General features: G+C 67.7%; 57 protein-coding genes (2 of these 57 only partly in view). 24 read left to right on the top strand and 33 right to left on the bottom strand.

The features are described 5' to 3' along the window. From ACWEH3_RS18695 to ACWEH3_RS18660, 8 genes are all read left to right on the top strand, one after another. On the top strand, positions 1 to 690 hold the 3' portion of the coding sequence (locus ACWEH3_RS18695; protein WP_450021703.1) for a hypothetical protein. It extends 30 nt beyond the left edge of the window; only the last 690 of its 720 coding nucleotides appear in the window; its start codon lies off the left edge, out of view; its stop codon occupies positions 688 to 690. Further along, entirely contained in the window at positions 687 to 992 is a 306-nt protein-coding gene (locus ACWEH3_RS18690) for a hypothetical protein (RefSeq protein WP_450021701.1), read from the top strand. The genes ACWEH3_RS18695 and ACWEH3_RS18690 overlap by 4 nt, the downstream gene beginning before the upstream one ends. A 13-nt stretch (positions 993 to 1,005) precedes the next feature. After that, the gene (locus tag ACWEH3_RS18685; protein ID WP_450021699.1) at positions 1,006 to 1,800 is read left to right on the top strand and encodes a hypothetical protein; all 795 of its coding nucleotides are present in this window, start codon (positions 1,006 to 1,008) and stop codon (positions 1,798 to 1,800) included. Further along, positions 1,785 to 2,255 (top strand): hypothetical protein, encoded by a 471-nt coding sequence (locus tag ACWEH3_RS18680; protein ID WP_450021697.1) that lies wholly within the window; start codon positions 1,785 to 1,787, stop codon positions 2,253 to 2,255. Before ACWEH3_RS18685 ends, ACWEH3_RS18680 begins: the two co-directional genes overlap by 16 nt. A gap of 176 nt (positions 2,256 to 2,431) precedes the next feature. Further along, positions 2,432 to 2,962 (top strand): DUF3558 domain-containing protein, encoded by a 531-nt coding sequence (locus ACWEH3_RS18675; RefSeq protein ID WP_450021695.1) that lies wholly within the window; start codon positions 2,432 to 2,434, stop codon positions 2,960 to 2,962. A 14-nt stretch (positions 2,963 to 2,976) separates the two neighbouring features. Continuing rightward, positions 2,977 to 3,360 (top strand): hypothetical protein, encoded by a 384-nt coding sequence (locus ACWEH3_RS18670; protein WP_450021693.1) that lies wholly within the window; start codon positions 2,977 to 2,979, stop codon positions 3,358 to 3,360. Further along, a complete protein-coding gene (locus ACWEH3_RS18665; RefSeq protein ID WP_450021691.1) occupies positions 3,360 to 4,703 on the top strand; it encodes a hypothetical protein in 1,344 nt (447 codons plus the stop codon). The genes ACWEH3_RS18670 and ACWEH3_RS18665 overlap by 1 nt, the downstream gene beginning before the upstream one ends. Before the next feature lie 11 nt (positions 4,704 to 4,714). Beyond that, on the top strand, positions 4,715 to 5,488 hold the full coding sequence (locus ACWEH3_RS18660; protein WP_450021689.1) for an ESX secretion-associated protein EspG: 774 nt from the start codon (positions 4,715 to 4,717) through the stop codon (positions 5,486 to 5,488). Between the two features lie 191 nt (positions 5,489 to 5,679). Here the strand turns inward: ACWEH3_RS18660 and ACWEH3_RS18655 are convergent, their stop codons facing one another. After that, on the bottom strand, positions 5,680 to 7,167 hold the full coding sequence (locus ACWEH3_RS18655) for an MFS transporter (RefSeq protein WP_450021687.1): 1,488 nt from the start codon (positions 7,165 to 7,167) through the stop codon (positions 5,680 to 5,682). A 194-nt stretch (positions 7,168 to 7,361) separates the two neighbouring features. After that, entirely contained in the window at positions 7,362 to 8,033 is a 672-nt protein-coding gene (locus ACWEH3_RS18650) for a FadR/GntR family transcriptional regulator (protein WP_450021686.1), read from the bottom strand. Between the two features lie 65 nt (positions 8,034 to 8,098). On the opposite strand from ACWEH3_RS18650, the gene ACWEH3_RS18645 reads away from it, so the two are divergent. The 10 genes from ACWEH3_RS18645 to ACWEH3_RS18600 all read left to right on the top strand — a co-directional run bounded on the left by ACWEH3_RS18645 (position 8,099) and on the right by ACWEH3_RS18600 (position 22,186). Next, on the top strand, positions 8,099 to 9,355 hold the full coding sequence (locus ACWEH3_RS18645) for an MFS transporter (RefSeq protein WP_450021684.1): 1,257 nt from the start codon (positions 8,099 to 8,101) through the stop codon (positions 9,353 to 9,355). A 309-nt stretch (positions 9,356 to 9,664) separates the two neighbouring features. Next, positions 9,665 to 11,161, top strand: a complete 1,497-nt coding sequence (locus ACWEH3_RS18640; protein WP_450021725.1) for a nitrate/nitrite transporter — start codon at positions 9,665 to 9,667, stop codon at positions 11,159 to 11,161. Positions 11,162 to 11,190: 29 nt separating this feature from the next. Continuing rightward, entirely contained in the window at positions 11,191 to 13,716 is a 2,526-nt protein-coding gene (gene nirB / locus ACWEH3_RS18635; RefSeq protein ID WP_450021682.1) for a nitrite reductase large subunit NirB, read from the top strand. A gap of 64 nt (positions 13,717 to 13,780) precedes the next feature. Then, positions 13,781 to 14,182 carry a nitrite reductase small subunit NirD gene (nirD, locus tag ACWEH3_RS18630; protein ID WP_379256057.1) on the top strand — a complete coding sequence of 134 codons (402 nt, stop codon included), beginning with the start codon at positions 13,781 to 13,783 and terminating at the stop codon, positions 14,180 to 14,182. Between the two features lie 5 nt (positions 14,183 to 14,187). Next, the gene (locus ACWEH3_RS18625) at positions 14,188 to 15,429 is read left to right on the top strand and encodes a uroporphyrinogen-III synthase (RefSeq protein ID WP_452358358.1); all 1,242 of its coding nucleotides are present in this window, start codon (positions 14,188 to 14,190) and stop codon (positions 15,427 to 15,429) included. Next, positions 15,426 to 16,175: a sirohydrochlorin chelatase gene (locus ACWEH3_RS18620; RefSeq protein ID WP_450021677.1), complete on the top strand. Its 750-nt coding sequence runs from the start codon at positions 15,426 to 15,428 to the stop codon at positions 16,173 to 16,175. Before ACWEH3_RS18625 ends, ACWEH3_RS18620 begins: the two co-directional genes overlap by 4 nt. A 675-nt stretch (positions 16,176 to 16,850) precedes the next feature. Next, positions 16,851 to 17,348: a pyridoxamine 5'-phosphate oxidase family protein gene (locus ACWEH3_RS18615; protein WP_452358357.1), complete on the top strand. Its 498-nt coding sequence runs from the start codon at positions 16,851 to 16,853 to the stop codon at positions 17,346 to 17,348. A gap of 45 nt (positions 17,349 to 17,393) precedes the next feature. Next, positions 17,394 to 17,801: a YciI family protein gene (locus tag ACWEH3_RS18610; RefSeq protein ID WP_450021673.1), complete on the top strand. Its 408-nt coding sequence runs from the start codon at positions 17,394 to 17,396 to the stop codon at positions 17,799 to 17,801. Next, the gene (locus ACWEH3_RS18605) at positions 17,798 to 18,943 is read left to right on the top strand and encodes an RNA polymerase sigma factor (protein ID WP_450021671.1); all 1,146 of its coding nucleotides are present in this window, start codon (positions 17,798 to 17,800) and stop codon (positions 18,941 to 18,943) included. The genes ACWEH3_RS18610 and ACWEH3_RS18605 overlap by 4 nt, the downstream gene beginning before the upstream one ends. A gap of 363 nt (positions 18,944 to 19,306) precedes the next feature. Continuing rightward, on the top strand, positions 19,307 to 22,186 hold the full coding sequence (locus ACWEH3_RS18600; protein WP_450021669.1) for a hypothetical protein: 2,880 nt from the start codon (positions 19,307 to 19,309) through the stop codon (positions 22,184 to 22,186). A 50-nt stretch (positions 22,187 to 22,236) separates the two neighbouring features. Here the strand turns inward: ACWEH3_RS18600 and ACWEH3_RS18595 are convergent, their stop codons facing one another. Continuing rightward, positions 22,237 to 23,238, bottom strand: a complete 1,002-nt coding sequence (locus tag ACWEH3_RS18595) for a GlxA family transcriptional regulator (protein WP_450021667.1) — start codon at positions 23,236 to 23,238, stop codon at positions 22,237 to 22,239. Positions 23,239 to 23,379: 141 nt separating this feature from the next. On the opposite strand from ACWEH3_RS18595, the gene ACWEH3_RS18590 reads away from it, so the two are divergent. Then, the gene (locus tag ACWEH3_RS18590) at positions 23,380 to 24,297 is read left to right on the top strand and encodes an NAD-dependent epimerase/dehydratase family protein (RefSeq protein WP_450021665.1); all 918 of its coding nucleotides are present in this window, start codon (positions 23,380 to 23,382) and stop codon (positions 24,295 to 24,297) included. Between the two features lie 103 nt (positions 24,298 to 24,400). Here ACWEH3_RS18590 and ACWEH3_RS18585 read toward each other — a convergent pair whose 3' ends face one another. Continuing rightward, entirely contained in the window at positions 24,401 to 24,580 is a 180-nt protein-coding gene (locus ACWEH3_RS18585; protein ID WP_450021663.1) for a phosphotransferase-like protein, read from the bottom strand. Continuing rightward, positions 24,555 to 26,783: a hypothetical protein gene (locus tag ACWEH3_RS18580; RefSeq protein WP_450021661.1), complete on the bottom strand. Its 2,229-nt coding sequence runs from the start codon at positions 26,781 to 26,783 to the stop codon at positions 24,555 to 24,557. The genes ACWEH3_RS18585 and ACWEH3_RS18580 overlap by 26 nt, the downstream gene beginning before the upstream one ends. A 455-nt stretch (positions 26,784 to 27,238) precedes the next feature. On the opposite strand from ACWEH3_RS18580, the gene ACWEH3_RS18575 reads away from it, so the two are divergent. Next, the gene (locus ACWEH3_RS18575) at positions 27,239 to 27,571 is read left to right on the top strand and encodes a TfoX/Sxy family protein (protein ID WP_450021659.1); all 333 of its coding nucleotides are present in this window, start codon (positions 27,239 to 27,241) and stop codon (positions 27,569 to 27,571) included. A gap of 7 nt (positions 27,572 to 27,578) precedes the next feature. Here ACWEH3_RS18575 and ACWEH3_RS18570 read toward each other — a convergent pair whose 3' ends face one another. After that, positions 27,579 to 29,282, bottom strand: a complete 1,704-nt coding sequence (locus ACWEH3_RS18570; RefSeq protein WP_450021657.1) for a metallophosphoesterase — start codon at positions 29,280 to 29,282, stop codon at positions 27,579 to 27,581. Positions 29,283 to 29,509: 227 nt separating this feature from the next. Then, on the bottom strand, positions 29,510 to 30,205 hold the full coding sequence (locus ACWEH3_RS18565; protein ID WP_450021655.1) for a TetR family transcriptional regulator: 696 nt from the start codon (positions 30,203 to 30,205) through the stop codon (positions 29,510 to 29,512). A gap of 120 nt (positions 30,206 to 30,325) precedes the next feature. On the opposite strand from ACWEH3_RS18565, the gene ACWEH3_RS18560 reads away from it, so the two are divergent. Continuing rightward, the gene (locus ACWEH3_RS18560) at positions 30,326 to 30,772 is read left to right on the top strand and encodes a cupin domain-containing protein (protein WP_450021653.1); all 447 of its coding nucleotides are present in this window, start codon (positions 30,326 to 30,328) and stop codon (positions 30,770 to 30,772) included. Positions 30,773 to 31,037: 265 nt separating this feature from the next. Here ACWEH3_RS18560 and ACWEH3_RS18555 read toward each other — a convergent pair whose 3' ends face one another. The 3 genes from ACWEH3_RS18555 to ACWEH3_RS18545 form a co-directional block, all read right to left on the bottom strand. Next, on the bottom strand, positions 31,038 to 31,769 hold the full coding sequence (locus ACWEH3_RS18555) for a TVP38/TMEM64 family protein (RefSeq protein ID WP_450021651.1): 732 nt from the start codon (positions 31,767 to 31,769) through the stop codon (positions 31,038 to 31,040). Between the two features lie 270 nt (positions 31,770 to 32,039). After that, positions 32,040 to 32,282 (bottom strand): hypothetical protein, encoded by a 243-nt coding sequence (locus ACWEH3_RS18550; RefSeq protein WP_450021649.1) that lies wholly within the window; start codon positions 32,280 to 32,282, stop codon positions 32,040 to 32,042. Continuing rightward, a complete protein-coding gene (locus ACWEH3_RS18545) occupies positions 32,272 to 32,769 on the bottom strand; it encodes a DNA-directed RNA polymerase subunit beta (protein ID WP_450021647.1) in 498 nt (165 codons plus the stop codon). The genes ACWEH3_RS18550 and ACWEH3_RS18545 overlap by 11 nt, the downstream gene beginning before the upstream one ends. A gap of 264 nt (positions 32,770 to 33,033) precedes the next feature. Between ACWEH3_RS18545 and ACWEH3_RS18540 the strand changes: the two genes are divergently transcribed. Together ACWEH3_RS18540 and ACWEH3_RS18535 are read left to right on the top strand one after the other, a co-directional pair. Then, positions 33,034 to 33,918, top strand: a complete 885-nt coding sequence (locus tag ACWEH3_RS18540) for a helix-turn-helix domain-containing protein (protein WP_397276747.1) — start codon at positions 33,034 to 33,036, stop codon at positions 33,916 to 33,918. Then, positions 33,908 to 34,090, top strand: coding sequence for a DUF397 domain-containing protein (locus ACWEH3_RS18535; protein WP_397276749.1), 183 nt, complete (start codon positions 33,908 to 33,910; stop codon positions 34,088 to 34,090). The genes ACWEH3_RS18540 and ACWEH3_RS18535 overlap by 11 nt, the downstream gene beginning before the upstream one ends. A gap of 76 nt (positions 34,091 to 34,166) precedes the next feature. On the opposite strand, the gene ACWEH3_RS18530 is transcribed toward ACWEH3_RS18535, so the two are convergent. The 10 genes from ACWEH3_RS18530 to ACWEH3_RS18485 are packed head-to-tail and all read right to left on the bottom strand — an operon-like array spanning position 34,167 to position 39,417. Then, positions 34,167 to 34,466: a gas vesicle protein K gene (locus ACWEH3_RS18530; RefSeq protein WP_355079762.1), complete on the bottom strand. Its 300-nt coding sequence runs from the start codon at positions 34,464 to 34,466 to the stop codon at positions 34,167 to 34,169. Next, a complete protein-coding gene (locus ACWEH3_RS18525; RefSeq protein WP_355079760.1) occupies positions 34,459 to 34,674 on the bottom strand; it encodes a gas vesicle protein in 216 nt (71 codons plus the stop codon). Before ACWEH3_RS18525 ends, ACWEH3_RS18530 begins: the two co-directional genes overlap by 8 nt. Then, positions 34,671 to 35,456, bottom strand: coding sequence for a GvpL/GvpF family gas vesicle protein (locus tag ACWEH3_RS18520; protein ID WP_450021643.1), 786 nt, complete (start codon positions 35,454 to 35,456; stop codon positions 34,671 to 34,673). The genes ACWEH3_RS18525 and ACWEH3_RS18520 overlap by 4 nt, the downstream gene beginning before the upstream one ends. Beyond that, positions 35,453 to 35,839, bottom strand: coding sequence for a gas vesicle protein GvpJ (gene gvpJ / locus ACWEH3_RS18515; protein WP_450021641.1), 387 nt, complete (start codon positions 35,837 to 35,839; stop codon positions 35,453 to 35,455). Before gvpJ (ACWEH3_RS18515) ends, ACWEH3_RS18520 begins: the two co-directional genes overlap by 4 nt. Further along, positions 35,836 to 36,156: a gas vesicle protein GvpO gene (gene gvpO / locus ACWEH3_RS18510; RefSeq protein WP_450021639.1), complete on the bottom strand. Its 321-nt coding sequence runs from the start codon at positions 36,154 to 36,156 to the stop codon at positions 35,836 to 35,838. The genes gvpJ (ACWEH3_RS18515) and gvpO overlap by 4 nt, the downstream gene beginning before the upstream one ends. Positions 36,157 to 36,176: 20 nt before the next feature. Then, a complete protein-coding gene (locus ACWEH3_RS18505; RefSeq protein ID WP_450021637.1) occupies positions 36,177 to 36,410 on the bottom strand; it encodes a gas vesicle protein GvpG in 234 nt (77 codons plus the stop codon). Between the two features lie 3 nt (positions 36,411 to 36,413). After that, complete coding sequence (locus ACWEH3_RS18500; protein WP_450021635.1) at positions 36,414 to 37,169, bottom strand: GvpL/GvpF family gas vesicle protein; 756 nt, start codon at positions 37,167 to 37,169, stop codon at positions 36,414 to 36,416. Beyond that, positions 37,169 to 37,579 carry a gas vesicle protein GvpJ gene (gene gvpJ, locus ACWEH3_RS18495; RefSeq protein WP_450021633.1) on the bottom strand — a complete coding sequence of 137 codons (411 nt, stop codon included), beginning with the start codon at positions 37,577 to 37,579 and terminating at the stop codon, positions 37,169 to 37,171. The genes ACWEH3_RS18500 and gvpJ (ACWEH3_RS18495) overlap by 1 nt, the downstream gene beginning before the upstream one ends. Continuing rightward, positions 37,576 to 38,775 (bottom strand): SRPBCC family protein, encoded by a 1,200-nt coding sequence (locus tag ACWEH3_RS18490; protein WP_450021631.1) that lies wholly within the window; start codon positions 38,773 to 38,775, stop codon positions 37,576 to 37,578. Before ACWEH3_RS18490 ends, gvpJ (ACWEH3_RS18495) begins: the two co-directional genes overlap by 4 nt. 6 nt (positions 38,776 to 38,781) lie before the next feature. After that, positions 38,782 to 39,417 (bottom strand): hypothetical protein, encoded by a 636-nt coding sequence (locus ACWEH3_RS18485; protein ID WP_450021629.1) that lies wholly within the window; start codon positions 39,415 to 39,417, stop codon positions 38,782 to 38,784. A gap of 408 nt (positions 39,418 to 39,825) precedes the next feature. Here ACWEH3_RS18485 and ACWEH3_RS18480 point away from each other — a divergent pair, with 408 nt between their 5' ends. After that, positions 39,826 to 40,281, top strand: a complete 456-nt coding sequence (locus ACWEH3_RS18480; RefSeq protein ID WP_450021627.1) for a VOC family protein — start codon at positions 39,826 to 39,828, stop codon at positions 40,279 to 40,281. Between the two features lie 77 nt (positions 40,282 to 40,358). Here ACWEH3_RS18480 and narI read toward each other — a convergent pair whose 3' ends face one another. From narI to ACWEH3_RS18415, 13 genes are all read right to left on the bottom strand, one after another. Next, positions 40,359 to 41,117 carry a respiratory nitrate reductase subunit gamma gene (gene narI / locus ACWEH3_RS18475; protein ID WP_450021625.1) on the bottom strand — a complete coding sequence of 253 codons (759 nt, stop codon included), beginning with the start codon at positions 41,115 to 41,117 and terminating at the stop codon, positions 40,359 to 40,361. Then, complete coding sequence (gene narJ, locus ACWEH3_RS18470; protein ID WP_450021623.1) at positions 41,114 to 41,794, bottom strand: nitrate reductase molybdenum cofactor assembly chaperone; 681 nt, start codon at positions 41,792 to 41,794, stop codon at positions 41,114 to 41,116. The genes narI and narJ overlap by 4 nt, the downstream gene beginning before the upstream one ends. After that, positions 41,791 to 43,518 carry a nitrate reductase subunit beta gene (narH, locus tag ACWEH3_RS18465; RefSeq protein WP_450021723.1) on the bottom strand — a complete coding sequence of 576 codons (1,728 nt, stop codon included), beginning with the start codon at positions 43,516 to 43,518 and terminating at the stop codon, positions 41,791 to 41,793. The genes narJ and narH overlap by 4 nt, the downstream gene beginning before the upstream one ends. A gap of 65 nt (positions 43,519 to 43,583) precedes the next feature. Next, on the bottom strand, positions 43,584 to 47,294 hold the full coding sequence (locus ACWEH3_RS18460; protein WP_450021621.1) for a nitrate reductase subunit alpha: 3,711 nt from the start codon (positions 47,292 to 47,294) through the stop codon (positions 43,584 to 43,586). 687 nt (positions 47,295 to 47,981) lie between these two features. Further along, positions 47,982 to 48,674, bottom strand: coding sequence for an acireductone synthase (mtnC, locus tag ACWEH3_RS18455; RefSeq protein WP_450021619.1), 693 nt, complete (start codon positions 48,672 to 48,674; stop codon positions 47,982 to 47,984). After that, complete coding sequence (locus ACWEH3_RS18450) at positions 48,671 to 49,246, bottom strand: 1,2-dihydroxy-3-keto-5-methylthiopentene dioxygenase (protein WP_450021617.1); 576 nt, start codon at positions 49,244 to 49,246, stop codon at positions 48,671 to 48,673. The genes mtnC and ACWEH3_RS18450 overlap by 4 nt, the downstream gene beginning before the upstream one ends. After that, positions 49,243 to 50,889 (bottom strand): S-methyl-5-thioribose-1-phosphate isomerase, encoded by a 1,647-nt coding sequence (gene mtnA / locus ACWEH3_RS18445; RefSeq protein WP_450021615.1) that lies wholly within the window; start codon positions 50,887 to 50,889, stop codon positions 49,243 to 49,245. The genes ACWEH3_RS18450 and mtnA overlap by 4 nt, the downstream gene beginning before the upstream one ends. Before the next feature lie 76 nt (positions 50,890 to 50,965). Beyond that, complete coding sequence (locus tag ACWEH3_RS18440; protein ID WP_450021613.1) at positions 50,966 to 51,307, bottom strand: DUF1330 domain-containing protein; 342 nt, start codon at positions 51,305 to 51,307, stop codon at positions 50,966 to 50,968. 169 nt (positions 51,308 to 51,476) lie between these two features. Further along, positions 51,477 to 51,647, bottom strand: coding sequence for a hypothetical protein (locus tag ACWEH3_RS18435; RefSeq protein WP_450021611.1), 171 nt, complete (start codon positions 51,645 to 51,647; stop codon positions 51,477 to 51,479). 472 nt (positions 51,648 to 52,119) lie between these two features. Further along, the gene (locus ACWEH3_RS18430) at positions 52,120 to 53,859 is read right to left on the bottom strand and encodes an NTP transferase domain-containing protein (RefSeq protein WP_452358356.1); all 1,740 of its coding nucleotides are present in this window, start codon (positions 53,857 to 53,859) and stop codon (positions 52,120 to 52,122) included. 82 nt (positions 53,860 to 53,941) lie between these two features. Beyond that, on the bottom strand, positions 53,942 to 54,697 hold the full coding sequence (locus tag ACWEH3_RS18425) for a VOC family protein (protein WP_450026728.1): 756 nt from the start codon (positions 54,695 to 54,697) through the stop codon (positions 53,942 to 53,944). Between the two features lie 54 nt (positions 54,698 to 54,751). Then, positions 54,752 to 55,063, bottom strand: a complete 312-nt coding sequence (locus ACWEH3_RS18420) for an MGMT family protein (protein WP_450026730.1) — start codon at positions 55,061 to 55,063, stop codon at positions 54,752 to 54,754. 4 nt (positions 55,064 to 55,067) lie between these two features. After that, positions 55,068 to 55,147, bottom strand: the 3' end of a protein-coding gene (locus tag ACWEH3_RS18415; RefSeq protein ID WP_450026732.1) for an alpha/beta hydrolase. The gene runs 697 nt beyond the window's last position; the window shows 80 of its 777 coding nt (coding positions 698-777); the start codon falls outside the window, past its right edge; the stop codon is at positions 55,068 to 55,070.

Here is a 55,147-nt window from a genome sequence, read left to right as displayed (position 1 = left end):
CGATTCCACGCGTATACCAAGGCGATCTCTGGTCTGATGCAGGAGGTTTTCGCCGCCGCGCCGCCCCGGACCACCGGTCGTGACCACACGGGAGTGGTCGAGGCTACCCTCGCCGAGACGGGCGAGCTGATCGACATCGTCATCTCCGACAACTGGGCGCGGCACGTCGACCGAGGTGAGATCGGCCGAGCTGTGATCGACGCGGTCAAAGATGCCGAGCAGCAACGTTTCACGTCAACGATGACCGCCGCAGTCGACAACGGAGCCATCGATCGGCTCGAAGCACTCGACATGAACGATGTCATCCCGACGAGATTCGATCCACCAGCACCACCGCGAGGCCCTATGGTCGGCACCCCGCAGCTGGTAGAAGAGACCCTTCAAGCCATGAGCAGCCGCACCGACGCAAAGCGCGAGCAATCCGTTGGAACAGTCGAAACGGAAGATGATCTCTATACGTCGGTCACCCTGAGTCGCAGCGGCATCATCGACTGCGTCGTCCGTATCCCGTGGGGAATGGATGTCGGAGGCAGCACGATCGCCTGGGCTGTCAAACAGGCCTATGACGAAGCGCATCGTCTGCTGGCCACTGTGACCGATGCATCCACCGACACATTGAGAACCTTGATGAACGATGCCATCCAGGCCCTGGCATCGCTGCAGAACCAATCGCCGAAGGGGAAATTGTGAGTCCCGGAAAATTCGAAGTCGCGCTCGACTCATTGCGCGCAGACGCGAGTGTCTGGGCTCGTGAGTCGGCCGCGATGTCGGATCTGGGGGGAAGGTTGGATGCATTGAGATTCAACCGTCTTCAAGCCGGATTGTTTCAGTTCATCGTCGACGCCAATGACGAACTCGTCAGCAAGATGTCCGACCGATCAGCCGTGGCGTCTCGGCGGTTCGCCGAGGTAGCCGATACCCTCCGCTTCTGTGCTGACACATACGAGGCCGAGGATGCTGCGGGTAAGCATCGCATCGACAACGTCTGGTAGGGGAGGTCCCGTAATGACTTTTGACGTCGCATCGTACGATTCGGTGGTACATGAGCTCGAGGAATTTTTGACGAAGATCGACGAAACGATCAAGGTCGATGTGCCCTATGCTGAGAGCACCGCTCTTGACTTTCCGTATGTTCGTCTGATTCCGTCGGTCCAGCGGGCGGTCAAGGTGTGTGCCGACAAAATCGTCGAGGTCTGCAAGTGGATGTGGGAGAAGATCTACGAGATCGTACAGGGGATTCGCGCGCCGTACGATATGTACTTGCGCAGCGGCGACTGGGCGGCAGTACGCAATGTTGTGACAAGCATCCAGGGCGAGATCGACCCCAATAATCTGCAGGCCAATCGGACATGGAAAGGTGCGGCGCAGCTTTCGTACCTCAAGACGAGTACGTCGCAGAGCGCTGCTTCCGGGAAGATGGGAGATGTCTCCGATAAGGCCAGGAGTGCGATGATGGAATGTGCCGTCGGAGGCCTGACCTTCTATAGCGGGATTCTGGTCATCTGCGCGAGTTTCCTGGGCGGCCTTGCCAGGGCGCTGGGAGAGTTGATGAGTGGCATCGGCGCACCGATCAGTATCGCTGACATCGCTGCGACATCAGGATTGTCCGCGGGTCAACTATGGGCTGCGGTCACGCTGGTGACCACTTTCGTCGGACTGCAAGCCAAAGCTTTCAGCGAGCTGAATGCTGCACTGTCCGATAACAGTACCTTCCCTGGAGGGTGGCCGGATTCGCAGGCGTCGACATTCGCCGACGCCTCGGTGGAGGGGGATGGCGAATCCAAGTGGCAGCTGAGCTGAACGAGGGCGAGCGCAGGCGTAGACGGATCGAGAGGTGGGAACTTGGGGTCCGCTTGTTCGGCCTCATCGTGGCAGCCGTTACTCCCACCGTAATCGGATGGGCGCTCACCTCTACGTTCGTGGGCGAATGGGTGGGCGTCGGGGCCGCGCAGCGCGGAGCAATCATATTCGCGTTGGCGGTGCAGGTGTTCGGGATTGCGGTCAGTCGACGGCAGCCACCTGAGGGGCGGATGCGGGCGGTGGTCCGCGGTTTTTTCGTCAGTGCGTACGCGGCGGTGGCGGTAACGGGAGCGGCGGCGGTGATGCGGGGCTTGATGGGCCAGGTCGAGAACTGGGAGATATGGGCAGCTACGCTCTATCTGGCGCTCATCTTTTCCCTTCTCGCCGTGTTCGAGCAATGTGTTAAGCCGTCACGACCGTTCGGTGCGTCACGGGGTGGCGGCGACGGCGAATAAGCGTTCACGCGGGGCTGGGGTCGGCCGCGTCATACCCGGCGCGCTCGGGTCGGAACGCTTTCGTCTGGGCCGCCCCACACACTCAGCATATCCCTGGACCAGCGCAGGAAGGTTCGACTGGCTGCTCGTCTGCTAGTGTTGGCGCACTTGAGTCGACACGGGTCGAGAGGGTGGGGATGAGTCGTCGAATCCTGTTGGCACTGCTCATCGGAGCGCTGGCGACCGGAACTCTGGGATGTGAAGACCCTACGAGCGAGTCGCCGACGGCGGGTCCCAGCACCACTGCGACGCCGGCTCTGTTCAACCCATGCACGGGAATTCCCGATGAGGCGCTTCGCGCGGCAGGCGTTGATCCGGCAACGGAGGAGAAAGGTGTCGCGGGAGTAGACCAGTCGGGCTGGGAAATCTGTCGATGGAAGGGCAGTCGCTACTCGATGACTGTGTTTTCGACGGGGCGGACTGTTGCCGAGTTCGAAAAGAAGCACGGAAACGTCGAATTTCGAGATGTCACGGTGGCGGGTCGATCGGGTCGGCAATTCAGAGTCGAAGGGGCTTCGAAAAATCTTCTCTGCGATGTCTTGTTCGCCGTACCGCAAGGTGTCATTCAATTGCGAGTGTCGAACCTGGCGGGGCTGGACAACCTCGAGGAGCCCTGCACGACACTGTATCGAGTTGGCGAGTCGATAGTGCCGGTTCTGCCGGCTTGAGCGGGGAGGGGAAGATGAGCGAGGACAGCGCGAGACTGTGGAGTCAACTAGCTGGAGCGGCTGGGACGGGGGAGCTTTACCTCGACAACCAGGAAGTCGCGCTTGCATGCGCAAGAGCGTGTGATCAGCGCATCAAAGATCTTCAAGATCTGGCGATCATCACGCAAGATGTCCAGAACGTGGCTGGCTTCGGTGACTTCGAGATGGCCAACGATCTGGTCAAGAAGTTCCTGAAGCAGGCCACGGGCGAGGACCATTCAGTTGACCACGTCATCCTCGAGCACATCGAGACTGTGAAGAACATGCGCGAGGTCATGGCGATCTCGTTCAAGCGCATCACCGGGCAGGACATCGAGAACGCGACACAGATCGCGGGTACCACTGAGCAGGTGCGCTGATGGGGAATCCGTACGGTGGTATGCCGCAATTCCAGCTGGATCAGGGGCTGGGCTCGGCTATGTGGCGCAGTCTCACCAATTGGATCGCGGGCGAGGAGTTGCAGCCCGATGCCGATGTGGCCGGAGTGCAGGACAAGTACAACCGGCAGCGTGACGGTGTGCGGAGCCGGGCCTCGGACGTCGGGTTCCAAGGTGACTTCCGGCCGAGAGAAGTTCTCGACGCGGACGAGTTCGAGCGGCACGATGTCGCTACGTTGCGTCAGAAGGTCGACCAGATCGACTTGAAGGCGGTGACAGATCTGGTGACCGCGTGGAACACCATCGCGGACCGGCACCGGACCTCACTGGAGACCTTCAAGACGGCGATGGAGCGGGCCACCGATGACAGCGTATGGCGGGGTGAGGCGCGTAATGCCGCAGCGAGCGCGGTCAGAGACTACGCCACCCAAGGTGCACAGGTCTCGAACGCCGCCCGGTTGACCGGAAACAAGTTGGCGGAACTGCTGACCGGGTTGGAGCCGACCAAGCAATTGGTCCCGCACGCGCCGGAACATCGCAGCGGATGGGACAACATGCGCGCCTTCGTCGCCGGTAGGGATTGGCGCAACGACGATGTCGCCGAGTACAACGCGAAGACCGAAGCCTTGCGTGTGCTTCGAACCGTGTACGCCCCGGTGGTCATGGAGTCGGATACCAACGTGCCCGTGATCCCGCGTCCGGCTTCCGCCACGAACCCAGGTGGCATCGGCGACGGCAGCAGCCCGCGAGGCACGAACAATGGCACCGGTAACCCGTCGGGAACTTCGTCGCCCAGTTCGGATCGCTCCGGTACGGACTCCACCGAGGACCCGACGAGTCAGTCGAGCAACCAACCCTCGGACGACGCCTCGAAAACATCGGAGTCGACCAGTGCCGACCCGGCGTCGACTAAGCAGGACTCGACCACACCGGCTTCCACCACGTCCTCTTCGACAACACCCGCCTCGACGACTCCTACCCCGAGCGCATCGCCGACCACTCCTGGCAGCCCGCATCTGAGCACGCCAGGCAGTCCGGGAAGTCCGACCGGTCCGGGTGCGCCCGGTGTCTCGGTGCCGTCCAAAGGCACACCGAACAGCACCAACGCGGTTCCGGCTGCCGCGCGAACCGGCACCTCTCCCGGCCGCGCCGGTACGAGCGGAATGGGCGGAATGGCTCCCGGTGCGCGCGGAGGCAAGTCCGATGAGGAATCCACCAAGGGCATTCCGGATTACCTGATCACTCAGGAGCACGGCAATGAGCTCACAGGGTTGGACGAGTTGCCCGGGACGGTGCCGCCGGTCATCGGGGACAACCCGCGATAGGGACGTCGCTGATGCCCGAGGTGCAGAACTGGCGGTTCACCGCGCTCGAATTCCGGACACTGTGGGAGTCCACCGGCCGTGATGTGCTGCCGTATCCCTTGCAGCACCAGTACATGACGGAATTCCGGTCGGAGAGTCTGCGGTTGCGGCAGGCGGCGGCGCAGTCGCTGCGCCCGCGCATCGATGACGAGTTGTTGCGTGCGGTGGAAGTGCTGCTGGCGCCGGAGGCCCGGGTGGAAGTGGCCGGTTTCGCCGGTAAGCGTCGCAACCGCAGGCTGCGCGCCCATGCGGGGGTGCACTACGAGCACGGCGCGGTCGCGGTGCAGGAACCGGGCCCGGACCCCGAACACGGCGGTGACGTGGTGCTGACGCTGTTACCCGCCGGTGCGGTGGCGCGAGCCGTGGTCGACGTTTTCCCCGTCTGCGGCCCGGGGCAGGGGAAACAGTTGCAGGCTTCCGCAGAGGAGTTGGCGCGGCCGAGGCCGCCGGTCCGCGACGCGTGGCGACCGACGCCGCGGGAGGAGTTCGAGCGGTTCTTCACCCGGGCAATGACGTTGATCGGTCACGTCGGCGTTTACGCGATGGGCAGCGTCGACAATCGGCATACCTACGGCCGCAAGGATTTCCAGCTGAACGACGTCGAAAACGACGGTCGCTACGTCACGTTCGGCGCGGATCTGCTGACGATCAAACCCACCACCGCCGAGCGCATCGCCGCCACCTTGCAGCAAATGATCAGCAGAACGGTCAAGGAAGTGCGCGACGGGGTCCATTTACCGTACTGACCCGAACTCTTCTCGGACATAACCGAACGCCCGCGCGTCGTCCCGGTGCAGGCCGGGACCCGTTGCCGGACCCGGGATCTTGCGCCGGGTGACGGGCGGACGTTCGGTGTTGGGGCACGGGCCGCCGGAGGGGGACGGCGGTGCCTGCGCCCGTGTCCCGCGGGGTCCGGACCGCGGGACAGGCTGAGCGGTCAGACGTTCGCGTAGGCCAGTGAGGGGACGCGCTGGATGGCGAACGAGGACCGCAGGTAGAACCACCAGGTGATGGCCGCCATCACCAGGAACGCACCGGCGTAGGCCCAGAACGCGGGGGCCATGCTGTGCAGGTGGGTGTTGGACAACCGCAGCGCCTGCTGCAACAGCCAGCCACCGGAGGCGCCGACCGCGCCGATGACGCCGACCGCCGCGCCCGCCTGACGTTTGGCCGAGGCCGCGGCTTCGGTGAGGTCGAGGCCGTGCTCGGCGGCGTACTTCTTGGACTCCGCGCTGAAGATGGTCGGGATCATCCGGTAGGTCGAGCCGTTGCCGATGCCGGTGAGCACGAACAGCAGCAGGAACGCGATCAGGTACAACGGGAAGCTCTTCAGTTCCAGCCCGGCCATGATCAGCGCGACCGCGACCGCGACCGCCATGCCGCCGAAGACGTACAGGGTGATCTTCGCGCCGCCGACCTTGTCCGACACCCAGCCGCCGAACGGACGGCTGAACGATCCGACCAGTGCGCCGAGGAACGCGAGGTTACCGAGCGTCGTGATCCATCCGATCTTCGCCAGGTCCGGGAAGTTGGCCTTGATCAGGGTCGGGAAGGCGAAGGAGAAACCGATGAACGAGCCGAAGGTGCCGATGTAGAGGATCGCCATCACCCAGGTGTGCCGGTTGGTGAGCGCGCGCCGGTAGGACTTCCCATCGGACTTGGCGGTGCCGATGCTGTCCATGTAACGCAGCGCGCCGAACGCGGCGGCCAGGATGAACGGCACCCAGACCAGCACCGACAGCGTGATGCCGAAGCGATAGCCACCCGGATCCTTGGCCATTATGTGCGTGCCCAGGGTGATCAGCAACGGCAGCACCAGCTGGGTCTGGGCGACGCCCAGGTTGCCGCCCGCCGCGTTGATGCCCAGCGCCGCACCCTTCTTGCCCTCGGGGAAGAAGAAGTTGATGTTGGCCATCGAGGAGGAGAAGTTGCCGCCTCCGACGCCCGCGAGCGCCGCGAGCAGCAGGAACACCCACATCGGCGTGCCCGGCTGGTTGACGAAGTAGGCGAGGCCGAGTGTGGGAAGCAGCAGCATCCCCGCACTGAACACGGTGAACGCCCGGCCGCCGAACCGGGGAACGGCGAACGTGTACGGGATGCGCAGCGCGGCGCCGACCAGGGTCGGGGTGGAGGTCAGCAGCAGCGCGTTGCTCACCGCGGTGGGGTTGCCCTTGCCGAGCCCGGCGAGGAAGTCGAATCCGGCGGCGCCCATGCTGGTCACCACGGTGCCCCAGATGACCCAGATGCTGAAGCCGAGATTCTCGGCGAACACGGAGAAGATGAGATTCTTGCGCGCGGTTTTCGCACCGCCGGATGCCCAGAACGCCGGATTGTCGGGATCCCAGTGGTCGAGCCACCGGCCACGTTTCTGATATTCGAAAGTCGTTGGCTGCGACTGCTGGCCGGTGGCTGCTACGGCGGTCATCGGCTTCCTCTCGATTCGGCTCGACCGGCCCTCATCGCGGCGCAGTGCCGCCGGCGGCTGTCGAGTGCCTAGCTACGGTCGAGACAAAGGTATGAGCCGCTTGTTGCGTCCCCGTGGCCCTCGATGACGTTCCCGGCAAATCCGACTCACATTGCGCGGCCGGGAATGGTGACCACTTGGTTACCTGACACCGTTTATCGCGCGTCCGGATATTCCGCGATGAGAGAGTTGAGGAAGCAGCGTGTCGCTGAGGCGGCCCGATCGGGATCGCCGTCGATCACGGCGTGCACGAGCGCGGCGTGTTCGTCGGTATAGGAGTCATCCGATTTGGCGGTCCGCGCGCGGATGACCTGTTCGATGATGGGCAGCAGCGAATCGTAGAACTCGAGATACACCGCGTTGTGGCTGGCGACGACGATCGCGCGGTGCAACTGGACGTCCGCCTCGATCGCGGAGGCGGGGTCGTCTTCCCATTTCTTGTCGCGTTCGGCCAGCAGGCGCAGCAGGTTCGCGATGTCGGAGTCGTCGCGGCGGCGCGCGGCCAGGCCCGCGGCGGTGACGTCCAGCGCGAGGCGCAGCTCCAGCACGTCGCGTTCCTCGGCGTCGGCGAAATATTTGCCGAGAGTTCCGCCGAGGTCCGATGCGGCGATCACGTACGTTCCGGAACCTTGGCGACGCTCCAGCATGCCGGCGTGCACGAGGGCCTGGACGGCCTCGCGCACCGTGTTGCGGCCGGTGCCGGTGAGCTCGGTGAGCTCCGGCTCCGTGGGGATGCGGGAGCCGATCGGCCAACGGCCGGAACGGATTTCGGCACGCAGCTGCTCGGTGACCTGGGCGATGAGGCTGGTGCGCCGGACGGGTTGCACCTCGACAGAGTACCGCCCATCACAAATCATTGCCGCCCTTCATCCGGTCATCCTATGATTTCTCGGTGTCTGTGACCCTTCCCGAAACCGAGGCTCGCCAGGAATCCGTCTTGGTCGAGCGCCGTCGACGTGCGCTGATCGAGGGCCGGGCGCTGGTCCTGGCGGCCATCGTGATGTCGGCGCTCACCCTACGAGTCGCGGTCACCGCGTTCAGCCCGCTCGCCGAGCGGATCGGCGCCGAAATCGGTTACGGCACCGCCGTTGTCGGCCTCTTCGGGATGCTCCCCACCGCCATGTTCGCGCTGTCCGGGCTGCTCACCCCGGTCATGGCGGTGCGGCTCGGGCTGGAGCGCACCGCGCTGACGGCCATGCTGATGGCGGGCGCGGGCATGTCGATCCGGGTGCTGATGTCGGGCACCGCCGAACTGCTGGTGTTCTCCGCGCTCGCCCTCGCGGGCATGGGTATCGGCAACGTGGTGATCCCGCCGCTGGTGAAGCGGTACTTCCCGGATCGCCTGGCCGGGATCAGCTCGCTGTACATAGTGATGGTGCAACTCGGCACGGTCGTGCCCGCCGTCACCGCGGTCCCGGTGGCGGACGCGCACGGCTGGCGCGTCTCCCTCGGCGTGTGGGGCCTGCTCGGCTTCGCCGCGGCGGTGCCGTGGGTGGCGGTGCTGCGCGGCCGTCGCGGGCACGACGGCGCGGACCGCACGGCCGTGCCGGTGCGGGAGCCGCACAGCGGGCGGGTGTGGCGTTCGCCGATCGCCTGGGGCATGGCGGGCATGTTCGGCATGACCTCGCTCACCACCTACGCGATGTTCGCCTGGTTGCCGAAGATCCTGAGCGAGGCGGGTGCGAGCGCGGCGTACGGCGGAGCCATGGTCGGTCTGTTCGCCGTGGTCGGCCTGGTCGCCGCGCTCAGCGCGCCGACCGTGGTGGCCCGGTTCCGCAATCCGTTCCCCGTGGTAGTGGGTTGCGCGGCGCTGTTCTTCATCGCGTTCGCCGGGCTGCTGATCGCGCCGATGGCCGCGCCGATCCTCTGGGTGGTCGTGCTCGGCCTCGGTCCGAGCACCTTCCCGATGGCGCTGACGCTGATCAATCTGCGCACCCGCACGCCTGCCGGATCGGCCGCGCTGTCCGGCTTCACCCAGGGCGTCGGCTACGCGGTGGCCTGCGTGGGTCCGCTGTTGTTCGGCGTGCTGCACACGGCCACAGGCGGCTGGCTGGCTCCGTTCACGATGCTCGGCGTCGCCGTGCTCGTGCTGCTCGCCGGTGCGTGGCAGGCCTGCAAGCCGCGCGTGCTCGAGGACACCTGGAATTGACGCGCGCGGCCGTCGGCCGGAAATCTCACAGTTCGGGTTGCGCGGCTGTGCGAACAGGGTCAGGATGGGCGCATTCGAATTGCACGGCGTAGCCCGCGTCACACCTCACCGGTCGACGAATTCGAGATAAGCCTTTTCGTGACGCACGGAAACCGTTGCGTCACATGCCGGAAACATTGGTCGAAACTCACCTCCCGGAACCGGTAATCGTGAGCAACCGTTGATTTGACGGTCATTTCGCGCAGCATTTCGGCAATACCCATTTCCTACCGTGGGGCCAACCGACTTTGGGAGGCCCCGTTGAACACGCTGACGCGTAACCGTCTGGAAGCGCTGGGACGGACGAAGATCCGCAGGCCGCATCTCGAGCACTGGGATGCGGAGGACGTCGCCGCTTGGGAAGCGGGCGGCAAGGACATCGCCCGGCGCAACCTGATCTGGTCGGTCTTCGCCGAGCACGTCGGCTTCTCGGTCTGGTCGATCTGGTCGGTGATGGTGCTGTTCATGCCGACCGACAAGTTCGGCATCGACCCGGCGGGCAAGTTCTTCCTGGTCGCCATGCCGACCCTGGTCGGCGCGTTCCTGCGGATTCCCTACACCGTGGCGACCGCGCGCTTCGGTGGACGCAACTGGACGGTCTTCAGCGCGGCGATGCTGCTGATCCCGACGCTGCTCACGCTGTACTTCGTCAACCAGCCCGGCACCTCGTACACGACGTTCCTCGTGATCGCCGCGTTCGCCGGCTTCGGTGGCGGCAACTTCGCCTCCTCGATGACCAACATCAACGCGTTCTACCCGCAGCGGCTCAAGGGCTGGGCGCTGGGCCTGAACGCGGGTGGCGGCAATATCGGCGTTCCGGTGATCCAGCTGATCGGCCTGCTCGTCATCGCGACCCTCGGCAATGGCTACGCCTCGCTGGTCTGCGCGGTCTACCTGGTGCTCATCGCGATCGCAGGCCTGGGCGCCGCGCTGTTCATGGACAACCTGCCCAACCAGAAGGCCGACCTGTCCTACATGCTGACGGCGCTGAAGGTGCCGCAGTCCTGGGCCATCGCGTTCCTCTACATCGGCACCTTCGGTTCGTTCATCGGCTACAGCTTCGCCTTCGGCCAGATCCTGCAGATCAGCTTCCGCGCGGGCGGCGACACCGTCGCGCAGGCCACGCTGCACGCCGCGCAGATCGCGTTCATCGGTCCGCTGCTCGGCTCGCTGGCCCGGCCCTACGGCGGCAAGTGGGCCGACCGCATCGGCGGTGGCAAAGTAACGTTTTTGACGTTCACCGCCATGATGGCGGCGGCCGTGCTGGTCACCGTGGCCAGCACGCTGGCCGACAACAACAACGGCGTGGCGGGCGGCGGCGTGATGACCGCCCTGGTCGTCGGCTTCATCACCCTGTTCGTGCTCTCCGGCATCGGCAACGGGTCGGTCACCAAGATCATCCCGTCGGTGTTCGAGGCGAAATCCAGGAGCCTGGACGCCACGCCCGCCGCACAGGCGGCCTGGTCGCAGAACACCTCCGGCGCGCTCATCGGTTTCGTCGGCGCCATCGGCGCACTCGGCGGCGTGGGCATCAACCTGGTGCTGCGCACCTCCTACGCGTCCACCAAGTCCGCGACCACCGCGTTCTGGGTGTTCATGGCCTTCTACGTGGTCTGCGCCCTGGTCGTCTGGGCGGTGTTCCTGCGCCGCCCCAGCCTGCGCGGCCTGCCCGTCGATTCCGAGGTCGTGACCGAAGCCGAGACCTTCGTCCTCGAGGCCGAGGCCGCTCAGTCCCAGTCCCCGTCCGCCGGCTCGGCCCGCGCCTGACACCCGATCCAGTCCAGGAGGACCCACAGATGAACCCCACAGTCGCTCGCAAGACCGCGGTGGTCGTCGGCCACGGGATGGTCGGGCACCGGTTCGTCGAGGCGCTGCGCTCGCGCGATACCGAAGGCCAGTGGCAGGTGATCATCCTCAGCGAGGAGCGGCTGCCCGCCTACGACCGCGTCGGCCTGTCGTCCTACGTCGGCGCCTGGGACCCGAGCGCGCTCGCGCTGCCCGGCAACGAGTACGCCGGTGACGAACTGGTCGAGCTGCGGCTGGGCCAGAGCGCCGAGTCCATCGACCGGGCCGCGCGCAAGGTGACCACGTCCTCGGGCGACATCCTCGCCTACGACGCGCTCGTGCTGGCCACCGGTTCCTACCCGTTCGTGCCGCCTGTGCCCGGCCACGACCGGCCGGAGTGCTTCGTCTACCGCACCATCGATGACCTCGACGGCATTCGCGCGGCCGCCGAAGCCGCCGGTCCCGGCGCGACGGGTGTGGTGGTCGGCGGCGGCCTGCTCGGCCTGGAAGCCGCGAACGCGCTGCGCCTGCTCGGGCTCACCCCGCACGTGGTGGAGTACAACACCCGGCTGATGCCGGCTCAGGTCGACGAGGGCGGCGGCGCCATCCTGGAGCGCCTGGTCACCGACCTCGGACTGTACGTGCACACCGGCGTGGGCACCTCCGCGATCGAGGCCGCCGACCAGGGCGTGCAGGTGACGCTCTCGGACGAGACCGTGATCGACGCCGGGCTGGTCGTGTTCTCCGCCGGTGTCCGCCCGCGCGACCAGATCGCCCGGGACGCGGGCCTGGAGGTCGGTCCCCGCGGCGGCATCGTCACCGACCTGGGCCTGCAGACCTCCGACCCGAACATCTGGGCCATCGGCGAATGCGCCGCGGTGGAGGGCGTGTGCTACGGCCTGGTCGCGCCGGGCTACACCACCGCGGAGATCGTGGCCGACCGCCTGTTGGGCGGCGCGGGCGAGTTCCCCGGTGCGGACATGTCGACCAAGCTCAAGCTGCTCGGTGTCGACGTGGCCAGTTTCGGTGACGCGCACGGCGTCACCGAGGGCGCGCTGTCGGTGGTGCTGCACGACGCGGCCAAGGGCACCTACGCCAAGCTGGTCGTCTCCGATGACGCGAAGACCCTGCTCGGCGGCATCCTGGTCGGCGACGCCACCGCCTATTCGGCGCTGCGTCCGCTGGTCGGCCGCCCGCTGCCCGCCGAACCGGCCGCGCTGATCTCGCCCGCGGGCGCCGAACTCGGGGCCGACGCGCTGCCGGACGACGCGCAGATCTGCTCCTGCAACAACGTGTCGAAGGGCGCGATCTGCGGGGCGATCGCCGAAGGCGCCTGCGACATCCCCGGGATCAAGAGCTGCACCAGCGCCGGAACCTCCTGCGGCGGTTGCGTTCCCATGCTCAAGAAGCTGCTCGAGCAGTCCGGCGTGGAGATGTCCAAGGCGCTGTGTGAGCACTTCGAGCAGTCGCGTGCGGAGTTGTTCCAGATCGTCCAGGTCACCGGCATCCGCACCTTCTCCGGCCTGATCACCAAGTACGGCAAGGGAACCGGCTGCGACATCTGCAAGCCGACCGTGGCGTCCATCCTCGCCTCCACCTCGAGCGACCACATCCTCGACGGCGAGCAGGCCGCGCTGCAGGACACCAACGACCACTTCCTGGCCAACCTGCAGAAGAACGGCACCTACTCGGTGGTGCCCAGGATGCCCGGCGGCGAGGTCACCGCCGAACAGCTGATCACCATCGGCGAGGTGGCCAAGGAATTCGGCCTGTACGTGAAGGTCACCGGCGGTCAGCGCATCGACCTGTTCGGCGCGCGCGTCGAGCAGTTGCCGCTGATCTGGAAGCGGCTGGTCGACGCGGGCATGGAATCCGGTCACGCGTACGGCAAGTCGCTGCGCACGGTGAAGAGCTGCGTCGGTTCCACGTGGTGCCGCTACGGTCAGCAGGACTCGGTCGGCATGGCCGTGCTGCTGGAGAAGCGTTACCGCGGGCTGCGTTCGCCGCACAAGCTGAAGCTCGCGGTCTCCGGTTGCGCCCGCGAATGCGCCGAGGCACGCGGCAAGGACGTCGGCGTGATCGCCACGGAGAACGGCTGGAACCTCTACGTCGGCGGCAACGGCGGTCTCACCCCGAAGCACGCCGTCCTGCTGGCCGGTGAACTCGACGACGAGACGCTGATCAAGTACATCGACCGGTACCTGATGTTCTACATCCGCACCGCTGATCGTTTGCAGCGCACCGCTCCGTGGCAGGAGGCGCTGGAAGGCGGCATCGATTACCTCGAGCAGGTGATCTGCGAGGACAGCCTCGGCATCGCCGAGGATTTGGAGGCGGCGATGGCTCAGCACGTCGCCGGCTACCGCGACGAATGGGCCGCGGTGTTGGAAGACGACGAGAAGCTGTCACGCTTCGTGTCGTTCGTCAACGCGCCGGAGGAATCCGATCCGACGATTTCCTTCGACGAATCCGGGGAGCGGAAAGTTCCCGTCCTGCTCGGACTGCCGGAAGTTCCGGTCGCCACGCAGGGGAAATGACCGCTTAACCGCATGGAAACAGAACGTCGGTACCAATGAGTAAGGCGTTTGGAGGATGACACCGATGACCGTGATCGATACCCCCGGCATCGCCGCAGCAACCACCACTGGGTGGACGCAGGCCTGCCGTCTCGACTACCTGATTCCCGGCCGCGGCGTCGCGGTGTTGCTCAAAGGCGGCCGACAGGCCGCACTTTTCCTGCTGGAGAACGGCATGCTGTATGCCGTCGGCAATATCGATCCGATCGGCCGGGCGGCGGTCATGTCGCGCGGGATCGTCGGCGATCGCGGCGGGGCGCCCGTCGTGGCCTCGCCGCTGCTGAAGCAGGCTTTCTCCCTGGTCGACGGGCATTGCCTGGACGACGAATCGGCGATGCTGCCGGTGTACGCGGTGCGCGTGGACGACGGCATCGTCTCGATTTCCAACGAGCCGGTGGCCACCGCGCTCGCGTCCTCGGATGGATGAACCCAATGACAACAGTTGACACGGGTGCGAGCCTGGCCGGATTCACGGTGGGCATCACGGCGGCCCGTCGGGCGGAGGAATTCGCCACACTGCTGGAACGCCGGGGCGCGAACATCGTTTCCGCACCGGCAATCCGCATCATCCCGCTCGCCGACGACAACGAGCTGGAGCGGGTGACCCGGCAGCTGGTCGCCGATCCACCGCAGATCACCGTGGCCACCACGGGAATCGGCTTCCGCGGCTGGATGGAGGCCGCCGAGGGCTGGGGCCTCGCCGAGGACCTGCGCGTGACCCTGGGGACCACCCGGATGCTCGCCCGCGGCCCGAAGGCCAAGGGCGCCATCCGCGCCGCGGAACTGCGCGAAGAGTGGTCGCCGGCCTCCGAATCGTCCGCCGAAGTGCTCGATCACCTGCTCGCCGAGGGCGTGGAAGGGGTTCGGATCGCCGTGCAGTTGCACGGGGCCACCACCGAGTGGGAGCCGGTGCCCGACTTCTGCGAGGTACTGCGTTGCGCGGGAGCGGATGTCGTGCCGGTGCCGGTGTATCGCTGGGTGCCGCCGGACGACCAGGGGCCGATGGACCACCTGATCGAGGCCATCGTCACCTCGGGCATGGACTGCGTCACCTTCACCAGCGCCCCCGCCGTGGCGTCGATGTTGATGCGCGCCAAGGAGACCGGGTTGCTGGAAGGGCTGCTGTACGCGCTGCGCGGCCGGGTGCTGCCCGCCTGCGTCGGCCCGATCACGGCCGCGCCGCTGGAGGAACTCGGGGTGCCCACCTCGATGCCGGGCCGGGCCCGGCTGGGCGCGCTGGCCCGCCACGTCGCCGAGGAACTGCCCAGGCGGGCCAACCGGATTCACGCCGCAGGCCACATCATCAGCGTGCGCGGCGCGTGCGTAGTGGTCGACGGTGAGGTGCGTCAGCTGGCGCCCGCGCCGATGGCGTTGATGCGCTCGCTGGCCCGCCAGCCCGGCCGGGTCGTCTCGCGCGAGGACCTGTTGGCCGCGCTGCCCGGCGGCGGGGACGACACGCACGCGGTGGAGACCGCCATCGCCAGGCTGCGCGCCGGACTCGGCACGCCGAAAGCGATCCAGACCGTGGTCAAACGTGGGTATCGGCTCGCGCTGGACCCGGCGGAATGTATCGACAACAACCCACGGCCCACCGCGACAGGAGGACCACAGGTGCCCGGAGTCGGAATTCCGACCCGGGCACCTCGGTACATCCAGACTGCGGGGAGCTGGTGACCGCGCCCGCCCTGGTGCTCGTGGCCCACGGGACCCGCAGCGCCAAGGGCGTGCAGATGATCGCGGCGCTCGCCGAGGCCGTGACGAAGGAGCTCGGTGCCGGGATTTCGGGGCCCGGCACCGAGACGCCTCGGGTGCGTACGGCTTTCGTGGACGTGCTCGGCCCTTCGCCTTCGGAGGTGCTGCGCGATCTGGTGACCCCGGCCGGGGAATCCGTACCCGCCGTAGTGGTTCCGGCGTTCCTGGCCTCGGGTTATCACGTCTACCAGGACGTGCCGCGAGAGGTCGCCGAGAGCGACCATCCCGCGGTGACGGTCACGCCCGCCATGGGGCCGGATCCGGCGCTCGCGCGGATCATGGCGATGCGTCTGCGTGCCGCAGGTTGGCGCCAGGGTGACGCGGTGGTCTTCGCCGCCGCGGGCTCCTCGGACGCCCGGGCCCGCCAGGATGTCCGGCGCGCGGCCGCGCTGCTGGCCGAACGCCTCGGCGTTCCGGTCCGTATCGGCTACGTCGCGACCGGTGCGCCGCGGGTGCCGGACGTCGTCGCGGAACTGCGCGTTGCGGGGGCGGGCCGGGTGTTCGTCGCCTCCTATCTGCTCGCGCACGGGCTGTTCCAGCAGCGTCTGCACGAGGCTGGCGCGGACGGCGTCGCCGAACCCATCGGCGTGCACCCGGCGGTGGTCCGGTTGATCGCCGAGCGTTACCGGGTCGCCGCTGGCGAGTCGGTGCGGGCGCGGGTTCGCTGAGCATCGGCCTTCCACCGCCGCGGAATCGGTGGCGCGAGGACGCGAGCTGGCGCGATCGATGCCGTTCGATCGATTCGAGTACCGGTAGTTGCCGCGCCGAAAAATAGCGATGTTCGGCCTATCTCCTGGTAGCGGGCGATTCGTTGGGTCGGGCCAGCTGGAGTTCGCGGAACTGGACGTTTCCTGCTGGCGCGGGCGGTTCGCCGACGTTTCTGTTCCGGCTGGCGTGTGAGTACCCGAGCGTGGTGCGGGTGATCCGGCCGAGGCCGGAGACGGTGGTGCGCCAGGTCGCACACCCATGCCCAGCAGGAACCCGTGACCGTCGGCGCACAAGGTCACGCCGAAGCGATGCGGCGAGCTGAACGCGCTGCCAACCGTTCCTCGCCACGATGGGCCGCCGCGTGAACCGGCAGTTGCTGCTGCTCTCCTCAACCGATCCGCAGATCCCGGGCGAGCGGATCGGCACTCTGTTCCGCGGCGAGCGCATAGGGTGGGCGCGGCTGCGGATGGCGATCGCGGAGGTCAAGCCTAGTTGTAGGGTGTCGTGGCGATCGAGCCCAGAAATTTTCAGAATTGGTGCGCTCCGGATGTCGAGAACGTCCGGTCGGCTCCGTCCCAGGGATACGAGCGGCTACGGACATGTCGCTCGACGACCCCGACGTAGGAGCGATCACCATGCGACCGACCGAGATCACCGAGATCCTGAACCGCCCGATCAGCCAGGAGCTGCTGGCCCGCGACCTGACCCGCCTGGCCTATGTCGCCACGGACGGCACACCGCGCAGTATCCCGATCGCCTTCACTTGGAACGGCTCGGAGATCGTGCTGTGCACCAGTAAGAACGCTCCGAAATTATTCGCACTGCGCAAGAACCCGATGGTTGCCCTGACCATCGACACCGAGGTCCACCCGCCCAAGATGCTGCTCGTCCGCGGGCGCGCCGATCTGGACGTCGTCGACGGCATCCCGCAGGAGTATCTCCAGATGAACGGCAGCTACGAGATGACACCCGAGCAGCGCGTCGAGTGGGAGGCCGAGGTCCGCTCGCTCTACGACGGCATGGTCCGGATCGTCGTCACCCCGACTTGGGCGAAACTCATCGACTTCGAAACCACCCTGCCGAGCCCAGTCGAGGAGTTGATCCGGCAACGGGCCGAACGTCAGCACGCCTGAGAGCGACGCGGCAAGAATGGGCACTACCGATCCAAGGAGAAGATGATGGCCAAGTATCTGCTGCTCAAGCACTACCGAGGCGCACCGGCACCGGTCAACGACGTGCGGATGGACCAGTGGACCCCGGAGGAACTCGCGGCCCACGTCCAGTACATGCAGGACTTCGCCGCGCGGCTCGAGGCCACCGGCGAGTTCGTCGACAGTCAAGCGCTCTCCCCGCAGGGCACGTTCGTCCGCTCGGACGGCGAGGGCCGCCCGCCGGTCACCGATGGACCGTTCGCCGAGACGAAGGACCTGATCGCCGGCTGGATGGTGATCGACGTCGAGACCTACGAGCGCGCACTCGAGCTGGCCGCAGAGCTGTCCGCGGCACCCGGTGCGTGCGGGAAGCCGGTCCAGGAGTGGCTCGAGGTGCGGCCGTTCCTCACCGCGCTGCCCACGGTCAGCGAGTGAACGAGTCGCTGCTGCGGGAACTCGTGCCCGCGGTGATCGGTGTCCTCGTCCGGCGCGGAGCCGACTTCGCGTCGGCCGAGGATGCCGTGCAGGAGGCGCTGATCCGCGCGCTGCGAAGCTGGCCGGACGATCCACCGCGCGATGCGAAAGCCTGGCTCGTCGCGGCCGCCTGGAACAGGTTTCTCGATGTCGCCCGGGCCGAAACCTCGCGGCGCGGGCGGGAACTCGCCGTGGAGGTCGAGCCGCCGACCGGCCCGGTGCCGGGCACGGACGACACACTGTGGCTCTACTTCCTGTGCGCGCACCCGTCGCTGTCGCCCGGCTCGGCCGTCGCGTTGACGCTGCGCGCGGTCGGCGGCCTGACGACGCGGCAGATCGCGACGGCCTACCTGGTGCCCGAAGCGACCATGGCACAACGGATCAGCCGGGCCAAGCGGCGTATCGCGGGGCTGCCGCTCGATCGACCCGGCGATCTGGCGACGGTGCTGCGCGTCCTCTACCTCGTCTTCAACGAGGGTTACGGCGGGGACGTCGATCTGGCAGCCGAAGCGATCCGCCTCACCCGTCAGCTGGCAGGCTCCACCGACGAGCCCGAGGTCGCGGGCCTGTTGGCGCTCATGTTGCTGCACCATGCCCGCCGCGCGTCTCGCCTCGGCCCTGGCGGTCGCCTGGTGCCGCTCGGCGCACAGGACCGATCCCGTTGGGACACCGGCCTGATCGCCGAAGGAGTGACGATTCTGCAAGCCGCGCTGGCTCGCGACCGCTTGGGCGAATACCAAGCGCAGGCCGCGATCGCCGCCCTGCACGCGGATGCGCCGAGCGCCGCCGAGACGGACTGGGTGCAGATCGTGGAGTGGTACGACGAACTACTGCACCTCACGGGTAGCCCGGTGGTGCGACTCAACCGCGCGGTCGCCGTCGGCGAGGCCGACGGACCGCAAGCCGGGTTGGCAGAGCTGAGCAAGGTGGATTCCGATCTGCCCCGGTACACCGCCGTTCGCGCCTATCTCCTCGAACGCGCCGGCGACCTCGAGCAGGCCGCCGACCTGTACGCCGAGGCATCCCGAGCAGCCACCACCGCGCCCGAACGCGACCACCTCACCCGCGAGGCAGCGCGGGTGAGGCAGTCACTGCGTTCGTGAACGCGGGTCGGTCACCCACACCGGCATCCTGATCGCGGGTATGAACGCCTCCACCGACGTGGTCATGGACCACTTCTACCGCCGAAGTCCGCGGGAACGCGCGAGGCCGTCGCCACACGGTGCGTCGCCCAAGACGTTCGCGGCATGACGTGCTGGCCGAACGCCGAATCGCCGGTCCTCGTCTCATATCGGCGAAAACGATTGCAGGACTGATCTTCTGGTATCGAGTTCCGAACGCTGACGCGGTGGTTGAATCGATGTCGAGGCGAGTGCAGGAGCCGCTACGATCGGGAGAGGGGACCTGATGCCGGTGGGAGGCATGGCTCGTGGTGGCGCGAACGCGGTAGGACGCGAGGAGCGGTTGTGCGTCCGGCGCTGAGGCGTCGCACCACACGTGCGGACACCGGATACGGCGCGTTCCTGTCCTACAGCGGCGACCGGGACCGTGCGGTGCTTCCGCTGGTCCAGAACGCGATCGAAAAGCTGCCACGACCGTGGTACCGCTTCCCGCGCATGCGCGTCTTCCTCGACTACAGCGGTGTCCCGATCGGCCCGAAACTGTGGGACAAGATTGTCGCGGGCCTGTCGCGTTCCGAGTGGCTCGTCGTGGTGGCCTCACCCGAGGCTGCCGGCTCCAAATGGGTGGACCGCGAAATCGAGTGGTGGCTGGCGAATCGGTCTCCCGAGACGATATTGCTGGTCCTCAGTGCCGGGTCCCTGTTCTGGGACGAAGAAGCCGGGGATTGGGACCGGGCGCGCTCGACCGCGCTACCGCCACGCCTGTTCGGTGTTTTCGCGTCCGAACCCGTATACAAAACGCTCAAATGGCGTGCGGATGCGAACGGAGTCCCGCGTCCGGACATCGACGCCATCGCGGTCGGCATCGCCGCGGTGATTCGCGGCGTCTCCGAGGCCGACGTCAAATCCGAGGGTTACCAGCAGACCAAGCGGAACTTGCGCTGGGCGAGAACCGCCATCGGCGCGTTGGTCATCTTGCTCGTCGTGGCGCTGATCGCGGCGGTCGTGGCTCGGGTGCAGAGCAATCGCGCCGAGGAGCAGGCCAGGATCGCCACGGCGCGGCTCATGGCCTCCGTCGCCGACACCAGGATGGCCACGGATGTCCGCGCGGCCCTGCTGCTGGCCGTGGCGGCGTACCGTCTCGACCCGAGTCCACGTCACCAAGCCGCCCTGCTGCGCGCGAATCTCGCCAGTCCGAAAGTCGCTCGTTACGTTGCGGCACCTGCGGAGGTCACGGCCTTGCAGAGCAGCGCCGACGGTCGAACCGTCGTTGCCGGGCTCGCCGATGGACAAGTCGTGACATGGGCGCCGGGAGGCTCGGTGACGACCTCGGTCGCGCGTTTGCCCGGCGAGATCCGCTCGCTGGCCGTCGCCGCGGACGGCCGGACGGTTCTCGCCACGGATGGCGCCTCGATCACACTGTGGGGCGGCAACTCCGGTCGGCCGGACTTCGGCGTGCCCGACGCGAGCGAAGTCGATGTCGTCGCCGTATCCGCGTCCGGGAAGTTCGGTGCGGTCCATCGCAGGCAGACCAAGGCGGCGGAAGGCACCCCGGGGACGGTCGACATCATCGACAATGCCGCCGGACGGGTCCTCTCGTCACATCCGATCGACCGAGCGGTGACGAGCATGGTGTTCACCGACGACACGGCGTTGCGTCTGCTCGAAACCGACGGCAAGGCATGGCAGATCTCGCTTCACGGCGGCGCCGACCGGGATCTTTCACCTCTCGACACCGGCAACGCCTGCGGCGACGGCCAAGATGTCGGGGACTTGTCGCCCGACGGGTCCTCGTTCACCTGCGCCGTCTTGCCCGGTATTCCGGCGCCGGTTTTCCGGCTGCGTCCGACTCCGAGCGCTGTGCGCCCAGAGCCCGGATATGTGGGCGTCGCGATGCCGAGGCGATCGGCTCCCGCCGTGCTCAGCCACTCGGCGCGGACAGCAGCGGTGCCCAGTGCCGACGCCGGGTTCTATGTCGGGCCCGTCACCGGCGAGCCGAGGCCTCCGGAGCCGCCACCGCTGATCGCCGGTACCGCCGTAGATTCCGACCGGAAGCTACTGCGTTTCCTCGGGACCTCCGAAACGCAGCTGGTTTCGGCGTCCGGGCGACTGATCACCCTGTGGAATCTCGCGCAGCGCGACCGGCTGGCGAAATCTTTTGCGGTGCCGATCGTCAAAGGATGCAATTCTTGTCCGCCCAGCTTGTCGCTGTCCCCGGACGGGCGCACCGCGGTAATCACCGGCCAGGACAAAGATCCGGGAGAATCGGCGCTCAACAGTGACGTGGTGATCATTCAACAGCTCGGGCCGGACGCCTCCCGGCAGCTCTCCATACCGGGACTATCCGGGAAACTCGCCTGGCGCGCGGATGGCACCATGCTGGCAATCGCCGCGAATCCGGCATCCGGCTACGAGCGACGTGTATCCGCGCACAAACCCCAGGTGGAGGCTCCGTTCGAGGTCACGGTCCTGTCCTCGCCACCACCGCAGGTCAGCGTCGAGGCGGCCGGTGTGTCGCCCGTATCACCGACCGCTGTTTCTCTCGACAGCAGGGGACGGGCGTATCTGCACGATCTGGCCACCGGCGGCATCAATTCGGAATTCCTCCCGCTGGGCGGCGCGGTCGACACAGACCATGTCGTCGAAGCGGGAATCGACGCGGCCGGAGAGTTCCTGGTCATGCGCGATGCCGACCACATATCGGTCTATGACTTGGCGCGAGAGCAAAACGCGCACGATATCGACGGCAACGACGCGCAGTCGGTGTTGTTCGCCGGACGGCATCTGCTGATCCGCCGGAAGGACAGCATCGAGATCTGGGATCGGACCGGCTCGCATCGAGAGCGGACGATCCCGTTCCGCAGTACTCGGAACTCGGCCGCGCAGCTCGCCGCCGCTGCGGACGCGAACGTGGTCGTCGCGAAAGACGAGGCAGGCTATCTGACTGTTTTCGCCGCCGACGGCACGAATCTGGGTGAACTCGAGCCTGATTCCGTTTGGCACGTCCCATCCGCCGTCGCCTTGTCCGCTGATGGACGGTATCTCGTGACGGTGAATCCCGGTCCCGCGTTCTCCGGCGGCGTCGATGGAGCGCTGATCGAACGGGACATCTCACCGGACGGCCTGATCCGGGCCGCTTGTGCGCATGCTGGTCCGGATCTCACCGGCGCCGAATGGCACGCCTTGATGGGAGTTGCGCGTCCCGCGCAAGCCCGCTGCCCGTAGGGCGCGTTCGACTGCCGCCGGCGTTTTGCTCAGTCGGCGTGACGGCCCCTTCATGGGCTAGTCGGTCTTCCGGTGCCGACCGCGCTGTCCGCGAAGTCCGGGTGTGCCGGCGACCGGGTGAACGACGCCCGATAGCTGCTCGGTGGCACTCCGACGTGCCGGATCATGTGCTGGCGCAGCGACTCCGCCGAGCCGATGCCGCTGTGCCTGGCCACCTGGTCCATCGGCAGCGTCGTGGATTCCAGTAGCTCCCTGGCGCGTTGCAGGCGCTGGTGCAGCAGCCATTTCTGCGGGCTGAGGCCGGTCTCCTCGTGGAAGCGGCGGGTGAGCGTGCGCACGCTGGTGCGGGCGTGGGCGGCCAGATCGTCCAGCGATAGCGGTAGGTCCAGCCGTCGCAGCGCCCAGGCGCGGGTGTCGGCGAGCGTCACGCCGTTCTCCGCGGGCAAGGGCGCGTCCACGAACTGGGCTTGGCCGCCGGGTCGCACCGGGGTGACGACGGCCGCGCGCGCGGCGGCGTTCGCGACGGTCGCGCCGTAGTCGGCGCGGATGAGATGCAGGCACAGGTCGATTCCGGCCGCCGCGCCCGCGGCGGTGGTGATCGGGCCGTCTTCGATGAACAGCGCGTCACTGCGGACGGACACGTCCGGGTGGTTCGCCGCCAGTTCGTCGGCGAGAGCCCAGTGTGTGGTGGCGGTGCGGCCGGACAGCAGACCGGCCTGCGCCAGCACGAAGGCGCCGCTGCAAATCGAGGTGACGCGCTTGCCCGCGGCCACCGCGCGACGCAGGGCGGTCAGCGTGGCGGCGTCCGCGTCGGCGCGGCTTCCGGTGCTCGGCACGATGACGATGTCCGCCTCATCGATCGCCGCCAAGCCCCGGGAGACGACCACGTCGAATCCACCCAACCCTGCGGGCAGCACGCCGGGCACGGCGGTGCACACCACGATGCGGTAGCCGGGCTCACCGTCGACCATCGCCGCGCCCAGCACCGTTTCGGGCATAGCCAGGTCGAAAGCTTTCACCGGAGGAACCGCGACGACGGCGACAGTCTGCATGGCCTGATCCTTGGGATAGTTGGCAATCCAGCCAGTAGCTTACCCGCCGCCGCACCGGCAGGCTGAGTAGCGCACGACCGGCGAACGGCATCCCGAGTGCCGCAGGTCGTGTGGAAACACTTGTCGCAGAGAGGAATACGCATGCCTTCGCATGTCATCGTCGGACGTGGCGCCACCGCTTCGGCCACCGCGGCGCTACTGGCCGGGTCCGGCGACCGGGTACGCATGGTCAGCCGCAGCGGCGCGGGGCCCGAGCACCCGAACATCGAACGAATCGCCCTCGACGCCCTGGACGCGGACGCGCTGACCGCTGTTGCCGAAGGCGCCGAAACCCTGTTCAACATGGCCATGCCCGCGTATCACACCTGGCCGGAGACCATCCCGCCGTTGTTCGGGTCCATTCGCTCCGCCGCCGAGCGGTCCGGTGCGAATTACGTGATGCTCGGCAACCTGTACGGCTACGGTCCCGCCGACGGGCCGGTCACCGAGCAGTCACCGCTCGTGGCCACCGGGCCGAAAGGGCGGGTTCGCGCCCGCATGTGGCGAGAAGCGGAAGAGGCGCACCGGGCGGGCCGGGTGCGCGTCACCGAGGTACGTGCGTCGCAATTCATCGGTCCCGGCGCGATATCGGTGTTCTCGCTCCTCGCCCAGCCGAAGATCTCGGCGGGGCAGTTGGCGCTGCTGCCGCAGGAACTCGACCTGCCGCACGCCTACACCGCGGTCGGCGACGCGGCGGCGGCAGCGGTCGCCGTCGCCCGCGACGAGCGCGCGTGGGGCAGGCCGTGGCATGCGCCGAGCATCACCGCGACCGCGCGGGAGCTGGCCGGACGATTCGCCGCGGCGGCCGGGGCGCCCGAGCCGCGGCTGGCGGTCATGAGCGATCGCGAACTGACGCTGCTCGGCCTCACCGACCCGTTCTGGCCGGAGTTGTTCGAGACCTACCACATGTCGCACGCGGCCTTCACGGTCGACGACTCGGCCATCCGCGACACCTTCGGCCTGAAGGCATCCGACCCCGACGAGGTGTTCGCGCAGGTGGTGCACCCGGCTCGAGGGTGATCCGGGACCACGCCGTGCTGGGACCGCACATCGTGGCGGTGCGGTGAGGTCGAGATCTTCGCCGACAGGTGAGGACCCGCGCCGGCGCTCGCGCGGACATCGGTCAGGAAGGCATCGCCTTCCCCGCGAACTGCTGTCGTCGCAGGACAATCCTGGCCAGTTCGGCCGGGGTGCCCGTACTGGTGTCGACGATCGTGTCGTAGGCGGCGCCGTGGTCGTGCACCGCGTGAAAATGGCCGCGCGCCGAGCCCGGCTCGCTACGGATTCCAGGGGTCGAGTCCACCGTCGGGATCCAGGTGATCGAGGTTGGCGACGCGCCTGGCCGATCGCATGAGGGCTTCGCGGTTGATGTCGTTCGGGTTCGCGTAGTACTCCCTGGCCGCTTCCTGGTGCATGGTCGCGACCCGGTGGCCGATCGCCCACCGGGTGTCACGGCCCGCGCCGTCCCACTCGTCCGGGGTGATCGCCGCGCGCAGCGCCCGGTCCGAATGCCAATTCTGCTCGACCCGCTGCACGAACGCCTGATCGATGTTCGCGTTGGGGGCGGGCGCGTTGGAGTGCCGGACGAAGCTGTCCGCGGCGATCACCGCCTGGGCGGCGAAGGCATCGTGCGCCTCGTGGCCGACGTGGTTGTCCACCGCCCACGCCGCCGCGATCGCCTTCTGCAACGGCGCGAAGCTGTACGGGTTCTGCGATGCCGTCGACTCCTGGACGGAGTATGCGGTCAGCGCATTGGTGACCCGCTCGTGACTCGCGCCGGAGGACAGCAGGACAGCATGGATGCGCGAATCGGGAACCTTGTTGTCGCGCAATACTTTCAAAGCCCGCGACACGCCGATTTGGGTGTGTATGCCCCCGACCTGCTGGGCCGCGTCGACCGCCACACCACGCCAGTTGGTGCGGGACAGCTGATGCTCGACGTACCCCGCTTCGCGGCTGGCCAGGATCCTTCTGGTGGATCGTTCGATCGTCCGTCGGGTGCTGGAGAGCGGATTGAACGGATTGACCCGCCCGCCCGCCAGCCAGGCCGTTACCGGCGAGGAGTTGATGGTGTTGAGCGTGGAGAGTGGAGTCACCCATCCCATACCGGGCGCGGACTTCCCACCGCCGCCGCCACCGCCGCCCATGCCGAGGGCGGTGCCGGCGCTGCTCCCGGACTTGCTCCCGCTGCCCTGCATCGCGAGCGCGAATCGGTTGGCGATCCAGTCGTTGCCCCGGCTGAAACCGCTGCTGAGGCGTTTGAGCTGGAAGACGGCGACGATCTCCACGGTGCCCGCGATGATGATCACCGCCATGACCTGTCCGCGCGCCTGCGCGAACAGATTGCCCATGAACAAGACGTAGACCCCGAGGAATATGGTGTACGCCGTCATTCGTGCCGCCGCGACGAAACTGTCGACGACATTGCGTACCAGGAACGTTTGCGTCGGGCCGTACACGAATCCGCCCGCCGCGAAGCCGAATATCGACATGAACCCGTGATAGATCGTGTCCAGCGCGGCCTTGATGACCTTCATACCGAGGTACATCGCGAAGGCCAGCAGGATGCCGCCGCAGACCAACAGCATCAGGCCCGTGGCGACCTGCCCCATGGAGGGATTCTCGGCCTTCGCGCGCGCGGCGCTGTCTCCGCAGGACTTCAGGCCGTTGATCACCCGGGAGTCGTCACCTGCCGCCACCCCCGACGACCACGCCGATCGGCAGGCGGGCCGCTGGTCCACTGTGTGCCCGAAATTCCACACCTGTAGCGGCTGCCGGGCGAAATTGTCGGCCAGGTCGCTCTGCATCGTCGCCACCAACTGGGTCGGATTCGGGTCGGCGTTCCCGTTCAGACCGGCGGCCACCGAGATCCCGAGATCGCGGCCCTGGGCCAGCAACCCGTGCGAGGACAGCACATCCGCGAGAGGCTCGGCGAGGAACAACGGACCCAGCAGCGCGACGCCCACCATCGTCACCACCTGCATGGTGGCCTTCGCGTGGTAGCCGCGCGCGATGAACCATGCCACGCAGACCGCGCCGATGGTCGCCGCGGTGCCCAGCATGATCGGCGTCGCGATCTGACCGGTGAGAGCGTCGGCCACGCCGCGCAACGCCGCACTGAACATGTCCAGCCACCGGAAGCTCAACGCGTAACCGATCAACCAGATCGCCGTCGTCACGATGGCGATGTAGCCGATGAACTCCAGGCCAAGCACGGCCCACAGAATGGTGGCGCGCGGCTTGAACAGGCTCTCGTCGCCGGTCGCGAATCGGTAGTCCGACAGCGGGATGCCCGACGAGTCGTGAATGTTCATCCAGCTGAGCCCGTCGATGCCGGAGGTTCCAGAAGTGCTGCCCGCCGCGTCTTGGGCGACGGCCAGCGCACCGAGGAAGCCCGGGAACACGAAGAGTGCGAAGAGAGTGAGGGCGGTCCAGATCGCCCGCCGCCATGTGCCCGTCCAAGAACCGGGCCACCAGTTCGGCGCACCGGCGAGCAACGCGGTCACGGCTGTGGGGAACTCGCGGGGGACTCCGATCGAATGCCGCTCGGTCGAACTGAGGCGGACAGTGCGTGATCGCACCGCCTGGGGGCAGATGTGCACGAAAGAGTCCTTCGTCCCGTCTGTGGGGGCGCAGTCGACTGCGAATTCCGAAACGGGTTGCACGCGAGCGTCAATGGCATCTCGCCTCCGTCTCACGTCCTGTATTACAGACAGGGACGGAAACATCCGCCTGAACGTCCAATGACATTCAGGCGGCTCGGGAGTGTACGTACGCACCTCGGCCGTCTACTTACGAAGTGCGCCAAATCGACTGGTATACAGAGCGTTTCAGCGCGACTGGCCGCCTTCGGTGCAGCGCACGTCACCGGTGTCGCGGTACTCGACCTGGACGGCGACCGGGGGAGGACACGCGGTCGTTGATCGCCCGACTTGTCGTACACCAGGTGAACAATGCCGTCATGGCATACGACGAGGAGCTGGCCGAGCGAATCCGGGAACTGATCGCACCCGGCCCCGAACTCACCGAGAGGAAGATGTTCGGCGGCCTGGCCTTCTTGATCGGCGGCAATATGGCGGTGGCCGCCAGCGGGCAGGGCGGTCTGCTGGTGCGGGTCGATCCCGACGAGGGCGAGCGGCTCCTCGGTGACACGGTGGGGCCCATGGTCATGGGCGGGCGCGAAATGGCAGGCTGGCTGCGGGTCACCGCCGTCGACGACGACGAAGTGCTGCGGGAATGGGTCGAGCGCGGCGTCGCCTACGCCCGGACCCTCCCACCCAAAACGAAGAAGTAGCCCCCGCTCAGGCCCTGACCTGCCGCCGGAACAGCACACGGTCGAATTCGCGTCCGTACTCGTCGACCGCGACCACGTCCATTTCGCTGGCGAACACGCCCGGCCGGACGTCGACGCGCAGGAACGAGTAATTCCGGAAGCGGACCCGCGACCACGGCGCGGCTTCGTCCTGCTTGCCGCCGCCCGGGGTCCACACGTAGCTGTTCGGCACCGTGGTGTCGGCCAGCTCGTTGCCGCGGAAGGTTTCCCGCGACCCGGGCTGGAACTCGTAGCGTGGGCGTCCGCCGCCGCCCACGGTGTAGTAGACGGTGCCGTCGGTCTCCGGGTAGACGATCGAGTTGTCGCCCGCGACCTTCGTCGCCTGCCCGCCGCGCAGCGGATCGGTGCGCTCGTAGACGTGATTGTGCCCCTGCAACACCAGGTCGACTTGGTAGCGGTCGAAAAGCCCGACCCACGCGTCACGCACACCGCCGTCGCTGGCATGCGATTCGGTGGTCGAATACGCGCAGTGGTGGAAGAAGCAGACGATGAAATCGATGTCGGGGTCGGCGCGGTGGGCGGCCAGGGTGCGTTCCACCCAACTCGTCTGTGCCCAGCCGGAGTAGCCGCTGTTCGCCCGGATCTCGTAGGTGACGTCGTTGGCGTCCAGCGAGAGCACCGCGACATTGCCGTAGGTGAACGTGTACGCGGACGGGCAGCCCGCCGGACCGTTGCCGGGGAAGTCCAGGCGCGCCAGATGCCCGCCGTAGCCGTGGTCGCCGTAGGTCGCCTCCATGTCGTGGTTGCCGGTGGCGAACATCCACGGTGTCTGGGCGGCGCTGGGCTCGATGGCGTTGAAGTAGACGTCCCAGACGTAGGGGTTGTACTTGTCGAAACCGCTCGCCTGCTGCGCTCCGTGCGCCGCGAACTGCCCCGGCTTGCCCGCGCCGGACGGGTCGGCGTAGGCGATGTCGCCTGCGAGGATGTGGAAGTCCGGCCGGGCGGCGGCGATCTGGCGCAGCACGTTGCTCGCGTGCGGCGCGGCCGGATCGTTGTCGGCCTTGTAGTACTTGTCGTCGTAGTCGCCGGGAGCGACGCCCTCCGGCAGCGCGGGCGTTTCGTCGGTGCCCTGATCGCCCATCATGGTGAACCGGAACGGAAGGACCGCGGGGCGTGCGCTGGGCATCGCGGGTGCGGCGGCGCGGATGTCGCCGACGAATCCGTCGGAGGTCCGCCACCGGTAGAAGTGCGGGACCCGTCCGGGCAGGCCGTCCACCGGTGCGTGGACGTAGAACTGTTCGGCCGCGAGCACGCCGCCGTCGGCGGTGGGCAGCTGGGTGAGCAGGTTGCGCACCTCGGCTTGGACCGTCGCGCCCAACGCCGGTGTCGGTCCGTGGTCGAGATACACCGTGGCGCCCGCCGGACGCCGCGAGAGCTGCGCCGCGAAACGCAACTGGCTGGCCGCGTCCGGCCCGAAGGCGACGCGCCGTCCACCCACCGCGAGCTGGGCCTCGTCGGCGTAGGCGCGCCTGCCGAACGGCGTCGTGCCGACCACGGCCACCGCTGCCGCCGCAGCGGCGCCGCGCAGCACGTTGCGCCGCGACACCGGGCGACGGCGCAGGTAGGCGCGGTGCCATTCGTGCTGCTCGGGCATGGTCATGTGGGCAGCGAGATGGCCGGGAATTCCGGTGTCCGGAATGTCGCCTGCTGGATTCAGCGGTGTGGACGGCATACCGCAGATGCTGTACCGGCACGGCGCACGGAGCAACTCGACATCGCACCGCACGCGGGAATACCTCGTGAACAGTCGGTTTCGCCGTTCAGGTTTGTTCTATTTGTCGGAAATGCGCTGAATGCGTGATGCCAGAACGTATTTCACCGGTGACCGGCCTGGGTTACCGAGTCGGATGGTCGATGGCCAACGGGCCGCGCCCAGCGGCCGGGCCGCGGCCGACCCGTCTACGCCGGTGGCCGATCCGTCGCGTCCGACGACTGTTCTGGCTCCGTGGAAGTGCCGGGGGAGAACGGGGAGACCAGCGAAGCGCTCCACGGGCACCCCGGCGCACCCGGCCGCGCGGACCCGGCGGCGGCCGCCAGCGGTTCGTTGTTGCCGGTCAGCCTGCGGACAGTGCGCTCCATGGCGGGCAGGATCTCGGCGATATCGAGATCGGCGTTCGCGAAACGGCCGATCAGCGCGTAGATCATGTTGGTCAGCACGAGCGCGACGTCGGCGGCGTAGTCGGGATCGACATCGGCCAGCAGGGCGCTCGCGGCGGGCAGCACGGCGTCGAAGCCTTGCGCGTCGAGTCGTCGGCCGCCGGGGCCGGACCGCGCGCGATAGTAGGCCTCGAGCATCCGGGGATTCCGTTCCCACGGCTCGAACACGTAACGCATCAACCGCACCAGGCCGTCGGCCAGCCTCTCGCCTGCGATGGACGGGGCAGGGGCGGCGTAGGTGTTGGTCGCCATCCATCGCTCGACGGCGGCGAGCATCAGATCGTCGCGGGTGGGGTACCGCTTGTAGACCGTGGCCAGCGAGACGTGCGCGTTGCGGGCGACCGCGCGCAGTTGGACCGCGTCGTAGCCGTCCGATTCGAGCATCGACACGACGGCGTCGATGATCTTCGCCGTCGAATCTTTTTCTGTCCGGGCCACGTACGTACGGTAATCCAGGATCCGAGCGCGGACACTCGTCACCACGGCGGCGGGATGCCGGTCAGCGAAGGGCGGCGACCGACTGTTCCGGTGCGCCGCCGCCGTCGCTAAGCTGCCAGGATGACGCTCTTTCTCCGCGTCGCGGTGGCGCCCGTGGTGCTCGCCGGCGCCCTGGTGGGTGCGGCGCACGCCGAGGCGACGCCCGGTAGCGACATCACCGCCGTCACCCTCGGTCAGGCGCAGATTCCCGCCGGGCTGGTGCCGTTCGTCGCGGGCACCGATCTGGTCGTTCGCGAGATCACCATCGGCCCCGGCGGCTCCACCGGTTGGCACTACCACCTCGGTCCGGTCTTCGGCTTCGTGCGGTCGGGCACGCTCACCCATCCCGGCCCCGACTGCGACGCTCCGGTCTTCCGCACCGGCGAGTTCATCTACGAGCCCGCGGGCGAATGGAACGTGCACGTCGGCCTGAACCGCGGCACCGAACCGCTCGTCCTCGACGTCGTCTACGCCCCACCCGCCGGCGAGCCGCTGTTCGTCGACGCACCCGCCCCGGCCTGCGCGTAGCGCCTCGGTCGTATGGGCGACGCCGTCTCGTCCTGTGAGCCCCGATCGGGTCCATCCGGAAACGGTGGTCGGGGGCGGACCTCGACGCTCAGCCGCCCGTCGTAGGCGAATTCGTGCGAAACGTATTGCGCGGTAAACGTTTCACGGACACCCCGTCGACGTCACCGAAGAACGGCTCCATATCGGCGTTTGGGACCTGACCTCGAACCGATCCCGATAGCGGCTCGCCGCGCCCGCCGGAGAGTGCTCGCTGGTGGCCGCGGACTCATTCGCCCGGCTTCGGGCGGCCTTCCGGCGCGGCTTCGGACTCGCGGTTTTCGCCGCTCCGCCAGCTGCGATATCCGCGATGCGCGGCGAAGGCTCCGATGATCGCGGTGGCGCACCATACCGCGATGGCGGTGTAGGCGAGCGGGGCCGACAGGTCGCCGATCGATGCGCCGAGAGCGGTGTAGACGAATGCCCGTGGAGCCGAGCCGATGAAGGCGCCCACGGCCATCTGCCACAACGGGACTCCGAACGCGCCGAATACGTACGACGCCAGTGCATCCGAGATGCCAGGGACGAAGCGCTGGCCGACGACGGCCCACAGGCCGCGCCGCTCGATCTGCGCGTCGATGCGCTCGGCACGCTCCGGGCCGAGCAACCCGCGCGCGCTTTCGCGGCCTGCCCGCCGCCCGAGGAAACTGGTGATGGTCGCCGTGCCCACCGCCGAGCCCAGCGTCACGAACGTCCCGACCAGCGGCCCGAACAGCAGACCGCTCCCGGCGGCCAGCATCGGGCCGGGCACGAAGATCGCGCCGAGCACCGCCGAAGCCACCAGGTAGGCGAAGGGGGCCGCAGGACCGGTCGCCGCGATCGCATCGCGCACGCCCCCGATGTCGATCACTCCCGCGACGGCGACCAGATAGAACATCCCGACCAGGAACACCACGAACAGCGACAGCCGCACAATATGCCGCCGTCGACCGGTGGGGAAGGATCCGTCGTTGTCCGTCATGCTGCCCGCAATCCTGCCTCGAGCCGGCCGGGCACTCGTATCGAGGTTGTCTGCGGCCGCCGGAGTCGGGTTCCAGGTACAGGCGTTCGTTCGGTAGGCGACGTAGGCCGCTGGTGTCGGCCATGGCCACGGTTACGGCATCGGTGTAGCGCCGGGTCTGGTGTTCCTGGACGAACAGCAGGGCGGCGGTGAGGCAGGCGACGAAGTCGAAACGCATGCCGTGCAGGAATATCGACAGGCGGACGTCGGGTTCATCGGGCCGTGGGGATGTCACAGCTGCTCCGGTTCGCGGTCGCGGAAGTAGCGGAAGTCGTCACGGCTCACGATCACGGCGGCGACGAACGTGGAGCAGGTGAGGTAGTCGCAGGCGCGATGCAGGTCGAGGGCTCGGAGCGCGTTCTTGCGGCCGGATACCGGCCAGTGTGGGTTGTCGTGGGCGAATCGGGTCCGCAGTGAATGCGGTCGGCCGTTGGCGTCGTTAGGGAAGAGCCCCACGAGACCGTCATCGGGCACGGGACACCACCCGGAATCCCCGATGGCGGTTCGGCATCTGATCAGCCCACGCTCGAATGGTCTCCAGCACAACGCGCCCCGAAGGTCGATACGGTCCGCGCGGCGGCACTATCCACTGGCGGATCGCGCCGGAAGCGGCGGTGGGCGAGGGGAGTGCGATCGTCGCTCCGGACCGGGCCACGCTCACGTCCAGCCGGAACAACTCCGCGAACAGCCGGTCGTCGTCCGGCAGGTCCGCCACGATGAGGAACGTCCAGCGGTCCGAACGTGAATGTGCGACAACGGGTCCGAGCAGTTCGCCCCGGCTCTGCATGTGGGCTTTCGTTGCTTGCCCCAAACGCGTGGGCATCGTCACCCCGCACACGTACCCGGCACGCAGGATGATCCGCCCCAACTCGGGCGGGTCGATCACAGCGGGTAGATCGCACTCGCGCCGGTAGTAGTCGCACCTGGATCGCGGTGTGTCCCCGAATGATTGCATCGCCATCTGCGCTCCCCTCAGATCTGTTGCTGGAAGTTGCGACTCTGTCCCGGCCAAACCGCTATGCGGACGGCGGAAGGAACGTCGGAGCGCTTCGAACTACGTCCGACCAGGCGCTCACCCAAGGGAACCGCTGTCCATCCGTTCTCTGCAAGTGCTCCATGGGTTTTCATGGAGAGTTTTCGCAAACTGCCAGACAGTTTGTCGTGAGTGCCCGAGACTTTTCTCATCACAGGAACCAGTCACGGGCGCAATGGAAAGAGAGGAAGCGTGTCCGACGACATCGAGACGACACTGCCCAGACGTCAGCTCGGCCGGTACTTGCGGGAGGCTCGGCAGGCGGCGAATCTGACGCTCGAACAGGTCGGGCCGATGATGCAGTGGTCGACAAGCAAGCTTCAGCGTGTTGAGAAGGGGCAGTCGCCGAAGGTTCGGGAACTTGATGTCGAGGCCCTATGCCGCATCTACGATGTTGCCCCGGACCTGACGGCTGCCCTCAAAGGGCTGGCGCAGCAGGCGACGGCCAAGTCGTGGTGGCACGCGTTCGACGACTTGATCGAAGGAAATTTCAATCTGTATGTCGGCCTCGAGTCCAGTGCGCACCAACTGGCCTTATACAGGCCTGACATCGTGCCCGGCATTCTTCAGACTCCGGACTATGCGCGCGTGCTCGATCGCGCGTACTTCCCGGACGAGCCGGTAGAAGATCTCGAACGACGAGCGCAGTTGCGACTCAAGCGGCAAGCCCTGATTCACCGCAAGACCCAACCTGCCAGCGCCACAGTCATCCTGAACGAGGCGGCCATTCGTTACGTTGTGGGCGGCCCCAAGGTCATGGGAGGTCAAGCACGGCATCTCGCAAATATGCCGCCTAACGTGGCAATCCGTATCCAACCGTTCTCATCGGGCTTCCCTCTCGGTATCGCTCCCGGGCCTTTCGTCATCCTGGACTTCGGTCTCGACACAAAAGGGCGCGAAGCTGCTCCCAGCGTGGTCTACGTGGAGTCTTATGCGGGGGACATGTACCTCGAACGTGCAAAAGATGTCGGGAGGTATCGTCAGGCGTACAACGTCATCCAGCAGTCCGCCCTGGATGTGCCGACGAGTAAGAGCCTGCTGCGACAGGTGGCGAGGGAGTACGACAGTGAACGCTGACTTGTCCGGGGCGAAGTGGTTCAAGAGCAGCCGCAGCGGTGGGGGCAAGGAATGCGTAGAGGTCGCCCATCTGGCAGGAGGCATGGTCGGCGTCCGAGACTCCAAGAACCCGACCGGCCCAGCGTTGGTGTTCACACCCGCCGCCTGGGACGCCTTCACCGCTGGCATCTGACACTTCAAGATCAACGGCACATGGCTGTGGCGTTTGCCGAGAAGACCTCTCGCTCATGTGCCGTTGATCTTGATGTTCAGGGTGGGTCGCGGGGGAGGAGGGTGCCTAGGGGGCCCAGGTCGATGTTGAGGTCTTCGGGGGTGAGGCCGAAGTGGTCGCGGAGTTCTTCCATGCGTTGTTCGAGGAGCATGAGGGTGGTGCCGATGCGTTCTATCTGGGTGTCGGTGAGGTCGCCCGCGTCTACGCGGCGGAGTGCTTGGCGTTCCATGAGTTGGCGGAGGAGCTCGACCAAGGTGAGGACGAGGCTGACCAGGCCGCGCTCGACGGATTCGGGGTCGGTGTCGATACGCGGTGGGATGCCGCCGAATTCAGTCATCGCCGGGTGCCTCCAGCGCGTGCAGCGGTCCGGAGAGGGTGCTGATCGAGGAGATCAGCGCCCGCAGCGAGATCTGGACCAGGTCGACGTCCGCGATGGCGAGCTTGATGTCGCCGGAGATCACCACGCCGCCGGCCAGCACCCGATCCAGCAGATCGACCAGCGAGACCCGGCGCTCGTCGTCGACCTCCCGTGTGGCCCGGCTCATGCCAATTCTCGTTCCACGCCCGCGAACGAATACGGCGGCCACGGGCCGGTGAGTTCGAGGCGGATACCTGGGAATTCGTCGCCGAGCACCGTGACGGTGGTGGCGAAGTCGTCGGTGCGGTCGTCGTCCACGAGGTAGGTCCCGTTGAGCACCAACCAATCACGACGGCCACTCAGCGCCGGGTCGGTCAGCGCCTGACGCCGCCCCGCCGCCGCGTGCTGGAGCAGGCGGGTGTGGATCTCTTCGGCGCGCTGGGCCGCGTCGCGTTCGATGGTTTCCCGCGCGGACAGTTGCGCCCGGCGCCGGGCCAGATACGCGGCTCCCGCGCCCTTGCCTTCGCTCGCGGTGCGGGACTCGGCCACGGCGGCGGTCAGGGCGGCGCGGTCGCCGTAGACCTTCACGCCCCACTCGGTGCGGCCGCTCACCAGCTCCAGCGCGGCGGCGAAGTCCGCTCGCCGCTCGGTCAGCAGGTCGCGCACGCGGTCGTCGTCGAGGAAGACGGTGGCCAGCCGCAGCGGGACGGTCGGACCTCGTCGCACCAGGCTCGATACGACGGCGTCGTGCGCACGGGCCGTCCCTTCCAGCCAGTCGAGGTCCTCCAGATGCGCCCGCAGCGGCTGCTCTCCGAACACCTCGAGCGGCACCGAGCCGACGATCGCCGTCAGCCCGTCCACGACCACCGTGCGGACCGGCTCGCCCGCGACTCCGGTCAGCTCGCCCAGCTCCTCGCCGCCGCAGCCGGGCGTCACCGCGTACAGCCAGACCCCGAGATCCTCCGTCACGACCGCTCTTCCCTCGGTTGGCGGCGACGTTCGATGCGTTGCGGTGGTTCCTTGGCAGCCTCCAGTTCCGCGATCCGGTCGCGCAGCTTCTGATTCTCGAGTTCGAGATCGTGATCCTGCCGCTCCAGCGTGCGGGCCTTGCTGTTGAGCCAGGGATCGGTCTCCCACCAATCGATGCCCACCGACTTGGCCGTCTCCAAGGACGCGATCACCAACCGCAGCTTGATCGTGAGCAGTTCGATGTCGAGCAGGTTCACCTGGATGTCGCCCGCGATGACCAAGCCTTTGTCGAGCACTCGCTCGAGGATGTCGGCGAGATTGGTCGACGAATGCCCGCCTCCGTACGGCTGCGGTGCGGACGATCCGCCGGGCACCACCGTCATGACCGAGCCCTTCCGATGTCGGTGCTGCCGCGGGCGTAGCGTCTGGTTCTGCGATAGGCCAGCAGGTTCCCGTCGAGATCGATCTCGACCTCGTAGAGCGCGAGGATGTCCGCCGAGGACGGGATGCGGCGGTCCTCGAGCACCTCGATCTCCACCAGCCAGCCGTCCTCCGTCGGCTCCATCGAAGTGACCCCCTGCACCTCTTTCGACGTCAGTTCCACCAGGTTCTCCACCGCCATCGCGGCGGCCTGCGCCGGGCTGGGAGGGGGCTCGTCGGAAGCCGAGTCGACGTCCTCGGAAGCGGTCTTGCGTGCCACGCGCGGTCACTCCTTCCGGATCACGCGCGGCGACCGGTCATGCGGTCCAGGACCGCCTGCTGCGCTTGTCTGCGCTCCTCTTCGGACAGCTGACCGGCTGCCGCGGCCGCGTCGATCTCCTCGAGTTCCCGACGCATGACGGTGGGATCCCGCATCTTCTGCTCTACCTGATCCTGGATCAACTCGCCCAGCCAGATCACGCCGCGTACCGGGGCTACGGGCAACGTCAGGATTGATGTGATCACACCGAACATGCCTTACCCCTCGGGTGCGCGCTTCATGACGAAGTCGTAGGCCGCCATCGGACCGAGCAGGTTCAACTCCACGCGGCCGTCCCAGTCCTCGCCGAGCCTGCGCAGCGTGTCCTCCAGGTCTTTCTGCCGGTCCAGTTCGACCAGCACCGCGATGTGGACGGCATCCTCCTCATGCGTGGGCTCGCGCTGGTTGACGAGCGGTTCGAACTCCTCGAGCTCGGCGACCACCTTGCGAGTGTCCTCGGCCCGCTTGGACTCGATGGCCTGATTGATCATCTCGCCGAGCGCGATTCGCTCGTTACGGGTGGCGTCCTCCGGTTTGTCGCGGATCTCCCCGGCCAGCCGGGCGGCCTCGGCGTTCTCGTCGAGCAGCTCCCGGAGGATGGTGTTCTCGACGTAACGGCCTCGGACCACGAACTGCGCACGGCCCTCGAGCTGCTCCAGAGCGGAGCGGAATTCGTCCTCGTTCGCTCCGAGTAGTTCGTTCTCCACCGCCTCGGTGTCGGTCATGACCGCGCCGAAGCGCAGCGGCAGCACCGGAGCGACGGCGGCCGATCCGTCCAGCAGTTCGGCGTGCGCGGTGAGGTCGTCGGGCGTGCCCAGCGGCCGGTCCGGCTGGATCCTGCTGATCAGCGCGGCGATCTCGCCGTGCCGCACCACCCCGACCTCGCCATCGCCGACGCCGGTGGCGTGCGGCTCGGGTTCCACATCGGCGGGCACGATGCCGTAGACGTAGACCGATGTTGTAGCGGTAGTCATCAGCCCTCCCTGCGTTTGGGCCTGCTCGCCGTCTGGCGCTTGTCCTGCACGTCGCCGAGAAAGTCCTTTACCTTCTCGCCCGCGGCTTCCAGAGCGCCCTGCGTCTTGTGCTTCGCCGCTCCCTGAGTGACGTCACCGACGATGTCGGTCAGCCCTTTCGGTTCGCTGGTGGAGATCTCCAGCCGGTTGACGGCTTCGGCGAAGCGCAGATAGGTGTCCACACTGGCCACCACGACGCGGGCGTCGATGGTCACCAGCTCGATGCCGACCAGCGACACGCGCACGAACGCGTCGATGACCAGGCCTTTGTCCAAAATCGTGTCGATCACGTCGGCCAGGCTGGAGGAATTCGGGCGTGCCATCGTGCCCGCTCCGCCACCACCGCCGCCGCCTGCGGGTTCGATGGTCATGCGTTTGCTCCTCGCTTCTCACGCGACCGGCGAGGCGCCGCGCTGCGGCGGCGGGCAGCGGGTCGACGGCGAGGACGCCGATCTTCGTCTTGCTCGTCCTCGTCTTGCTCGTCCGTCTCTTGTTCGTCGGTCTCTTGTTCTTCCTCGTCCGGCTCCTGCTCGTCCGGCTCTCGTTCCGTTTCCTCTTCTCCCTGATCTTCTTCGGACTTCTCCTCTTCCTCGCGGCGCGCGGTCTCGTCGTCCTTGACGACCTTGCTGTCATGGATTACGCCGTGCCAGCCGACGATGTCGTCGGGGTGCAACACGGCCTCGGTCATCACGTGCCGCCGGAAGTGCTTCAGTTCGAGTCGGCATCGGCGGCCGGTCGCGCGCCAGATGTTGGCGGTCTTCTCGAAGACTCCCTGGGGGTGGTACTCCAGCACCACGAGGATGCGGGTGTACTGCGGCGTTATCTTGTGGAAGGTGACCGCGCCGTCGATGTAGCCCTTGTGCCCCTTGGAACGCCAGATGATCCGCTCGAACGGCACCTGCTCGATAATCGTGGATTCCCAGGTGCGCCGCGACCAGAACACTTTGCCGGTCCAGCTGAGCTTCTCGTCGGAGACCTGTTCCACTTGCTCGACCTTCTTGGTGTACTTCGGGAAATCCGCGAACTGGGTCCACTGGTCGTAGGCCAGGTCGATCGGAACGCCGACGTCGACGTCCTCGACGATGTTCGTCAGCTTGAGCTTCTTGCTGCCGCCCTTGCCCTTGCCGCCGGTGAGCGATTCCTTCACGTTCTCGAACTGCTCCCGCAGTGAGTGACCGAGCTTGGTTTTGCCCATGCTCATGGCCGTGCTCAACGGCGAAGAGCCACCGGCGAGCTTCTGCACGCCGGTCAGCGCTGCCAGCAGGTTCCCCCCGCCGCCGCCCTCGGCGTACTCGTTCAACCGGCCCGCGGTCTTCGACACCTGGTTCGTGAGCCCGGTCACCGCGCGTTCGGTCAGCGCTCCGGTGAGGTTCTGCAGCGACTGCTGCAAAATGCCGGTCGGCGTGGGCGGCGCGTTCTTCTCGGCGGAAGATCCGGCCTTCTTGGCGGATCCTCCCGCCTTCTTCGCGGACGATCCCGCCCCGGTCGCGGCTTTGGCGGCCCGGCCCGCCGTATCGGCGGCCACCTTGCCGACTCCTTCCGTCGCCTCACGCAAAATCTTCGCCATCGCCGGTCACCTCCTTGTGCGGCGCACGGGGGCCTGGCCGGCCTCGGCGCGAGTACGGCCGCGGCCGGAAGTCCCGGACGGCTTACGATCCGCGGAGTCGGACGAACGGTCGGCGGTCCGCGAGCTCGCTCCGCGCTTGGCGGTGGTGCTCGACCGGCGAGTGCGCGTCCGCGCGGCAGGCCGCTCGGTGTCGTCCTCTTCCTCGCCCCGCTCGGAATCGTCTTCGTCCTCGGGCTCTTGTTCTTCCTCTTCGTACTCGTCCTCGGGCGTTCGATCTTCGTCCTCGTCCTCGTCCTGGTCCTCGTACTCGTCCTCGGGCGCCTGCTCCTGGTCCTCGTACTCGTCCTCTTGCTCTTCGTCCTCGTACTCGTCCTCAGGCTGTTGCTCTTGCTCTTCGTCCTCCTCATCCGCCGCCTGTGAGCCGCGTTGTTCTTCGCCCGCCAAGAGCGTCGTCCCCTGCTGTAACCGGTTGCTGAGCGCGTCCATGCGGTTGCTCGCCGCGGTGACGGCGGCCGAACGCACCGCGCCGAGCAGTTCGCCGCGCACGGTGTCGGTGATCTTGGTCAGCTCCGGCGTCGATTTGAGCAGCTCCGTGCCGCGCTCGAGCAGTTCGGCGGGTGTTCCCGCGGATCGCCTCGCCATCGCGGCTCCCGCCAGCGTCATCGCAAAGCGCATTTTCTTCGTGCGGCCGAGCAGGTACCCGAGGCCCACCCCTAACGCAATTCTTGCTCCACCTTTCATTGCTCACTCCTTGCTCATCTCCGCCGCCGCGGCTTCGCGAAGCCGGGGCGCCGAGACTTTGACGTCCCCAGAAGTGGGATAGACCACATGGCAGCGGCCAAACTTCAGCGTATGCCTGGTTACCTGATGGGTCGATGGGTTCTGCCTGCGGAAAGCGGGGAACTCGCAGGCTGGCGAACCTGTTTCAGCGATCACTGGGCGGTAGAGGTCGAAAAAAATTTCGAGAAACTTCGCGAAGTATGTCGAAGGCGAGCGGGCGGCTCCGACCGGTAGGTGACAGCAGGTCACACCACAGCACAGGAGCACATCATGTCCGTCAACACGTTCCTCTGGTTCGACAACGCCGCCGAGGAGGCCGCCGCGCGCTACGCGGCGGTGATTCCCAACTCGCGGGTGGTCGAGGTCTCTCGCAACTCCGACGGCTCGGCGTTCATCGTCTCGCTGGACCTGGACGGTCAGGCGGTCACGCTGATGAACGGCGGGCCCGGCCACCCGCAAACGGACGCCGCGTCGCTGCAGGTGGTCGTCGACACCCAAAAGGAGGTCGACCGGCTGTGGGAGGCACTGACCGCCGACGGTGGCGAACCCGGCCCGTGCGGCTGGCTGAAAGACCGCTACGGCCTGTCCTGGCAGGTGGTGCCCTCGGCGCTGCCGAAGCTGATGAGCGGTGACGATCCGGCCAAGACGATCGCCGTCGGCACCGCCTTGCGGTCGATGTCCAAGCTCGATCTCGCGGCTCTCCAGGACGCCTACGACAACGCCTGATCGGACCGACCCGCGGCGAACGCCGAAGACCCCGCCCGGACGCCGTTGTCAGGGCGGGGTCTCGCGCGACGGCGTCGTCAGCGCCAGCGTTCGGGGGTCACGGCCGCGTCCCACGCGCGGGCGTAGCGACGCTTGTCAGGGGCGTCGTATTCCTTGCTGCGGTAGACCACATACGGCCGCACCAGGTAGCCGACCGGCGCACTGAACATGTGCACGAGCCGGGTGTAGGGCCACAGCCCGATCAGGGCGAGCACGACCAGCCCGTGCAGTTGGAAGGTCCACGGGGTGTCCACCATGAGCTCGGGTCGCGGGGTGAGCGTGAACAGACTGCGGAACCAGGGCGAGACAGTCTCGCGATAGTTGTAGGTGCCCCACAGCAGGTTGCTGCCCCAGGTGTTGAGCAGGCCGGTGACCAGTGCGGCGGTCAGCAGCCCGTACATCAGCTTGTCGTTGCCCGTGGTCGCCTTGCGGACGGCGGGAACGGTGAATCGCCGGTAGAGCAGGATGCCGACACCGGCCAGCACGGCCAGCCCGGCCAGCGACCCCGCCGCGACGGCGACCACGTGATAGACGTGCTCGGAGATCCCGACCGCCGAGGTCCACGACTCCGGGATGAGCACGCCGAGCACGTGCCCGCCGAACACCCCGAGCATGCCGAAGTGGAACAGCGGACTGCCCAGCCGCAGCAGGCGGCTCTCGTAGATCTGCGAGGAACGGGTGGTCCAGCCGAACTGGTCGTTGCGGTAGCGCCACAGGTGCCCGAGCGCGAAGGAGGTGAACGCGACGTACGGCAGGATCGACCACAGCGAGACCGGCAGATGCGGGGATGCGTTCATCGTCGGCCTTCCGATCCGTCGAACAGGGAGGGATCCATCGCGAAGGGCTCCAGGCCGACTTCCTCCTCGGGCGGGCCTTGGGCGGCGAGTTCGGCGATGCGCCTGCGGTCGGCCGTGGTGGGCGGCGGCAGCGTCGCCCCGATCGCGGCGAGCACTCCCGCGTAGGGAGAGTTGTTGTCCGACAGCGAGAGTCGCAGCAGCTCGAGTACCGGAACGTGCTCGCCGAGCAGCCGTTCGCCGCCGATCGGGTCGACGGTGGCGGCGAACTCCAGCAGCACCGGCAGATGGTCGGGCAGTTCCTCGTCTCCGAGTTCGACACCGGCGTGCCGATAGGCGTGTTTGAACCGCAGCAACGCCATTCCGCGCTTGCGGGTGTCGCCGTAGGCGTAGAAGGTCAGGTGCAGGCTGGCGCGGCGGCGCATGTCGAAGGTCGCGACGTAGGTGGCCGCGAGTTCCAGCGGCGGGGTGGTCCGCAGGTAGTCGAGGCATTCGCTCAGGTGTGCGCGTACCTCGTCGGGCAGATCAGCTGCGGCGCTGGTCAATTGGTCGATCAAGGCCAGTGTCTGCGCGGTGGGGTAGTCCAGTAGCAGCGCGGCGATTCGCCATACCAGTTGACGGTCGCGCTGCGCGAGTTCGACCACCGCTTCCGGGCGGCGGCGCAGCTTCAGTAGGCTCATCGCCCTGCTCCACTCGGCGCGGAGGCCGGATCACCGGAGACGGCGCTGTCCGGACCGTGCCCGTTGCCCGCACCGTTCGCGTGCCCGTTGCCCGCACCGTTCGCGTGGCCGTTACTCGATCCGTTGCCGTTGCCGTTGCCGTCGCTCGGCACCAGGCCCTCGGTGCTCTTGCCGTCCCAGTTCAGCAGGTTGATCCGGGACGACTTCTGCTCCGGCGCGGCGTCGTTGGCGTCGGTGAGGTGGAACTTCTCCACCATCTGATCGAACGCCGTCATGCCAGGACCGCCTTCGGTGTCCAGGCTGCACCCGGTGGCGAGCGAATCCAGTTCGTGCGCACGGGCTCCCGCGCCGCTCGGGATGACGTAGCGGTGCTCGTACTTGGCGATGGCCAGCAGCCGGTACATCGCCTCGATCTCCTCGGGCTCCAGCCGCACCGACGGTGCGATCGAGGGATCGGGCTCCTCACCGAGGTTGACCGACCGCATGAACGAACGCATGGCCGCCAGGCGTTGCAAGGCGGCGCGCACCGGCCCTACTTCGCCCGCGGTGAACAGCTCGGCCAGGTACTCCACCGGAATGCGCAGCGCGTCGATCGCGCCGAACAGGTTGGACACGTTCTCGCCGTCGTGGCCGGTCTCGCTGAGCACGTCGACCACGGGCGACAGCGGCGGCACGTACCAGACCATCGGCATGGTGCGGTACTCCGGATGCAGCGGCAGCGCGATCTGGTAGTCCACGATCAGTTTGTAGACCGGCGAATCCTGGGCGGCCTGAATCCATTCCGGCGAGATCCCGGCCCGCTCCGCCTCCGCGATCACCCGCGGGTCATGGGGATTGAGGAACACCCCCAACTGGGACGGATACAGATCCTTGTCGTCGGTGACCGACGCGGCCTCGAGCACCGCGTCGGCGTCGTAGAGCATGACGCCGATGTAGCGCAGCCGCCCGACGCAGGTCTCCGAGCACACCGTCGGGATGCCGACCTCCACGCGCGGGTAGCAGAAGGTGCACTTCTCCGCCTTGCCCGTCTTGTGGTTGAAGTAGATCTTCTTGTACGGGCAGCCCGACACGCACTGCCGCCAGCCGCGGCACTTGTCCTGATCCACCAGCACGATGCCGTCCTCTGCGCGCTTGTAGATCGCGCCGGAGGGGCAGGACGCCGCGCAGGAGGGGTTCAGGCAGTGCTCGCAGATGCGGGGCAGGTAGAACATGAAGGTCTCTTCGAACTCCAGTTTCACCTGCTCCGACAGCTTGGCCAGCAGCGGGTCCTTGCCGACCTGCTCGGGGCCGGAGCCGAGGTCGTCGTCCCAGTTCGCGCCCCAGGTGACCTGCGTGTCCTGGCCGGTGATCAGCGATTTGGGCCGCGCGACGGGCGTCGTGTCGACCGGCGGCGAGGACAGCAGGTTGTCGTAGTCGTAGCTCCACGGCTCGTAGTAGTCCTCGACCGTGGGCAGATCCGGGTTGGCGAAGATATTCAGCAGCCGCTTCAGCCGGGAGCCGGACTTCAGGGTGAGCTTGCCGCGCTTGTTCAGCGTCCACCCGCCCTTCCACTTCTCCTGATCCTGGTACTGCCGCGGATAGCCTTGCCCGGGGCGGGTTTCCACGTTGTTGAACCAGACGTACTCGGTGCCGCCGCGGTTGGTCCACGCCTGCTTGCAGGTGACCGAGCAGGTGTGGCAGCCGATGCATTTGTCCAGGTTCATCACCATGGCCAGCTGTGCCATGACGCGCATGTCAGTACCGCTTTCTCGCGTCGGTGGATGGTGCCCGCGTGCCGCACTCACCCATGTCAGTACTCCACTTCCTGCGAGCGCCTGCGAATCGTGGTCACCTCGTCGCGTTGATTTCCGGTGGGGCCGTGGTAGTTCAGCGCGAAGGACTGCTGCGCGTAGCCGCCGATGAGATGCGAGGGCTTGATCATGATGCGGGTGAGCGCGTTGTGGATGCCGCCGCGCTTGCCCCGGCCCTTGGTGTCCTCGCCGAGGCCCTCGATACGCGGCACGTCCACCGCGCGGTCCTGGGCGTGGTACATGAACACCGTGCCCTCCGGCATCCGATGGCTGACGATGGCGCGAGCCACCACGATGCCGTTGCGGTTGATCGCCTCGATCCAGTCGTTGTCGGCCACGCCGATCTTCGCCGCGTCGCGATCGGACATCCAGATCGTCTGACCGCCGCGCGAGAGCGTGAGCATGTGCAAATTGTCCTGGTAGGCGGAGTGAATCGACCATTTCGAGTGCGGCGTCAGGTAACGCACCGTGACGCCCCTCTCGCCGACCTCGCCGATCGAGGGCTCGTGGAACAGCGCGGTCATGTCCAGCGGCGGACGGAAGATCGGCAGCTGCTCGCCGAGCTCGATCATCCAGTCGTGGTCGAGGTAGAAGTGTTGCCGCCCGGTGAGCGTGTGCCAGGGCTTGAGCCGCTCGGTGTTGATGGTGAACGGCGAGTACCGGCGTCCGCCGGTCTCGCTGCCCGACCACTCCGGCGAGGTGATCACCGGCACCGGGCGCGCCTGGGTGTCGGCGAAGGTGATCCGCTTGCCCTCGTGCTCGGCGGCCAGGTCGGCCAGTTTCGTTCCGGTGCGGCGTTCCAGCGCGTGGAAGCCCTCCACCGCGAGCCTGCCGTTGGTGGTGCCCGACAGCGCGAGGATCGCCTCGGCCGCGTGCGTGTCCTTGGCCAGCGACGGGCGGCCCTGCGCGACACCGGACACGACCGTGCCGTTCACCCCGGCTAGGTACTCGACCTCCTGGTCGGGATAGGTGGTGACGCCCTTGGTGGTGACGCCGAGCGTGTCGACCAGCGGCCCGAGCGCGGCCATCTTCTCCGCGATCTTCGGGTAATCGCGTTCGACCACGACCAGCTTCGGCATGGTCTTGCCCGGAATCGGCTCGCACTCACCGGCTTTCCAGTCCAGCACGCGGCCGCCCGCCTGCGCCGTCGCGTCCGGCGAGTCGTGCTGCAACGGAACGGCGACGATGTCCTTGCGCTTGCCCAAGTGCTTCTCGGCCATCCAGGAGAAGCCGCGCGCGATCCGGTGGAAGGCGTCGAAGTCGGTCTTGGCCTCCCAGGGCGGCGAGATGGCCGGGGAGAACGCGTGCACGAACGGGTGCATGTCGGTGGAGGACAGGTCGTGCTTCTCGTACCAGGTGGCGGCGGGCAGCACGATGTCGGAGAACAGCGTGGTGCTGGTCATCCGGAAGTCCAGCGACAGCAGCAGATCGAGCTTGCCGGTGGCGGCGGTCTCCCGCCAGTTCAGCTCCTGCGGCCGCACGCCGGTGGCTTCGGCGCCCTGTAGGTTGGAGTCGGCGCCGAGCAGGTGGCGCTGGAAGTACTCGTTGCCCTTGCCGGAGGAACCGAGCAGGTTCGCCCGCCACACGGTCAGGCAGCGTGGGAAGTTCTCCGGCGCGTCCGGGTCCTCGCAGGCGAATTTCAGGTCGCCGGACTGCAACCCGTCCACCACGTGCTCCGGCGCGGTCTTGCCCGCGGCCTCGGCCTCGTCGACCAGGTCGAGCGGGTTGCGGTCGAAGGTGGGGTAGCTCGGCATCCAGCCCAGCCGGCTGGCCAGCGCGATGTTGTCGGCGGCCGTGCGCCCGGCGAACTTGCCCGTGCCGAGCGGAGAGGCGAACGACTCGGCGGTGAACGGGTCGTAGCGCCACTGGTCGTTGGTCAGGTACCAGAACACGGTGCCCTGCATCTGCCGCGGCGGGCGCTGCCAGTCCAGGCCGAAGGCCAAGGTGGACCAGCCGGTGACCGGGCGGCATTTCTCCTGCCCGACGTAATGCGCCCAGCCGCCGCCGTTCACGCCCTGGCAGCCGGTCAGCAGGGTGAGGGTGAAGAACGCGCGGTAGATCTGATCGGAGTGGAACCAGTGATTGGTGCCCGCGCCCATCAGGATCATCGAGCGGCCGCCGGAACGGTCGGCGTTGTCGGCGAACTCCCGCGCGATGCGCTGGGCCTGCACCGCGGGCACGCCGGTGATGGCTTCCTGCCAGGCCGGGGTGTAGGGCTCGGTAGCGTCGTCGTAGCCGCTGGGCCACGTGCCGGGCAGTCCGTCGCGGCCGACGCCGTACTGGGCGAGCAGCAGATCGAAGACCGTGGTGACCCGCTTGCCCGCGACGGTGGTGGTCGGCACGCCGCGCACGAGCACGCCGGGAACGTCGCTGTCGAAGCGGGGAATCTGTACAGCCGCAGCATCGTCGGTGCGGCCGTACAGACTCAAGAGGGGATCGACGTCCCCGAGATCGAGATTCCACCGCCCGGTTCCCGCTTCGCCGAACCGATGACCGAGCGACCCGTTCGGCACCACCGGCTGCGCCTGCGCGTCCAGCAGCACCGTCTGGAACTCCACGCCCTCGCCGGTGCGGCCCAGGTCGGCGGCGGTGAGGAACTTGCCGGGCAGGTAGGCCCCGTCGCGCTCGTCCAGCGTGATCAGGTACGGCAGATCGGTGTAGCGCTTGATGTAGTCGAGGAATCGCGGCGTCGACTTCTCGACGAAGAACTCCTTCAGCACCACGTGGCCCATCGCCATGGCCAGCGCGGCGTCGGTGCCGGGACGCGCGGGCACCCACTCGTCGGCGAATTTGGTGTTGTCGGCGTAGTCGGGGGAGACCACGACCACCTTCTGGCCCCGGTAGCGGGCCTCGGTCATGTAGTGCGCGTCCGGCGTCCGGGTGACCGGCACGTTCGAGCCCCACATGATCAGATAGCCCGCGTCGAACCAGTCCGCGGACTCCGGCACGTCGGTCTGGTCGCCGAACACCTGTGGCGAGGCCACCGGCAAGTCGGCGTACCAGTCGTAGAACGACAGCATGGAGCCGCCGAGCAAAGAGATGAAGCGGGCGCCGACGGCATGGCTGACCATCGACATGGCGGGGATCGGCGAGAACCCGGCCACCCGGTCCGGGCCGTACTGTTTGATCGTGTAAACGTGTGCGGCAGCGGCGATCTCGGCTGCTTCCCACCACTCGGCGCGGACGAACCCGCCCTTGCCCCGCGCGGCCTTGTAGCTGCGCGCCTTCGCGGGGTCTTCGACGATCTCGCCCCAGGCCAGCACCGGGTCCTTGAGCCGGGACTTGGCTTCCCGGTACAGCTCCAGCAACGTGCCGCGCACGTACGGGTAGCGCACCCGGGCGGGCGAATAGGTGTACCAGGAGAACGACGCGCCGCGCGGGCAGCCGCGCGGCTCGTACTCCGGCTTGTCCGAGCCCACGGAGGGGTAGTCGGTCTGCTGCGACTCCCAGGTGATCACACCGTCTTTGACGTAGATCTTCCACGAACAGGACCCGGTGCAGTTCACGCCGTGCGTGGAACGCACCACCTTGTCGTGCGACCAGCGATCCCGGTAGAACTCGTCGGCGCTGCGACCGCCGACCTTGTGCAGCGTCCGCCGATCGGACGATATCTCGCCCCGGTGGAAATATTTCCCCAGCCGCAGGAGCGCGTCCCCGGCGTCGGTGGCCGGGGCGGAGGGTGTATGACCCTGGGTACGCGAATTAACCACGACGTCCCCTTCGAGCTGTGCGGTCGGGTTGATGTTCCGACTGTAAAGAGGCACGCACGGCTGACCAAACGTCTTTCTCACAGCCAATTCGGCAGGGTGGTGAGTTGTGAGATCGGCGCAACGTCACGGTCACGGTAGCGCGGTGCTATCGGGCGGCATCCGGTGGGCCGACCAGGGGCAAACGGCTCTGAACTGGACAAAATCGGATCCGGGGAGTCCGTCCGCACGCATGTCGGTGATGCTTTGGAAACGGCGGGTTCTCCAGTGCTTTACATTTGTTAACACATTGGATCGATCTTCCGTGGGGCATTTTTCAAGTGTCCCGGCGAGTTTCGCTCGCGGCTCGGTGACAATATATTGTCATCGCAATCACAATTCGCTGAAAATTCGCCCGTCGTCGATCAATTGCACTGTGCTCCAGGCTCCGTCCGGTCCGCCGTCGCCTCGGCCGGGTCAGGGTGGCGTCGCCGGTCCGGCTACCATCCGCCGGATGACACTGTCGCTCGTGACAACCGGCGGTGGACGACGGATCGGCCGTGCGGTGGTGGAACGGCTGCCGACTCGCGGTACGCCGTCCTCTCGCAACGGGGCCCACGTTGGGCGGAATCGACGTCGGCATACGGACCGACGCGCGGCGGGTCGATCCGGCCGAAAGTGGTCGCGGTTCCGAGGAGGTTGTCTGCGCAATCAGACCTGTTCGGCGGGGTCGATGTCGGCGAACGTGTCGACCCAGCGGTGCGGCGGTCGTGGTGGATTGGGCTCGCCGGGACGGGCCAGCCCGACGACTCGCCATCCGGCGGCGAGGGCGGCGTCCAGCTCGTCCGGGTGATCGGACAGGAACAAGATCCGCTCGGCCGGTGTGCCGATCGCACCCGCGATCTTGTCGTAGGAGGATGACTCGCGTTTTCCGCCCGCCGTCGACAGATCGAAGTACCCGCTGATCAGGCCGGACAGGCTGCCTCCGCGCGCGAAGGCGAACCAATCCTGCTGATTGCGAATCGATCCCGAGGAGTACACGTACAGCGCGAGACCCGCGGCGTGCCACGCGGCCAGGGCCGGTGGCACGTCGGGGAAGAACTCGCCGTGCAGTGCGCCGCTGCGGAAACCCTCCGCGCAGACCACACCCTGCGCGGTCTTCAAAGGCTCGGCCTTGACGTCGGTGTCGAGCCACCCGCGCAGGATCGCGGCGACTTCGGCCGGGTCCGCGTCCGGCCGACCGGCCAGCTGCCTGGTCGCGGCCAGCACGGGCGCCGCGGCCGCGGAGCTGTTCTCGGCCAGCCACTCCGGAAGCCGCTCGCGGGTGTAGCCGTACAGGTCTTCGCGGACCGCGGCGGTGGGGCTGGTGGTGCCCTCGATATCGACGACGACGGCGTCGATCACGGCGCGGTGAGCAGCTCGTCGAGGGTGGGGAAGCCCGCGCTGATCTTGTCGCCGGTGAAGTCGCCGACCCAGCCGTCCTCCTCCTCGAAGAAGCGGATGGCGATGAAGTCGGGCCGCTCGCCCATGTCGAACCAGTGCAGCGTGCCCGCCGGAACCGAGAGCAGATCGCCGCCTTCGCAGACCACCGCGAGAACCTCCTCGCCCAGGTGCAGGTAGAAGCAACCGCGCCCGGCGGCGAAGAAACGCACCTCGTCTTCGGCGTGGCGGTGCTCGTCGAGGAACTTCCCGCGGGCGCCCTTGGCGATCTCCGGCCACTGCGGGTCGGCGTCGTGGGGGTGGATGCGGGCGATGTCGATGTGCTTGTAGCGCCCGGTCTCGTTCAGTTCGGCGACGTTCGTCTCGTAGTGCGCGAGCAACTCCTCCGACGGCACCGACGCGGCGTCCTCCACCACCGGCCAGCGGCCGAACGTGATGCCGTGCTTCGCCAGCTCGGTGCCGATAGTCTCGTCGTCGCTGGTGCGTACGCGCACGTCGGCCGCGTCGCCGGCGGCCATCACCTGCAGCAGGGTCATGTCAGTCCAATCTCGAGAAAATCGTCGCGCTGGCCGAACGCCGCCGGACTACCGGTGCGGCACACCAGCTCACACAATGCTTCCAGGCATTCGGCGCGATCGCGCGCCCGGGCGAGGTCATCGCCCCACGCGGTGATCCCGTGCCCGGCGATGACCAGGACCGGAAGCGCGTCGGGGTGGTCGAGGAGATAGCGCTCGATGTCGGCCCCGATGCGCGGCACCTCGGGCCAGTTCGGGAAGACCGGGATGTCCGCGACGGCCGGATCGCCGCCACCGAGTCCCTTGATCAACTCGTAGTCGGTGATCCGCAGCGTGCCGAGCGTTCCCGGCGTCGCCGAGCGGGTGGCCAGTGCCGTGGCGAACGGCGGATGGATGTGCACGACCGCTTGCGCCGGACGGGCCCGGTAGACGGCGGTGTGGATCGTCGTCTCCGCGGAGGGTTTGCGCCCCTGATCGGCCACCGGCGCGGAGTCCGCGACGCGCACGGTGACCATGTCGCGCTCGGTGAGCTCCCCTTTGGACAGCCCGCTCCCGGTGACCACGGCGGTGGCGCCGGTGCGCACGGAGATATTGCCCGCCGTACCCGGCATCCAGCCGCGCCGGTACAGCTCGCGGGCGACGTCCGCGATTTCCGCGCCGGGCGACCGATCGGACCGGTGCACCACACCCTCTTCGGTGACCACCGCGGTCACCAAATCGGCGGGCGTGACGTCGAAGGCCGGGTTGAAGACCCGAGTGTGCGCGGGAGCCGTTGCCACACCGCCGAATCCGGTCACCTCGGCCGCCGCGCGTTCCTCCACCACGATCTCCCGGCCGGTGGCCATCGAGAGGTCGCGGGTCGACTCCGGGGCCACCACGACGAACGGGATGCCGTGATGACGGGCGGCGAGCGCGAGACCGTAGGTGCCGATCTTGTTGGCGACGTCGCCGTTGGCGGTGACCCGGTCGGCACCGACCAGCACGCAGTCGACCTGTCCGGTCGCCATCGCCCAAGCGGCGGCCGAGTCGATGGTCAGCCGGTGCGGGATGCCCGCCTCGGCCAGTTCCCACGTGGTCAGGCGGGCGCCTTGCAGCAGCGGGCGGGTCTCGTCCACCAGCACCTGCTCGATCGCGCCGCGCTCGGACAGCACCCGCAGCGTGCCGATGGCGGTGCCGAACGCACTGGTCGCGAGCCGTCCGGTGTTGCAATGGGTGAGCACGCGCAGCGGCCGGTCCGGACAGAGGCGCTGCACCAGGTCGGCGGCGTTGGTGGCGGCGGCCCGGTTGACCCGGCCGTCTTCGGCCAGCATGTCGAGGGTCTCGGCGAGGACCGCGTCGGCGCCCCGGCCCACCTTCGCCCGGACCCGCCGCACCGCCCAGGCCAGGTTGACCGCCGTCGGTCGCGCCGCCGCGATCCGATCCGCCTCGGCCTGTGCGGCGGTCTCGTCCACCACGCCGCCTACGGTGTGCGCGGCGGTGGCGAGGACGACGCCGAACGCGCCCGCGATGCCGATGGCGGGCGCGCCGCGAATGGCCAGCGTCTTGATCGCGTCGATGACCTGGTCGACGGTGCTCAGCCGCAGCTCACGCACCTCGTGCGGCAGTCCGCGCTGGTCGATGGTGACGAGCGTGCCGTCGTCCCAGACCAGTGAGCTGTCGTCCATCAGGCGCATCCTTCGCGTCGAACCGGGTCGTGCCTGGTCAACGGTATCGGACGCCGGACGGCGAGCCGAAATCGCGTCAGGCCGCCCCGGCGCGCAGTTTGGCGGCGCGTTCGCGCGGGTCGTAGTCGGGGCCGACGCCCTCGATGAGCAGCAGGTCGCCGTCGATGTGATCGGCGCGCAGCGGCAGGATCTCCTGATAAGCGGGCGAGTGATACCACTCCCGCGCCTCGGCCATCCCGGGGAACTCGATCAGCACCATGCTGCCGGGCCAGTCGCCTTCCACGACCTCGGCAGGGGACCCGTGGATGACGAAGCGGCCGCCGAACGGGTCCAAGGTGGCCTGGATGCGCTCCAGGTATTCGAGGATGTCGGGATGCGGCCTGCGACTGCGGAGGTGGGCGAAGCCATAGGCGGACATGGCGGGTGGATTCCTTCGTTCGACGACGCCGGAGATGGCGTCGAACCGACGGTAGGTCCGCCTCGCGCGGGGTGGCAATTACCTCCGGGGTAAGCACAGGGCCTGAAAACGACCGCGGCCGCCGGTCCCGGGAGGAGGTGGGGCCGGCGGCGCGGGTGGCGCAGATCAGCTAGCGGCGGCGCTCCTGCTCGCCGCGCCGGTCGGGCATCTCGGACCGGTTGCCCCGACGGCCTTCCATGTCAGCGCCCTCGCGGACGTCCTGCTCTTGGCGCTGTTGCTGCTGCTGCCTCGGCATCTGCTTCGGCATTTTCTTAGGCGTTTTCTTCGACTTTTCAGTCATCTCCACTCGGTCCTTTCCGGGGGATTGATATTCGCCTAACGAACACACGATAGCGAGCGGGAATGGCCTGTGGAAGAGGAAATGAAAAATATGGCTCCGAGCGGCTCTCTTGTTGCGTTTCCGCTGGTAAAAGCGCTATTGAGCCCTGCATTCAGTAATGAATCCAGTTCAGTTCGACTTTTTCTTCCGGCCAGGTCGATGCCGGGTGGACCGGATGAAAACGGCGGTCAGGCGTTCGTTTTATTTGCCTCGTTGATCGCTCCGCCGACGTATATCGCATTCGACTCCGCTGCCGCAAAGGAGTGCGCGTGCAGGTTCCCGTGACAACGAAACCCGCTGCACCGCAGAGGCTTCGGATCGACGTCGGCCGAGCATCGGCGCACCCCCGTATTGCGCGCCCACTCGATCTCGCTGAAGCCAAGGCCCGCAACCAATTTCGTTCGGTCCACGACGCACCCGCAGGCCGAAGGGGTCAGCGCAGCGGCAGGAATTCGACGATCGCGCCGTCCCCGGCATCGGGCGGGACGACCACCAGGCCGTCGCGGTCGATCAGGCCGCCCAGATGTGCCGTCCGGACGACCGGGTCGCCGATCCATCCGCCTTCCTCGGCGGCGCGAGCCGGAACGATGCGCGTCGCCTGCCCGGCGATCTCGGCGGCGTTGTGCAGCGGTCCGCGCAGCGGGCGGGTGGGGAGCGCGCCGGTGCGGGCCTCGACGATCGCGGGTGCCAGCGCCATGAGCGTCGCGACGGCGGCGAACGGGTTGCCCGGCAGGCCGAGCACCGTGGTGCCGGAGGTGAGTCGGGCGACGACGGTGGAACCGCCCGGCCGCAGCCGCAGCCGCGGCACCACGATCTCGGCTCCGGCGCGGGTCAGGGCGGCACGGAGCTGGTCGGCCGCCCCGCCGCCGGTCGCGCCGACGATCACCAGCAGGTCGCAATCCGGCGCGACGGTCAGGACCTCGTCGAATCCGTGCGGAGTGTCGCGCAGGTGCACCCGATCGGTGGTGCGAATGCCGTAACCGGCCAGCAGTTCCGGCAGGACCGGGCCGATCGAATCGCGGGTCTGCCCCGCCTGTAGCGGACCTTCGCTGCGGATCTCGTCACCGGTCATGACGACGTGCGCGCGGACCGGGCCGCGCACCGGCGCGGCGGTGACCTCGACGCTCGCGGCCGCGGAGACCAGCGCCGCGGTGACCGGCGCCCCCTCCGGCGCGACCGGATCACCGGCCGCCCGGTCCTCGCCGCGGCGGCGGATGTCGTCGCGCAGCGGGGTGTCCGGCAGGCGGTACAGCGTTTCGTCGGCGACGTGCACGAACTCGTCGCGCAGCACGCCCGTGGTGCCGTCGGGGACGTGCGCGCCCGTGGCGATGCGCACCGCCTCGCCCGGCAGCAGCCCCACCGGACGCCGTCCGCCCGCGAAGCCGACGTCGCGGCGCAGGCGCCACGGCCCGTCGCCCGCCACCGCGTAACCGTCCATCGCCGAGACGTCGAAGCGAGGCAGCGGCCCGGCGGCCGTCAGTGGGCCCGCGAGCGCGGCCCCGATCACCGAACCCAGGTCGGCTTCATACGCGGTAAGCCGGGAAAGTCTGGTGCGCAGCAGGTTTCGTGCGTCGCCGAGCTCGAGCGGCGGTTGCTGTCGTGGCGCGTCCACCGCCGCTCTGGCCTGTCGCACCTCCTCTTCGGTGTCGCAGTCGCCGACGCCGGAGAGCGGGATGATCCCGGCTGCTGCGGGCACCAGCGCCTTCATCGGCTGATTGATCAGCGCGTCGAGCTCGTCCAGCGCGGCCGCCAGTGCGGAACGCCGCCACACCCCGATCAGGTATTGCGGCCGACCCGACTCGTCGGCCGCGAACACCGCGTCCGCCCCCGATTCGGTGGCGTGCCGGATGAGTTCCGCGATCGCCGACGGCGACAGGAACGGAAGGTCGGCGGCAAGCACCACGACCAGCGGGGCGGCGGAGCCGAGGGCCCGCAGCCCCGTGTCGATCGCCGCCACCGGACCCGATCCGGGCGGCACCTCGCGAACCTGCGTGATCTCCGGCGCCAACTCGGGGCGGTGCGGTCCGACCACCACCGTCTGCGCGCACGAGGCGACAGCGGCGAGCGCCACTTCGAGCATGGAACGGCCGCCGATGACGATGGCCGGTTTGTCCACGCCGCCCATCCGGCTGGCCCGGCCGCCCGCGAGCACGATCGCGTCGGCGGTCGTCACACGCCACGACCCGGAGTCAGGTACACCATGGCGGCCATGCTAATTCGTCACCGTGGGGAAGCCGGGGAGCGGACGGCGTCGATCAGGCGTTCGACCAGAAGCGGGCCGGTGGCAGCAGCCGGAACTCGTTGAGCTCCGGGTCGGCGAGCACGAGGTCGGTATCGCGGTCGGGAGCCGGAGCGCCGCGGTCGATGGAGGTGGCGCCCGCCGCGTGCAGCCGGGCCACCTCGGCGGCCCGGTCGTCGGCCGGGAACGAGGTGAGATCCAGGCGCAGTCTGGTCCGGCCCGACCCCGCATCGGGCGTGCGCACGAACTCCAGCCAGGAGCCCAGTCCGGTCGGTGCGCGTAATCCGGCCAGCCGCTCGCCGCGCCGCATGGACGGCCAGCCGGTGGCGGTCGACCAGAATTCGGCCAGGCGCTGCGGATCGCGCGTGTCGACCACGACCGCCGCGACGGCTCCGGTGTCCACGTACTCCTCCCTCGGTTCGAGCACGCAGAACTCGTTGCCCTCCGGATCGGCGAGCACCGCCCACGGCACCGCGCCCTGCCCGATGTTGATCGAGCGCGCACCCAAGGCCAGCGCCCGGTCCACCTGGGTGCGCTGGTGGTCCAGCGAGCGGGTGGCCAGATCGAGGTGCAGGCGATTCTTGCCGACCTTGGCCCGCATCGCGGGCAGGAAGGTGAGCGCCAGGTCGCCGCCGTCGGCGTCGGGAGCCGCCACGTTCACCTCGTCGGGGCGGTCGAGGGTGACACTCCAGCCCAGCAGTTCGGCCCAGAAATCCGCGACCGGACGCGGCCGGTCGGCGTCGAACACGACACATGCCAGGCGGGTGGGCATGGATCAACGGTACTGGCCGCCATTCCGGCACGGAGGAATTTCGGAAAGCGGCGCTCAGTGGCCGGGGAGATCGGGCAGCGAGAAGCGTGCGGCGCGCAGGTCGACGCGTCCGTCCCGGATCGGCACGCCCTCTTCGGCCAGCAGGCGCAGCTGGCGACGAGCCAGGTGGGCGGCGGGACGGCCGCTCGCGCCGAGCACCCGATGCCAGGGCAGATCGGCCGAGTCGGTGCGCATGATCCAGCCCACCGTGCGCGGCGTGGACAAACCGGCGGCCGCCGCGATGTCGCCGTAGGTGACCACCCGGCCGGGCGGAACCGCCGCCACCAGGGCGCGCACCTGCTCGATCTGGGCGTCGGTGGTCGGCATCGGCTCAGAGCACCGAGCGCACGAGTTCGCCGGTCTGGGCCGGATACGCCTGGGCGACCATGTGATCGCAGTTCCATTCGAGCA

Source organism: Nocardia sp. NPDC004718 (assembly GCF_053601535.1).
This window is presented reverse-complemented; position numbering and strand designations above follow the sequence as displayed.

Excerpts from the sequence above, each read along its gene's own strand:
- ACWEH3_RS18685 (WP_450021699.1), top strand. The coding sequence starts at position 1,006 with ATGACTTTTGACGTCGCATCGTACGATTCGGTGGTACATGAGCTCGAG.
- ACWEH3_RS18675 (WP_450021695.1), top strand. The coding sequence starts at position 2,432 with ATGAGTCGTCGAATCCTGTTGGCACTGCTCATCGGAGCGCTGGCGACC.
- ACWEH3_RS18670 (WP_450021693.1), top strand. The coding sequence starts at position 2,977 with ATGAGCGAGGACAGCGCGAGACTGTGGAGTCAACTAGCTGGAGCGGCT.
- ACWEH3_RS18665 (WP_450021691.1), top strand. The coding sequence starts at position 3,360 with ATGGGGAATCCGTACGGTGGTATGCCGCAATTCCAGCTGGATCAGGGG.
- ACWEH3_RS18660 (WP_450021689.1), top strand. The coding sequence starts at position 4,715 with ATGCCCGAGGTGCAGAACTGGCGGTTCACCGCGCTCGAATTCCGGACA.
- ACWEH3_RS18655 (WP_450021687.1), bottom strand. The coding sequence starts at position 7,167 with ATGACCGCCGTAGCAGCCACCGGCCAGCAGTCGCAGCCAACGACTTTC.
- nirB (WP_450021682.1), top strand. The coding sequence starts at position 11,191 with ATGAACCCCACAGTCGCTCGCAAGACCGCGGTGGTCGTCGGCCACGGG.
- nirD (WP_379256057.1), top strand. The coding sequence starts at position 13,781 with ATGACCGTGATCGATACCCCCGGCATCGCCGCAGCAACCACCACTGGG.
- ACWEH3_RS18625 (WP_452358358.1), top strand. The coding sequence starts at position 14,188 with ATGACAACAGTTGACACGGGTGCGAGCCTGGCCGGATTCACGGTGGGC.
- ACWEH3_RS18615 (WP_452358357.1), top strand. The coding sequence starts at position 16,851 with ATGCGACCGACCGAGATCACCGAGATCCTGAACCGCCCGATCAGCCAG.
- ACWEH3_RS18610 (WP_450021673.1), top strand. The coding sequence starts at position 17,394 with ATGGCCAAGTATCTGCTGCTCAAGCACTACCGAGGCGCACCGGCACCG.
- ACWEH3_RS18595 (WP_450021667.1), bottom strand. The coding sequence starts at position 23,238 with ATGCAGACTGTCGCCGTCGTCGCGGTTCCTCCGGTGAAAGCTTTCGAC.
- ACWEH3_RS18590 (WP_450021665.1), top strand. The coding sequence starts at position 23,380 with ATGCCTTCGCATGTCATCGTCGGACGTGGCGCCACCGCTTCGGCCACC.
- ACWEH3_RS18575 (WP_450021659.1), top strand. The coding sequence starts at position 27,239 with ATGGCATACGACGAGGAGCTGGCCGAGCGAATCCGGGAACTGATCGCA.
- ACWEH3_RS18570 (WP_450021657.1), bottom strand. The coding sequence starts at position 29,282 with ATGCCGTCCACACCGCTGAATCCAGCAGGCGACATTCCGGACACCGGA.
- ACWEH3_RS18560 (WP_450021653.1), top strand. The coding sequence starts at position 30,326 with ATGACGCTCTTTCTCCGCGTCGCGGTGGCGCCCGTGGTGCTCGCCGGC.
- ACWEH3_RS18555 (WP_450021651.1), bottom strand. The coding sequence starts at position 31,769 with ATGACGGACAACGACGGATCCTTCCCCACCGGTCGACGGCGGCATATT.
- ACWEH3_RS18545 (WP_450021647.1), bottom strand. The coding sequence starts at position 32,769 with ATGGCGATGCAATCATTCGGGGACACACCGCGATCCAGGTGCGACTAC.
- ACWEH3_RS18530 (WP_355079762.1), bottom strand. The coding sequence starts at position 34,466 with ATGACTGAATTCGGCGGCATCCCACCGCGTATCGACACCGACCCCGAA.
- ACWEH3_RS18525 (WP_355079760.1), bottom strand. The coding sequence starts at position 34,674 with ATGAGCCGGGCCACACGGGAGGTCGACGACGAGCGCCGGGTCTCGCTG.
- gvpJ (WP_450021641.1), bottom strand. The coding sequence starts at position 35,839 with ATGACGGTGGTGCCCGGCGGATCGTCCGCACCGCAGCCGTACGGAGGC.
- ACWEH3_RS18505 (WP_450021637.1), bottom strand. The coding sequence starts at position 36,410 with ATGTTCGGTGTGATCACATCAATCCTGACGTTGCCCGTAGCCCCGGTA.
- ACWEH3_RS18500 (WP_450021635.1), bottom strand. The coding sequence starts at position 37,169 with ATGACTACCGCTACAACATCGGTCTACGTCTACGGCATCGTGCCCGCC.
- gvpJ (WP_450021633.1), bottom strand. The coding sequence starts at position 37,579 with ATGACCATCGAACCCGCAGGCGGCGGCGGTGGTGGCGGAGCGGGCACG.
- ACWEH3_RS18490 (WP_450021631.1), bottom strand. The coding sequence starts at position 38,775 with ATGGCGAAGATTTTGCGTGAGGCGACGGAAGGAGTCGGCAAGGTGGCC.
- ACWEH3_RS18485 (WP_450021629.1), bottom strand. The coding sequence starts at position 39,417 with ATGGCGAGGCGATCCGCGGGAACACCCGCCGAACTGCTCGAGCGCGGC.
- ACWEH3_RS18480 (WP_450021627.1), top strand. The coding sequence starts at position 39,826 with ATGTCCGTCAACACGTTCCTCTGGTTCGACAACGCCGCCGAGGAGGCC.
- narI (WP_450021625.1), bottom strand. The coding sequence starts at position 41,117 with ATGAACGCATCCCCGCATCTGCCGGTCTCGCTGTGGTCGATCCTGCCG.
- narJ (WP_450021623.1), bottom strand. The coding sequence starts at position 41,794 with ATGAGCCTACTGAAGCTGCGCCGCCGCCCGGAAGCGGTGGTCGAACTC.
- narH (WP_450021723.1), bottom strand. The coding sequence starts at position 43,518 with ATGGCACAGCTGGCCATGGTGATGAACCTGGACAAATGCATCGGCTGC.
- ACWEH3_RS18450 (WP_450021617.1), bottom strand. The coding sequence starts at position 49,246 with ATGACCCTGCTGCAGGTGATGGCCGCCGGCGACGCGGCCGACGTGCGC.
- mtnA (WP_450021615.1), bottom strand. The coding sequence starts at position 50,889 with ATGGACGACAGCTCACTGGTCTGGGACGACGGCACGCTCGTCACCATC.
- ACWEH3_RS18440 (WP_450021613.1), bottom strand. The coding sequence starts at position 51,307 with ATGTCCGCCTATGGCTTCGCCCACCTCCGCAGTCGCAGGCCGCATCCC.
- ACWEH3_RS18435 (WP_450021611.1), bottom strand. The coding sequence starts at position 51,647 with ATGACTGAAAAGTCGAAGAAAACGCCTAAGAAAATGCCGAAGCAGATG.
- ACWEH3_RS18425 (WP_450026728.1), bottom strand. The coding sequence starts at position 54,697 with ATGCCCACCCGCCTGGCATGTGTCGTGTTCGACGCCGACCGGCCGCGT.
- ACWEH3_RS18420 (WP_450026730.1), bottom strand. The coding sequence starts at position 55,063 with ATGCCGACCACCGACGCCCAGATCGAGCAGGTGCGCGCCCTGGTGGCG.